Genomic DNA, 57671 nt, shown 5'->3' with positions numbered 1-57671 from the left:
GATGCCGTGATTCTTTATGACGCTTCCGGGAATCAATATCACCGGGAAAACGAGCGGAAATTATTGTACACCGCCTGCACCCGTGCCATGCATGCTTTGCACCTTTACTGCCTCGGCCAAATGAGTCCGTTTATTAAAGCAGCCCCCCGGAACACCTATATTTTGGAACATCAGTAAACAAAAAAGAGCGGGAACATACCGCTCTTTTTTTATTGCAGCATTTCTCTCAACCGGTGAATGTGATCGGGGCTTCCGCTGATAATGAGGCGGTCCCCGACTTCCAGCACGGTGTCCCCGTGAGGAAGGATGGCTTCATTTCCCCGCAGGATGCGGATAATCAACGTATCCCCCCAAAAAGTCAGGTCCCGGACCCGGGCCAAATGGTAACGGTGGTTCAACAGTTTCACTTCCATCAAATTTCCGTTATCATGATTCACCAGTTTAAACAAGCCCGGATGTTCAATCAAAATCTTGGTCAATGTTTGATTGGCAAAGAAGGTGGAGATAAGCTGGATTCCCAGATTGTTTAACGACTGCTGCAACTCTTTGCTTTCCACCCGGGCAATGATCCGTTCAACGCCTTGTTTCTTCGCCGCTTTGGCCAAATCCACGTTCCTTTCGTCATGTGGCGTGAACAAAACCATGATGTCGCATGAAAATCCGTTTTCCTTTTGCAGGTATTCCTCTTCGACCACCGGCAATTGAATGATCGGAAACGGACGCTGTTCTTCTTCCAGATTCGATTTATCCGCTCCATAAACCTTGACTTCATACCCGTCCCGGTGCAGATCCTGCGCCAGGGTCAACGTCGCGGCATTGATCCCCACCAGGGATACGGACGGGCGTTCCACCTCATCGGTGACATCCGGCAACAATTGTTGGAATATAATCGGCGGAATGATCACGGTGATGGACGCGGCCAAAATCAACGCCGTGTTCATGGTGTTGTTGATGATTCCGAGATCCATCCCGACCGCCGCGGCGGCAATGACCAAACTGATGGTGGATGTCAACAAAATCCCCGAACTGACGGACTCGCGCCAGGAAAACCACTTGCGGAAAATCAACACCAAAAGTCCTTTGGATAAGATAAAGGCAAGCAAAATGAGCGGAAACATGATCAAAGCGCGGGTATCTTGCACCAGCGAAACCAGGTCCAGTTTGGCACCCACCATCACAAAGAAAATCGGGATTAAAAAGCCAAACCCGAATGCATTCAATTGACTGACAAAATCTTCCCGCGGCCCCAACAGCGACACAATAACGCCCGCCAAAAAGGCTCCCAAAATATTTTCCGCCCCGACCGTTTCCGATAACGCGACAAAAAACATAATCAAGGCAAAGACGCCGCGTGTACCGATGGAAATCGTCTCTTTGGAGATGGATTCGGTCAGCCGGATGGGCTTTAATGCCTGGATAATGCGGTACACCGCAAAGAAAATCACAAAAAACAACAATAACAGCAGCACGCTGAAAAATCCTTTTTCCGACTTCAGTGCCGCATAAACCGCCAACAAAATCATGGTGATAAAGTCCGCAAACACCGCTGTCACCAGGATCGATTGTCCGAGCGGTTTTTTATTGATCCCTTTATCCTTCACCACCGGCAAGGTGACACTCAAAGAGATGGTGGAAATGATCAAAGTGATAAAGTAAGGATCTTTGATCAAGCCCGCAACATTAAAGATCCAACTGATCACAAAAGACAAAAGAAGAATGCTTATAAAACTGACCAGCCCGATCATGAGCGGATTTTCCCGGTTCTCTTTCTGTCCGCTTGTTTTCCCCGTGTTTAAAATCATATTAAAGTCAATTTCCAGTCCGCTTAAAAACATTAAAAAGATAATGCCAAGCGTGGATAACATTTCCAGCCAGGTGTCCTCAACCACCCATCCCAAGCCGCTTTTTCCCAGGATCAAACCCACCATGATTTCTGCGACTACGGCCGGAATTGCGTTCCATTTCAAGCGGTGCAATAAGATCGGAATCAAAAATGCGACGATGACCACAACCATGACTGAAATCAATGAATGATCCACTTCCATATTTTGTCCCCCCATCCATCACGGGTTTCAATTTCTAACTATAGACCCTGCCGGAACCTGAGAAGTTGCAAAGCACTTTCTTGCCCATCATAATGGTCTTTGAGATCCGTGACAAGTGCCGGTCCGTATAATTTTTATTTTGTTTCCGGCCGGCGAAGGTGAACCGATGTCCAATGCCATCTTTTTCATGATGATTGCAATTGCTTTCACAAACGTACTATAGTAGGTAAAGAATGAGTACGGAGCACCAAAGGAGAGAAAAAGGATGAATCAAACGTCGAACAAAACAGCGGACAATAGGAACCAAGGGGCCCTGATCGTCTCCTGCCCCGAAAAACAAGGAATCATTGCTGCAATTACGCATTTCCTTTATGAAAACGGAGCCAATATCTTGCACTCCGATCAATTTTCAACCAATCCGGAAAGCGGACAATTTTTTATGCGGGTCCAGTTTCAGATGGACAACCTGACCGGACGGCTCGCTGAACTCCGGCAACAATTTTCCTTGATTGCAGAGCCGTTTCGGATGGAATGGAAAATCACGCATCCGTCCGAAAGAAAAAGACTGGCGGTCTTCGTCTCGAAAGAAGACCACTGTCTGCGGGAACTGTTGTGGCGTTGGAGCATCAAAGAATTGAATGCCGATATTGTCATGGTGGTTTCCAATCACCCGGACATGGAACATCTGGTTACACCGCACAACATTCCTTATTATCATGTCCCGGTGACCAAAGAAAACCGTGAAGAAGCCGCAGACATCCATCTGGAACTGCTTGAAAAACACCAAGTGGATACTCTTATCCTTGCTCGTTATATGCAAATTATGCCTGGTAAAATCATCGACCGTTATCCGAATCAGATCATCAACATCCATCACTCGTTTTTGCCCGCTTTTATCGGGGGAAAACCGTATCACCAAGCGTTCAACCGCGGAGTGAAGCTCATCGGGGCCACCGCGCACTATGTCACGGAAGATTTGGATGAAGGCCCCATTATCGAACAAGATGTCAGCCGTGTCAATCACCGCCATCATGTCGCCGATTTAAAACGGATCGGCCGCGATCTGGAGCGGATCGTTCTGGCAAAGGCCGTCCAATGGCACATCAATGACCAGATTATCGTTCACAATCACAAAACCATTGTGTTTGAATAAAAAATCCCCTTGCCGGGGATTTTTTGCTTTATGCCCACAACTTCGGCAACTCTTCCACACTGACCACCACTCCCATGGCGGTCATGATCACGGCAACCAGGACACCAAACACCGTCAGCCAAAGCGGATGTCTGTATTCACCGACAATCTCCTTCCGGCGGGCGGCAAGCAGGATGATCGCCAGGGAAAGCGGCAGGATAAAACCGTTCAACGTCCCCACCAAAATCAATGTTTTCACCGGTTTTCCCACCACCACAAAAACCGCTGTGGACAACAAGATGAAACAAACGGTCCACCACCGGTGATGACGGTCGATCTTTTCATGCCAAGTGCGAATAAAGGAGACGGAAGTATACGCCGCTCCCACCACCGACGTAATGGCTGCCGCCCACATGACCAACCCGAACAATTGATAGCCCGTCTTTCCCGCGGCCAGCTGAAACACCGAAGCCGCCGGATTGCTTTCGCTCAAAGTCCCCCCCGCGGATACCACGCCCAATGTCGCCAAAAACAAGACCAAACGCATGACCGATGTGATAATGATTCCGGAAACCGAACTCCGGTTGGTTTCCGGCAATGCCTCCATTCCTTTCAATCCGGCATCCAAAAGGCGGTGCCCTCCCGCAAAGGTAATATATCCGCCAACCGATCCGCCGACCACGGTCACAATGGCCATAAAAAATGCATTCCACTTCCCGACGGGCACATCGGGGACCAACGAGCGCACCACGGCTTCACCCAGGGGAGGATGCGAATCCACCGCCACCCAGATGGTCAGCCCGATCATCACAAATCCCAACAGCACGGCAAACCGGTCCATCACTTTCCCGGCTTCTTTGGACAAAAAAATCATCACGGCAATCAATCCGCTGATGACCGCTCCCCATACCGCATCGACACCAAACAACACTTCAAACCCCAATCCGGCACCAGCCACATTGCCAATGTTAAAAGCCAATCCTCCCGACACCACCAAAAACGACAAAACATGACCGAGCCCCGGCCAGACTGCATGGGCAATATCCTGCGCCCGCCTCTTCGATACAACAATAAGCCGCCAAATATTTAATTGGGCTCCGATGTCAAGCAGAACGGACGCCAAGATCACAAAACCGAAACTGGCGCCAAATTGGGCCGTGAATACGGAAGTTTGTGTCAAAAATCCGGGCCCGACAGCGGAAGTGGCCATTAAAAATGCGGCTCCCATCAAAGATAACCAAACTTTTTTCTGCACCGTACCAACCGCCTTTAATTGGAATGAATAAAAAAAGATTCCGTTTTTTAACAATATATTTTCAATTCATTCTGTTTCTTTTTCATCCTAACATATTTCCGTTGTTATCAACCACACGCCTCCTGTTTTAAAAAACCACTTCTGAAAGATCATTCAGAAGTGGTTTTCATGTCAAGCCGTGCTGCTCACGCCGATTCCGGCCCTTTCGCGGTTCCCGTTCTTCTTCTTTTGGGCACTTCCTTGCGGAATGCCTTCAACAAGGAACCCGCCACGCCAATCAGGATAAAAGCAAATGGAAAAGCGGCAATAATCGATGCCATTTGCAATCCTTCCAATCCGCCGGAGTAAAGCAGGATCAAAGCCGAAGCGGAAATGATGAGTCCCCAAATCCATTTGATGGTGTTGGAAGGGTTTAAACTCCCGTCCGTTGTCTGCATTCCCAGCACAAACGTTGCCGAGTCGGCAGAAGTAATGAAAAACGTACTGATCAAAATCACGGCAAGTACAATCATGATTCCGCTCAACGGCAAATGGGAAAGCATCGAGAACAGAGCCACTTCGGTTCCTTGCTCGCTCATCTGTTCAAACAGCGGAATACCGTCCGACATTTCCATGTGAAGTCCGGTTCCCCCGAAAACGCTGAACCAAAATGCCCCGAAAAGGGTGGGCACCAAGAGAACACCGATCACAAATTCCCGCACTGTGCGCCCTTTTGAAATGCGGGCAATAAACGTTCCGACAAACGGAGCCCAAGCAATCCACCATGCCCAGTAAAAGATCGTCCAACTTTGAATCCATTCATTGGCCTGCGGATTAAACGGTCCCAAATAAAAACTCATCCGGGGCAACTCCTGGATATAGGCTCCCAGCGTGGAAGTGAACAAGTTCATGATAAACTTGGTCGGTCCCGTGAACAAAACAAAAAACATCAACAATACCGCAATCAGAATATTGATATTGCTCAAGTACTTAATCCCTTTATTCAATCCGGTGGTGGCCGAGAGAATAAACAAGCCGGTCACAATCACAATGGCAATGAATTGGGTGAGGATGTTATTTTCTAGCGGCGTCACAAAAGAAAGCCCCCCGCCGATCTGAATGGCCCCCAATCCCAAGGAAGTGGCCACACCGAACACCGTGGCATAAACGGAAATGATATCGATCGTTTTCCCGATCGGTCCCTTCACTTTCTCTTTCAACAGCGGATAAAAGGTGTGACTGATCAATCCCGGAGCATCTTTGCGAAAGTTTGCATAGGCAAGTGCCAATCCCAAAAGGGCATAAATTCCCCATGGATGCAATCCCCAATGGAAGAAGGAATAACGCATCGCATCATTGGCGGCGGTACCGGAACCCGGTTGCGCAAAGATCGGCTGATACAGATGGGACAAAGGCTCGGCTGTTCCCCAAAAGACCAGCCCGATCCCCATTCCGGCACTGAATAACATGGCAAACCATGAAAGGGTGCCGAATTCGGGACGATCGGTATCTTTTCCGAGGCGAATGTTTCCATAGCGGCTGAAAATGAGGAATAAACAAAAGATCAAAAAGGCCGTGGTGGAAAACAAATAGAACCAACCAAACTTATCCTGCAAAAAAGTCTGGATCCAGTTCATGACCGACTGAATATGTTTCGGGGCGACAACCCCCCACAAAATAAAAGCAAAAGAAATCATGACTGAAATAATGAAGACGTTAGTAAATTTTTTCATGCTTCAATCCTTCCTATTTACAGACTGGTAAAGATGCTCCGTTTCATAATTTAGATATATTCCCCGGTTTTTCTGTTTTTAAACCGCGTTTTTTCAAAGAGAATAAAAAAAGGATTGAGGAATCTGTTTCCCCAATCCTCTCAAGATCAGTATTCTCCCAAATCAATCAAATCATTCATTTCCTGATATTGGTTTTGCATGCGCTTTTTGATATTCACTTCCCAATGCTGGGACAAAAAGCGGGCAGCTTCGTCCAAATCACTGAAAACCTTGCGCTCTCCCTGATAAATCACCATCCAACCTTCGTCCAAACCTTTGAACACTCTTTCCACTTCAATCTTATGTTCATCCTTCGACGTCGAAAAATAAGTCGATTCCCCGACTTTCAAGTTTTTTAAAATGTTTTTCACTTCTTGTTCCTTCATCATCTTTCTCCCTTTAGCATATGCACCAATCATCTTCATTCATGTACATCATAACATGCTGCGGCATCCAATATAAAAGCGCCATCTGAAGAGTATGAAAATCAGAGGCGCTGATTTACTGAATCCATTTAACGAGAAAATGGATATTGATTGGGAGCTACAAAGGTATTGGGACCATGGTATTGATTGGGAGAAGCGTACTGGCCCTGCGGCGGCTGATATTGGTTCCCGCCCGGAGGCATCGGCAATGCCTTTTGATGGGACTGCTGTTGATCTTGGGAATTCTCCTCCAAATCCTCCATCCCAAACTCTTCCAAAACGCGGCGCACCAATTTTAACTCGTCATTGACCATTTCATCCTGATCTTTTGATTTGAGCAAAAGATTTTGATATTGCAAGAGAGCTTCTTCAATTAAATCAAGTTCGGCCTTTGATAAATTAACGGTGATTTTCATGATTTCTACTCCTTTATTTAAAACCTACAATACTACTAATATCATAATCGGATAGGAATCACAAAACAACCAGAAGAACATCTTGTGAAACCAATAACTTTCACATCGCCCGCGGAAATAATTATTCTTTTTTCCGCATTTTTATGGATTCCTTCCCTCTTTTGCCCGTTTTTTTTCCAATTCAGCCAAATTGTTCATCACTTTTTCAAAGATTTTTACCGCCCTTTGATCACCGGCATCGTCCACCGAACGCAACAACACGGCCACCGCATAACGCGGTTTTTCCACGGGGCCGAAACCGATCATCCATTTGTTGTACCTGTCTTTGTCCACCCCGATCTGAGCCGTTCCCGTCTTGCCCGCCAGGGACCAGGTTGCATTTTTAAGCGATGAAGCCGTGCCGTCTGTGACGACTTGGCGCATCAGCGTTTTGACGGATGCGGCGGTTTCCGGCTTGAGCGGCTTGGCCCCTTCGATGGTCTGCTCCTGAAAGCGAAATAACGTGCGCCCTTCTGCATCTTTGATTTCCTTGACCAGACGCGGTTCCATGGTTTTTCCCTGATGGAAAACCGAAGTGATCATATTGGTTGCCTGAACCGGAGTCATCCGGACATCGCGCTGCCCGATCCCGGTTTGCACCAAAACCCCTCCATCTTTTTTATTCGTGGAATCTGCAAAAATCAGTCCCGTTTGCTCTTCTTCCAACTGCGCAAACGACGGGTCGTGAAACACTTTACCGTTCCAGATTACTTTTTGCCCAAGTCCCAGACGCTTCGCATATTCCTCCAGTTTTTCAGGGCCGAGCGTTTTGGCCACGGTGCCAAACACAATGTTGCAGGAGTGGGCATAAGCTTCGGCAAACGTAATTTTGCCGTGCCCTTTGGGATCATTGTCCCGCAAATGGTAAGCATCCAATTTTCCTTTGCAATGGAAGGTGGTGTCCGGGCGGACCAACCCCTGATCCAACGCCGCCACCGCGACCACGGTCTTAAAGATCGATCCGGGCGTTGCCTCCATCACAGCCCGGTTTTCCCAATGATTTTCCCCTTCCTTTTCCGAATTTCCTTTCGGCCGGCTGGCCATCGCCAGGATATCCCCGGAAGAGATCTCCTGAATCACCACCGAACCGTCCTCCACGCTTTCCTCTTGCAACAGGTTTTCCGCCATTTGCTGAATCTCTTTGTCCAATGTGGTGACAAGGGTTTTGGGCCGCTCCTCGGATCCGCGTTGAATATCTTTTCGTTTCATTTGCACCCCGTTTAACGGTTTTCCCGTCCGTGCCTTGGTATAAATTAAAAGATGCTCTTCTTCTCCGTGCAAAAATGGTTCAAAAGCTTGTTCAAGCCCGGAGATGCCAATGAATGATTCGGGATGCCAATTTCCGTTTTTGGCTTGCTCCTGATACCGGTTTTTCAAAAGGAGCGGACTGCGGGCAATCTGTCCGATCACTTGTTCCGCCACTTGATTTAAGGTCATGCGCTGGTCCGATTGCACCACCATCACCCCCGGGATGTTCATCGCTTCGATCCTCTTCCGTTCCAAGGGGGACAGGGTGATTTCTTCCCCGCGAATGCCGGACAAGATCACGGGAGACTTCAGATGCAACAACTGGCGCCGGAATGCCTCATACGGATAATGGATCCATTCGGAAATCTGTTTGAATTGCTCCTTCCGCAACTCCAGCTGTTCTTCACTTTGCGGAAAAACCAGCAAATGCCAATCGTTTCCTCCGACCAACGTTTCTTGATGTCGATCCAAAATGTCCCCGCGGCCGCTTTGAATTACAATTTCACTGTTTTGCCGCGTTTGGGCCATGGTGACCAAATCCACTTGTTTATTTACAATCTCAAAAGACCGTGCCGAGGCGATCTGAATCATGTACAACCGGACCAAAATCACGGCAAACATGGACAAAAACAACAAACTGACTGTGATGCTTCGCCAATTTCGTTTCATCAAGACACCCCACTTCTTTCTTCAGCTTCGACAGGTTGAAAGCGGGGTATACTTCTTATATCAAAGCAACTTTTCATACAAAAAAAGAAAATAAACCATGATTCATTTCAAGCAAATCACTTCTGTTCAGCATTCCTTTTCAGAAACTTCGTTTTTGGCCCGAAAAAAAAGCTCTTGCATTGTTGCAAGAGCTTTCTCCGGTTAATTTTTCTGTTCCCTTTGCGCTTGATTGGCGTTACTCATTTTGATGTATTGATTATGCTGCTCATACGTCTCGGCAAAGTAATGTTCGCCGCTTCCGTCTCCCTTGGTGACATAATACTGGTAGGAATGCCGTTCGGGTTCCAAAGCGGCACGCAACGCTTCTTCCCCCGGATTGGCAATCGGCCCCGGCGGCAAACCTTTGACTTGATATGTATTATACGGGTGCTTTTTGTATTTTAACTGGTGAAAAGGAATATTCTTCCACTCTTCCTTCAACTGCGTCACATACAAAAAAGTGGCGTCTATTCTCAGTTTCTGATTATCGGTGCTGTGCAGCCGGTTATAAATCACACCGGTTATGCGCGGATATTCCTGCTTTGCCTTTCCTTCCCTTTCCACCAGCGACGCAATCGTCACCAGCTTATCCAACGTCATGCCTTTTTCCGGTTCGTTTTGATTGAGCCGGTCACGAATTTTCAGTTTTTCGACACGCTGTGCAAACTGGCCCAGCATGATGTTGATGATTTCCTCTTCCGAAGCCGTTTTTGGAAAGTCATAGGTGCTGGGGAACAAATATCCCTCCAATTTAAACGGTCGGTCGGGATTTTGGGGAATATTCACTTCAAAATTATATTTTGGTTTTTTACTATTCAATAAAGCTAGAAACTTTTCTTTGTCAAAATCCTCTTTTTCCTTTTCCAGGCGATTGGCGATTTTGATGGCATCCCATCCCTCGGGAATGGTCACCGTCACGACATTTTCTTCGCCTTTAGAAAATTTTTCTAATATTTGATCAATGTCCTCATCAGGCTCAATCAGGTAATTCCCGGCTTGCAGATTGGTCTTTTGCTTGAGAAAGACATAGAGACCAAAACAATAGGACCGGCGAATGATTTGCTTCTCCTCCAAAATCTTGCCGACTTGCTTCAATGATGTATTTTTAGGGATTTCCACCGCCACTGGTTCGGTTCGTTCCGGTGAGCCCAAAGTGAAATCCATAAAGAAGTAACCTAGAATCCCCCAACCGGCCAGCAGCGCAATGGTAAAGAAGATGCGCCAAAACCATTTCATGAGACGTGGACTCCTTTTTCTGATTAAATCTCTTCTTTATTACTAGAAACCCTTCTCTATGTTAGCACAGTTTATCAAAAAGAAAACGGGGTTATCCCCCCGTTTTTACTGAAAGTCATGAAAATATAACATTTCGTCAACGGCATCGGCAATATTTTCCCACTCTTGTTCATCCTCAATTTCTTCGATGCGCCCTTGATTGACATGGAACAAGTGCAGATCATCCGGATGATCGCCGTCTTTTTGCAACAAAGCATAGTGCTGTCCGTTCACTTCGACTTCATGGACAATCCGGTATGGGGTGCCGGCCGGTTCGACACCGGAAACCATGTGATCCGGATATTGCTGACGCAAGATATTCACTTCTCTTGCTCCGTGGACCGACAAGTTGTTATTGTTCATTTTCCTCACTTTCCTCTTCCCATTCACTCACCAGTGTGTTAAACACTTCTTCCACCATATCCCATTCTTCTTCATTTTCTTCTTCAATCATTTCCAGATTCAAATTGCCGTCCTCTTCGGTGTAGCGAAAAGCCATCACTTCCTGATAAGGCTCTTGTTCCTCCGGCTCCCCGCCTTGCTCCCCGTCGACCGGCGTGACAAACATATAGCTTTTGCCTGTTTCATCATGATCAAACGTATATAAGATCTCAAACTTTTCCTCTTTCCCGTCTTCCGTCGGAATGATCAAGTATTCCGGTTCATGTTGATGTGCCATTATGATTGCCTCCTCTTTGCATCCAGATATCCTTGCAAAATCCATGTCGCAGCCAATTGGTCAACCACCTTTTTCCGTTTGCGGCGGGAAAGATCGGCATCAATCAAGGTGCGCTCTGCCGCTGCTGTTGACAAGCGTTCATCCCACAAATGCACAGGATATCCATATCGCTTTTTTAATTCTTCAGCCAGTTGCCGGCTCAACTCCCCGCGGGGACCGACAGTCCCGTTCATGTTGCGGGGGAAGCCGACAACCAGCTCTTTTATTTGATATTGTTCCACAAGTTGGTCCAATTCTTGCAACCAGTTACTGTTTTTGCGGTCAATGACTTTGACGCCTTGAGCGGTCAGCCCCAATGCATCGCTGACCGCCACACCGATTCTCCGGTCTCCGGCGTCCAGTCCCAGAATCCGGGGAAAATCATCTATGTGCTTTGAAGAGAATTCATCCAAATCCATTTTCCGATACCTTTCTTATTGATTCTTCCTTTCCACACCCAGATAGTGTTTGACGAGTTCTTCGATAATTTCATCCCGTTCCATTTTCCGGATCATGGCACGGGCATTTTTATGGCGCGGAATATAAGCCGGATCTCCTGAAATAAGATAGCCCACAATTTGGTTGATCGGATTGTAACCTTTTTCCTTCAAGGCCTCATAAACGTGGAACAACAAATCCTTAGGGTCGATCTCATTTCCACCTTTGAAATTAAACTTCATCGTTTCATCCATGGATGATCTCACACCCCTCTCTTAGGAAGATCCGCACTTTACTCCTTCGCCTTTTGCACCGGATTATCCTTTGTTTTTAACAGGACATTTCAGGACAGTTGCCGGCGGATCCACTCACTGACTCCGGCCAATGCAGCCGGCAATTGTTCCGGTTTCTTGCCGCCGGCTTGCGCCATGTCCGGACGGCCGCCACCGCCTCCGCCGCATTGAACAGCCACTTCTTTCACCAATTTTCCGGCGTGCAACCCTTCCTTCACATATTTTGGGGAGACCGAGGCCACGATGGACACTTTTCCGTTGGAAGCCGCGCCCAGCACGATAACGCCTTCTTCCAGATGCTTGCGCAAATCGTCCATCAACGAGCGCAACGGTTCCATGCCGCCGGCTTGCACTTGGGTGGCGAGCACCGGCACTCCGGACACATCCTGCACCTGATTCAGCAATTTGGCAGCCTGAGCCTGATTTAACTTGGCCGTGAGGGATTCGTTCTCCCTTTCCAGCTCTTTCTGGCGGTTTTGCAATTGTTCAATCCGTTCCGGAATATCTTGCGCTTTACTTTTCAATTGCCGGGCAGCCTGGTTGAGCCATCCGATCTGCTCTTCCACAAATGCATAAGCATGGCGCCCGGTCACCGCCTCAATCCGGCGGGTTCCGGAACCGATCCCGCTTTCCCCGGTAATTTTAAAAAGGCCGATTTCACCTGTGAATTTCACATGGGTTCCGCCGCAAAGCTCCAAGCTGTAGTCGTCAATTTTAACGACCCGCACGATGCTGCCGTATTTTTCGCCAAACAAAGCCATGGCTCCCATCGCTTTGGCCTCATCCAGCGGCTTGATCATGATTTCCACCTTATTATTAGCCCAAATCTGTTCGTTTACACGCCGTTCCACTTCTTTGATTTCCTCTTCAGACATCGCGCCGATGTGCGTGAAATCGAAGCGGAGGCGATCCGGTGCAACCAAAGATCCGGCTTGGTTCACATGTTCGCCCAAGACGTCTTTTAAGGCTTGGTGCAACAAGTGGGTGGCCGTATGGTTTTTCACCGTGTCCTGGCGCAAATCGCGAAGAATGGCGGCTTTGACCGTTTCTCCTTCGCTGATCGTCCCTTTTTCAACTTGAACGGCGTGGACATGCTCACCACGCGGTCCTTTTTGCACATCCAGCACGGTCAGTTCCGCCTTCCCGGACAAAATGACGCCCCGGTCGGCGACCTGCCCGCCGCTTTCCGCATAAAACGGGGTTTCTTTCAGGATCAAAAACCCTTTTTGCCCTTCCGTCAATTCGCGAACCCGTTCTTCTTCATGAATCAACACGGAAACGGTGGTCTCGCATTCGGTTTTTTCGTAACCAACAAACTCCGTTTCCACTTGCAATTCCGAAAGAACACCGCCTTGCACCTGCATGCTGTCCGCATCTTCCCTCGCCGAACGGGCCCGTTCCCGCTGTTTCTTCATTTCTTCGTCAAACCCTTGACGGTCGACGGAAACCCCTTGCTCGCGGGCAATCTCTTCAGTCAAATCAAAAGGAAAACCATAGGTGTCATACAACTTGAATGCTTCTTGTCCGGAGATTTCTTGTTTTCCTTCAGTTTTTGCTTTATCCAAGACCTTTTCAAGAATATGCAAGCCTTCGGTCAATGTTTCCAGGAATTTTTCTTCCTCACTCCGGATAACCCGTTGAATGAAATCTTGTTTTTGCAGCGGTTCCGGATAGTAATCTTTCATGATCTCCGCCACAATCGGGGTCAATTCATAAAGGAACGGCCGTTTGATCCCCAGCTTCCGCCCGTAACGGACGGCCCGGCGCAACAAGCGGCGCAAAACATAGCCGCGGCCCTCATTGGAAGGAAGCGCTCCGTCCCCCACGGCAAAAACAATGGTCCGCACATGATCGGCAATCACTTTCAACGCGACATCGGTTTCCTCTTTTTCCCCGTAGGCCACTCCCGCTTTCTCACAGGTTGCCTGGATGATCGGCTGGAACAAATCCGTGTCATAGTTGGTCGGAACATCCTGCATCACGGAAGCCATCCGTTCCAACCCCATGCCGGTATCAATGTTCTTTTTGGGCAGGGGCGTGTAAGTCCCGTCCGGATTGTGGTTGTATTGGGAAAACACGAGGTTCCAGATTTCCAGATACCGTTCGTTTTCGCCGCCGGGGTAACACTCCGGGTCCGAGGGATCACAAAGATGTTCCCCGCGGTCATAGAAAATCTCGGTATTGGGGCCGCTCGGTCCTTCGCCGATATCCCAGAAATTCTCTTCCAGGCGGATGATCCGCTCATCGGGCAAGCCGACTTTCTCTTTCCACAACCGGTACGCTTCCTCATCTTCCGGGTGTATGGTGACGGATAATTTTTCCGGATCCAGCCCCATCCATTTGGGATCGGTCAGGAATTCCCAAGCCCACCCGATCGCTTCTTCTTTAAAGTAATCCCCGACCGAGAAGTTCCCCAACATCTCAAAAAACGTATGATGGCGGGCCGTATATCCGACATTTTCAATGTCATTGGTGCGGATCGCTTTTTGCGAATTCACGATCCGCGGATTTTCCGGTTTCACCCGGCCGTCAAAATACTTTTTCAACGTGGCCACCCCGCTGTTGATCCACAACAAAGAAGGATCATCCACAGGGACAAGCGAAGCACTGGGTTCGATTTTGTGCCCTTTTTCCGCAAAGAATTCAAGATATTTCCGGCGAATTTCACTTGCTTTCATCATCACTTACCTCCTTTTTCCAATAAAAAACCTCCCCGTCCACGCTCAGGGACGAGAAGGCTGTTCTCGCGGTACCACCCTTATTACCGTCAAATCCCGGCCCTTTGGAAGCCGGGTATGTAACACGGTCACCTCATTCAAGGATAACGGCAGATTCTGCCGGCAGGGATTAGCTGCATTCCGGAACTGGCCGTGGATCGATCGGTTCCGGAAAAGCCTCTCAGCCCGCGGGCTTTTCTCTCTGGCGGGGATTCAATCCACTCGGTTCCTTCATCATGTTTCACATATTCGGATGCTCTTTGGTTTTTTTATTATACAATCTGTTTGGCCTGGTTTCAAACCCTTCGTTCAATAAAATGTTGCAAGATATGCTCCGCCGTCACTTTTGCCATCGCAAAAACGGGAACAGCCAAAAGCAATCCCAAAATCCCCCCGATTTCCCCTCCGACCAACAAGGCCAGGATGATAAAGAGTGGATGCATGTGCAGGCTTCGCCCGACAATCTGGGGAGAAATCACATTCCCTTCCAGCATCTGGACAAGGAGATTGACGATCACAACGCCGACGGCCGTTTTGGGAGAAACGGTCAATGCCACAAACAATGACGGAATGAGGCCAAAGATGGGCCCCAGATACGGAATGACATTAAAGACGGCAACCAAAGCCGCCATCAAAAGCGCATAAGGCAACCCCACAATGAGATAACCGATATATGCCAGCACCCCGACAACCACGCAAACCAGAAACTGCCCGCGGATGTAATTGCCCAGCGCTTCGTCCACATCCCGCAACAAACGGAGAATCGGCTTGCGCTGTTTTTTGGGCAACAAAGTGAGCAATGTCCGCTCAATGGATTGAATGTCCTTTAGCATGTAAAAAGCCAAAAACGGAATGATCAAAACGAGAAACAGCTGGTTGATGGTACTGCCGATCCCGCTCATCATGTTGCCCACATAACCGGTCATCTTGTGCTCCAATTTTGACAAAGCCTGCTCGATGCCTTCTTTGACCCCAAACGGCAACAACTCTTTGCTGTGATCGTTGTATTCTTTGATCATGAGCTGGATCCGCCCGTTCCATTCCGGAAGATGTTCAGCCAACTCTTTGAATTGTTGCTGCAAAAGCGGAATGGTGTTCATCGCCAAAATAACGAGGCACAGGATAAACAAACTGTATATGAATAACACCGCCAGACTGCGCGGCAGAAACTTCTGGCTCAACAGATTGACCACCGGATTCAATAAATAGGAAATGATCATGGCAATGAAAAAAGGGCCGAAAACCGCCTTTAAAAATTGAAAAACCCCCGATATCCACGGTCCGAGTTGCATGAGAAAATACAAGATGCCGAGCAGAACAAGGACAAAAAGAGCACGATACAAATATTGCGGCATTTTCCATTGCTCCACGGACGGCACCTCCCGAAACACATCTTACTTATAAGATACGAAATCCTGTCTCATTTTATGAGAAGCAAAAAATCCCCAGGTTTGAAGAAGCCCGGGGATTTTCGCGGGGTTTGGTTATCTTGCGATTTGGAAGCGACGAAGCCCTTTCATCAGCCCTTCCATCATGATTTTGCGCAGCCATCTGTTTTTTTGCATGGCACGCATCATGGACTGCAAATAGTACTGTATCCTGCTTCTTTGCCGCATTTGCATCATCCGTCTGAAGCTGAATAAAATCAATCCGCCTGCGATAAGGGTGTAGAGTGTCCGGCGCATGATGAAGCTCCCTCCTTGTGGGTGAGGTCAGTCCAAATACGAAAGGTGAGAGCTTTCCTCCAAAAACAGGTCATTGAGGGAAGTCAGGGTTCCGTCTTCTTCCACTTGATACACCGAAGTGATTTGATCTTCTTCCGTGGTGATTTCCACAAAGCAGTGCCAGCAATACAGCTGATTGGTTCCCACTTTTCCCAAGTCGTGAGAATTACAATTCGGACAACGAAGCATACTGATTTCCTTCCTTCTAAGACTTGGCATCTTTGACTTCGATTTGGTCGGCGGGAGCAATCAGCACGTCTTCTCCCCAAATCAGCGGTTTATTTGTTTTCAACCACTTTCTGCCGTCCCGAATGTCATTCAAGATGCCGTCAGAGAGTTCGTACCCTATCAGCGTTCCCATTTCTTCCAGAAAATAGACATTTTCCACCGAACCCATTTCATATCCGCTGCTGGTTAAAATGGTGCGTCCTTTTAATTTCTTGTCCCCCGAACAAATGCTCATCCAATTCTTGTTTTTCAAGTTGGCGGAAAATGGATGCTCGTTGTCCACGACGACGGCATCTTTTCCGATGGAGACGATATGGTCCGTCGGAATAAACTTGCGCCTTTTGAACAAGCCGCCGTCTTCCGTCAAAATACCCCTGAACTGCTGCTGATCATCAAACAGAAGATCACAGACGGTTCCCAACTTCTTGCCTGTTTCAAGATGGATGATGGAAAGCCCAATCACTTCCTGGGATTTGCGCAAGGATATCAGCCTCCCCCGCTACCCTTAGTATTGGCGGATCACCGGTGGAAATGCGGGGGACTTGTTACCAGTCTTCCTCGATCAAGTCCTGAAGCCGGCTGTTTCGCTCCTCGCCCCGTTGGTTTTTCAACCCCTCGACCAAGGCTTCCCTTTCCCCGCACATGATCAGATACGATTTGCTCCGGGTAATCCCCGTGTAAATTAAATTCCGCTCCAGCATCCGGCGAAAAGCAAATAATACCGGAAACACCACAATGGGAAATTCGGATCCTTGCGCCTTATGGACGGAACAGGCATAGGCCAGGGAAATTTGACCCAATTGCGTCTTTTTATAAGGGACTTCCAGCCGGTCGTACCGCACCCACAACACCGGCTGATCCCCGGAGGCCTTTTCGTCAATGGCAGTGATAATGCCCATGTCTCCGTTATAAACCGGATGTTCCGTGTGATTGACCAGTTGCAACACTTTGTCGCCCAACCGGAAAACCGTGTCTCCCCAAGCAATTTCCTTTTTTTGCTCGCCCGGGGGATTTAAAACGGCTTGAATCTCTTCGTTGATGCGGTTCACCCCGACGGGGCCTTTGTAAATCGGGGCCAGCACCTGAATGTCAAACAACGTGTACCCTTTTTTGACGGCATTGACGACCGTTTGCACAATGACAGACAACGCTTGTTCTTTTTTGCACGAAAAAAAACGGCGGTCGGGCCGGGGCAACAACAAATCATCCGGAACTTCACCGTTTTTCACGGCATGCGCCAGCTCAATGATCGAAGAACCTTCCTGTTGCCGGAAAATTTCCGTCAACTCGGCACGGGGAATCTCTTTCACCTGCAAGAGATGGTGCAAAACCTGTCCGGGTCCCACGGAAGGAAGCTGGTCCTGATCCCCGACCAAAATCACCTGCATTCCCTTCGGAATGGCCCGAAAAAGCGAATTGGCCAGCCAGATGTCAAGCATCGAAACCTCATCCACAATCAGCAAACTTCCTTCAATCGGATGATCAGCATGATGCTCAAAAAATTCTCCTTTCCATCCCAACAACCGGTGAATGGTCATGGCCGGAAGCCCCGTGGTTTCAGACATCCGCTTGGCGGCCCGTCCGGTGGGCGCAACCAGCCGGATGGGAAACGGCTTTTCCGTTCCTTTGTAATCATCGGGATTAATGGAAATTTCGTTCAGGCGGGAGAACAGCTGACAAATCCCCTGAATCACGGTGGTCTTCCCCGTTCCCGGCCCGCCGGTCAAGATCATCAAGGAAGACGACATCGCCATGATCAAGGCATCTCTCTGCTTCTCCGCATAACTGACTGACAACTCTTCTTCAATCTCCCCGATTTTTCCGTAAATGTCCGCCACCGAGTATTCCGGCTCAAACGGCTCCTCCAGCAATTGCTTGACGCGCATGGCCAGCCCGTATTCCGCATAATACAACGAAGGCAAATAATAGCGACCGTCTTCAACAATCAACCGGTCATCATCCAACAGGTGCTCAACATAAAGCGTCCGCTTCTCTTCCGGAAACCAGCGGACCGCCTCTTCCCCCAACAAATCATTGACTGCTTCGTTCAACTGTTCCCAAGTGACGTAAACATGTCCCCGGGACAAGGAAGCTTCCTTGATCACATACAGCAACGCGGCTTGAAAACGCTCCGGCGCATCTTCGCTGAGCCCTTGTGCTTTGGCAATTTCATCGGCCCGCCGGAATCCGATTCCGTCAATTTCTTCAATCATCCGGTAGGGATTTTCTTTCAGAATGGAAATGGTCTCATGTTTATAAGTTTGTACGATCCGCAGGGCCAGGGCCGGGCCGATTCCGAATTGGTACAAATAAACCAACGCCTGCTCCAGTCCCTGATGTTCATGAAGCTGCTCCGCAATTTTCCGGGCTTTTGCGGCCGAAATCCCTTTGATTTCCTCCAAGCAACGGGGATCGTTTGCAATTTTGTCAAGTGCCTCCGTCCCCAAAAAATCAACGATTTTTTCTGCCGTCTTTTGCCCCACGCCGGTGAACAGCCCGCTGGAAAGATAACGGATGATGGCGTCTCTGGAGCGCGGAATCTCTTTTTGCACGCGATGGGCATGCCATTGCCGGCCAAACTTGGGATGGTTTCTCCACTCTCCGTAGCAACAGTAGACTTCTTCCTGATACGGGCGCAACATGTTGCCGACCACGGTGATCTCCTCTTCCTCCACTTCTTCGGAGGCATCCGTCACCTTCAAGATAAACACGCCATATCCGGTTTCCTCGTTATAAAAAATTTCCTGTTTGAACACGCCTTTGACATAGCTTTCTTGAAACAGCTCCAACTGTGTATTCATGACACTCACCCTGATTCATGCCTTAAAGAAAAGGACCTCAAACAAATATCTGAGGTCGCTTTTACGAATTATCCCGTAAAATCTTCTTTCATTTCATCCATCACGTATTCCATCGCACATTCGGGGGAGCAAAATTCCGCTTGCTCCTGCTCCGCATCCCAATCGATGCGGGACGGGTCAAACGGATTATATTCGTGTTCGCAACAACGGCAGCGCTTGGTTTGCACCACTTGATCCAGTCCCTGTTCCAAGCGTTTTAAATGTTTTTTTTCCAACTTTAATATTTTGGCAATAAACTCCATAATTTGTTGTTTATTCTCAAAATACAACGGATCTTCTTTGGCATACGTGGTCGGATTCCACCATACCCACCGGCCGTCGGAAAGGTGGGCGACGTAAAAGTCATCCACCACCCGCTCCGAAGCTTGTTCCAAACGTTGATAGGAAGGAAAACCCAACTCGGCGGCCAAATTATCCATCAATGCACGGTCAATGTCGGCAAGCATGGTTTTCCAGTCAATGTTGTCCAATTCCTTTTCCCAATCTTCCATTTGATCAAGGGCATGCAAATTCAATGGTCTCCCTCCCTTTCTTTTTCCATTTGTTTCGATTTCCACCCTTGTTCATTCCTGCTTTTGCCGGTTTTCACACCGAAGTCAACCGCTTTACAACCGACGCCGTGATTTGCGCCGCCTGTCTCACTTCTTCTTCGGTATTTTCCCAGCCAAAACTGAAACGGATGGCCGATTTTGTCACGTCATCCGGTAAATTCATCGCTTTTAAGACATGCGACACTTCCAGCGTTCCGGACGTACATGCCGAACCGCTCGCACATGCGATGCCTTCCAAATCAAAATTCATCAGTAACGTTTCAGAATCCGTACCGGGAAAACTGACATTACAAATATGGGGAAGGCTCTGGTCGGGATCGCCGTTGATCACGTGACGCGTCCCGTGTTTTTCCAGCTCTTTCAAAAAGAGTTTCCGCAACCCGTCCATTTTCGCCCGGTGTTCTGCGCGTTTTTGGCTGGCGATTTCCGCTGCTTTTCCAAATCCGACGATTCCCAAAACGTTTTCCGTTCCGGCACGGCGCCTTCTCTCCTGGGCACCTCCAAAAAAGCGGGGAATCAGCGGAACCTCCGGTGCGATATAAAGGGCCCCCGCCCCTTTGGGACCATTGATCTTATGGCTGGAGATGGTGACCAAATCCACGGGCAATGTTTTTACATCAATTTCTTCCACCCCGAATGCCTGTACCGCATCGGTATGAAAAAAAATCCCCCGTTCCCGGGCCCATTCGCCGATTTCCCGGACAGGCTGAAGGGTGCCCACTTCATTGTTTCCATACATGATGGAAACAAGTGCCGTCTCCGGCCGGGCCGCCTCTTTCAAAGCCTCCAAGTCCACAAGCCCTTTGGAATTGACCGGGAGATAAGTGACTTCAAACCCGTTCCGTTCCAAATAATGGCATGTATCCAAAACTGCATGGTGTTCAATCTGGGATGTGATCAAATGATTTCTGCCTTTTTTGCGTTCCGCCTCCATGACCCCGAACAAGGCCAGGTTATCGGCTTCGGTTCCGCCGCTGGTAAAGACAATCCTGCTGCTGTCGGCATTCAGGCTTTGAGCGATTTGGTCACGTGCCCGATCCAGCGCGCTTCTCACTTCCCGGCCGTATTGATGGATACTGGAGGGGTTTCCAAACGCATGATCCAAAAAAGGCAACATGGCTTCTTTCACTTTCGGATGTATCGGCGTTGTCGCTGCATGGTCTAAATAAATGGGCATTGATTTTCACCTTACCTGCTGAACTCTTAAAAAATCTATAATAAAAAGATACGCCTTTTCGCTTCGTTTTAAAAGTTTCTTCAGATATAAAACATATAACCGTCATGATTTCCGTCATCGGAATCATTGATCAATGAGGCCAGTGTGGTGCTGTCCAACTCTTTGACAATGGCATCCCGGACACGTTTCCACAAGTTCCGTCTGGCGGGATCATCTTCTTCGGTGTATTCCACCAGGTTGATGGGGCCTTCCAAAACCCGGATGATGTCCCCGGCAGTGATTTCTTCAGGATCTTTTGCCAGTTTATATCCGCCGTAAGCTCCGCGTACACTCCGCACCAGTCCGGCATTCCGCAGCGGGGCGATCAGCTGTTCCAGATAATGTTCCGACAACCCGTGGCGTTCGGCCACGCTCTTTAAAGGAACCGGCCCTTGTCCAAACCGTTTGGCCAGATCCATCATAATGGTTAAACCATATCGACCCTTGGTTGAAATTTTCAAGATTGCCACTCCTTTAACTTACTTAATCAAACATTTGATGGTTTTCATATGCCGTTTCAAAAATTTCCGATGCCCGTGTGCCGATCGCAAGGCATATGGACCGACAGTTCATTGTCAGTGTATCATAGCTTCATTCTCTTTTAGCAATCTTTTTTCCTGTACTTTTTGTTACATTCCGCTTGGAAAAGTTCTGTATCCCTTTACTTTTCCTGAATTTATCATAAAAATAAAACGTAGATGATTGATCTGAGAAAGGCGGAACCCTATGGACTTGTTTGAATACGGATACCAACAAACCAAAAAGGAAAGTGAACCGCTTGCAGCCCGGATGCGTCCCCGTCACATCGATGAAGTGATCGGACAACAACATATCATCGGACCGGGAAAACTGCTCCGGAGGATGATCGAAGCCGATCGACTTTCTTCCATAATTCTTTACGGGCCGCCCGGCACGGGGAAAACAACCCTGGCGCATGTAATCGCCAACCACACACAAGCTTACTTTGAACAACTGAATGCAGTGACCGCCGGTGTCAAAGATATACGCCAAGTCATCTCTGAAGCCAAAGAACGGTTAACCATGCACGGCCGCCGTTCCGTCCTCTTCATAGACGAAATCCACCGCTTCAACCGCTCCCAGCAGGATGCCCTGCTCCCGCACGTGGAGAACGGAACCATCATCCTGATCGGCGCAACGACCGAAAACCCGTCATTTGAAGTGAATGCCGCGCTGCTTTCCCGTTCCCGCATGTTTATGTTGGAACCACTGAAGGATTCTGAAATCCGGCAAATTCTGCTGCAAGCTTTACAGGACCCGGAGCGGGGATACGGCAAGGAAAACATCCGGTTGGATGAAGAGGCGCTTCAGCATTTCGTCCGCGTGGCCGGCGGGGACAGCCGCAACGCTTTAAACGCGTTGGAACTCGCGGTTATGACCACTCCCCCTGACCAAGACGGCGTCCGCCACATCACGCTGGATATTGCCGAAGAATCAATCCAGAAAAAAGTGGTGCGTTACGACAAAAGCGGCGACAACCATTATGATACCATTTCCGCCTTTATTAAAAGCATGCGCGGTTCGGATCCGGATGCCGCGCTTTATTACCTGGCAAAAATGTTAAAGGCCGGGGAGGATCCCCGTTTCATCGCCCGCCGGATTTTGATCCATGCAGCCGAAGATGTCGGAATGGCCGATCCGCGCGCACTGTTGATCGCTTCAGCCGCTGCGCACGCGGTGGACTTGGTGGGCCTGCCTGAAGCGCAAATCCCCATGGCGCAAGCGGTGATTTACATCGCCACCGCCCCGAAAAGCAATGCCGTGGTGAGAGGAATTCAAGAAGCCATGCAAGCCGTTGAAAACGAAAAAGACGGATCCGTTCCCCCGCATTTGCGCGATGCACACTTTCACGGCGCCAAAGAACAAGGCAGAGGAAAAGGATATTTGTATCCGCACGACTATCCCCGCGGTTATGTGCGGCAAGATTATTTACCGGCAGAACATCGCGGAAAAACCTTTTACCATCCGACAACTCACGGTTATGAGAAAAAATTGCAACTGTTTATGAACTGGATGAAGGAAACGCCCGGGGAATCCAAAAAATAAAAATCAGGTACGGCTTTCGTACCTGATTCTATCTTTCCCCGTCAGTTTTCTTTCTTTTTAAATATTTTTTCTTCCCGGTCTTTTCGTTTCAGGGCAGCGATCCCGGCCAATGCCAAAGCAAGGGGCACAAAAAAGTTAATTCCGCCATCATCGGTCAAAATTTCAACCAAGGCATAAATCACCGCGATCACGAGCATCATGATCCCAAAATGTTTGATCTTCATTCTCCGGCTCCTTTTTTCCAGATATTGTTCATTGTTATGTAAAGATTCCAAGTCATCTAATTCATACAAAATGATTGAATTTCTGTCAAGATGATGATTTCAAATTCTTACAAAAGTGATTCCTTCATGGAAAAAATCACTATTGTTCCACCTGTTTCCAAGGATTTCTCTCATCTCCGAATAACCCGGTTTCCGGCGGGATTCCTTGATTCTCCCTTTCCGCCACATAAACCCGGTCTTCATAACGGACATAATCTCCCGGTTGATAAACACGATCAGCTTGCCAAGGTTCAACGGATCTTTCTTCTTCTTTGGGGTCCGGACTCGTAGTTTCCGGTTCATCTTTGTCGACCGGATTCACCTTTGGCTTCTGAACCGATTCGGGGGTTTTTTCCACTTCCCGGTTTTTTTCCTCATGCATGTCAGCCTCAAAAGTTTTCACATCGGAAACTTCTTGCGATGCTTGAGCCACGGGCTCCGGTGCGTGGAACGTCCGGGTAATCTCGGGAATTTCAGGAACATGCCGCACCACGACCCTTTCTGCAGACAACCCGTGGACAGCCTCTCTTTGTTCTTCATTATCCATCAAACGTCCGGCACCCATTCCCACAGCCAGCAAAATCACACACGTCCACACCAGCTTGTTGGGAATGCGTTGTTTTTTTCTGGAGGAAGGAAGCGGCGGCAAGGTTGATCCTGACACCTTCCGTGTAACCACTCTGATTTTCAATGATAAATCCTCCTTATGTAGAGAATTGAGATCATAAATATGAAAACTTCGACGTTATTTAAATGACCCCTTCGCTTTACCAACGATTTACTGAAACAAACAAGAGTATCATTTATCTATTTGGTCATATTACCTAATGTTGACTCAGAAAGGAGGAAGAAATTATGAATCAATTTCAACATCAACAGGAAAATCAAACCATGAACCCTTCGGTTCCCCCTTCACTGAACCATGGCGCTCATGAAATGATGGATGTGCATGAACTTTTATCTTTTGGTATCAACACATTGAACCAATATACCATGTTGGAACAGCAATGCACTTGCCAGGAACTCCGCGATATCATCCGGCGGCAACATGAATTCATGACACAAGAATATAATACATTGCTTGAATGTTTCTCCACTGGAACCCCGCCTCAACAACCCACCGGCAAGTATGAAATGAAGCAAGGAAACAACGTGATTTACGGCATGGAAGCCGGTACGCCGAAGAAACCGATCCAATCCGCCAATGAATGGAACAACGAACACATTTCCCAACAAATGATGGGACTGATGAAAACTTCTGCCGCCGAGAAAGCAAGAGCCGCTTGCGAAATCACCAACCCCGTGGTACGCCGCGTCGTTCAAGACAGCGTGGCCAACTGCCTGGAGATGGCGTATGAAATCTTCCTGTATCAAAACAAAAAAGGATACTATCAGGTGCCTCAGCTCCCGTCGGACGTCATGCAACAAATGATCCAATCTTACCAACCGGCCAATGACATAATGGCCTCTTCCCCGCAGGCACCGGTGCAATAAACGGGAGACCGCTCCTTTCCAAGGGGCGGTTTGTATTTTTTAGAAAAAACAAAAGCCGCAAAGCATCGGCGGGGTGCTTTACGGTTGATCAGTGTCCTTTTTCTGTTTGGAACGTTCCATTTCTTCAACCAATGAATACACTTGTCGCCAGTTGGTAATCCGTTTTAAAGGCACCGGAAAGTCGCGATTGTAGACGGCATCGACGATCACCGTGGGCACCTGGCTTTTCACCAGCTTTTCCAAATGATCGGGAGCATCTTCGAAAAACAGCTCCACTCCCAGTTCCTTGGAAACTTTTCCTTTATCTTGCGAATTCATGATCAGATTTTTTCCGTTATAAGGAAAGCCGTGTTCTTTCAGCCACTTCCTGGTAACGCTTTCAATATTTTTCAGATCGGGCCGCGCGGTAATAAAATAAATCTGGTGTCCTTGGTCAGCCAGATCATTTAACACTTCCACAGCATGATTTAACGGGACACCCAGCTGGTAAATTTCTTCTTCCAGCGAACGCCACAGTTTTTGCCCTTCTTTCGGTGTCAAACCATACGCTTTATCCAAATAGAAGTCTTGCACATCTTCCACTTTGACTTGTTGATTCAATTTCCGGTTGTAAATTTCCACAGCGGCACGGTGAGTATCTTTGATGGTATTGTCGATATCCACACCAATAATCATGTTTTTCGCCTTCCTCTGTCATTCCACACATAATAAAAAAGAGTCCCGTTATGCCGTGCTCCGTTAGTTTTGAACCTGCTCTCTCGCAGGTGGGTGTCCTGCATCCATGTTCGAAGGTCCACTCACTTTTCGTGGCTTCCCCTAGCATGGATGACGCAGACTCCCTTTTCATGGGTGTTGGCTCAAAACATCCCGGCGGACACGTACATCGCAGGACTCGTTTCGTTGCTTCTATATTACCAAAAATTTAAAGGTGCATCAAGCCAGAACGTCTTCAGCCTTCTTCTTTGGCTTGATTTGGATGTGCAGTTCATCCAACTGGCTTTCTTCGACCGGAGAAGGCGCTTCGGTCAACAAGCAACTGGCTTGCGCGGTTTTCGGGAAGGCGATGCATTCCCTGAGATTGCTCCGTTTGGCCAGCAACATGACAATCCGGTCAAACCCGAAGGCGATTCCTCCGTGCGGCGGAGCCCCGTACTCAAAAGCTCTCAGCAAAAAGCCGAATTTTTCTTGGCTTTCTTCTTCGGTGATGCCCAACGCTTTAAACATTTTTTCCTGAATTTCCCGTTGGTAAATCCGTTGGCTTCCCCCGCCGATTTCATAACCGTTTAACACCATGTCATAAGCTTTGGCCCGAACTTTGCCCGGGTCGGTTTCCAACAGATCGATGTCTTCTTCCACCGGCATCGTGAACGGATGATGCATCGCATAATAGCGTCTGTCTTCCTCCGAATACTCAAGCAGCGGGAAATCGACAACCCAGGCGAACCGGTAAACATCCGGGTCAATCAAGCCCAGCTCCTGCCCCAGCAGCAACCGCAATTGCCCCAGCACATGAGCCACCACAGCAGGCTGGTCCGCAACAAAGAACAACAAATCTCCCGTTTCGGCACCGGTGATTTCCTGAATCCGGGAAATCTCTTCCTCTGTTAAAAACTTGGCCACCGATCCTTTCACACCGGACTCTTTCAAGGCCAGCCACGCCAATCCTTTCGCCCCCAGCTCCTGTGCCTTGGCACTCCAACCGTCGATTTCTTTCCGGCTCCAGCCGGCACACCCTTTGGCACAAATCGCTTTGACTTGCCCGCCGTTTTGGATGGTTTTGGCAAAGACTTGGAAAGAAGTGTTTTTCAAGGCTTCCGACAGATCGTTCAGCTCCATGCCGAAACGCAAATCCGGTTTATCCGATCCGTAGCGTTCCATGGCTTCCTGATAAGTCAGACGCGGGAAAGGGGTTTCCACCTTGACCCCGATAGTCTCCTGGAACAATTCGGCCATCATTTGCTCCATCATCGACTGCAGTTCTTCGGCCGGCAAGAAAGAAGCTTCAATGTCGATCTGGGTAAATTCCGGTTGCCGGTCGGCACGCAAGTCCTCATCCCGGAAACAACGGGCAAATTGGAAATACCGGTCCATGCCCGCCACCATGAACAACTGTTTAAACAATTGAGGCGATTGGGGAAGGGCATAAAATTCCCCTTCGTGCAGACGGCTCGGCACCAAATAATCACGTGCTCCTTCCGGTGTGCTTCGAGTGAGCATCGGGGTCTCCAATTCCATAAAGTGGTTCCGGTCCAAAAAGCGGCGGACCACTTGCATGGCTTTGTGGCGGATTTGCATGGTGGTCTGCATGCCCGGACGGCGGAGATCCAGATAACGGTATTTTAAGCGGATGGCTTCATCCACTTCTTCATCATCGGTAATCATGAAAGGCGGGGTTTTGGCGGCATTAAACACGTGCACCTCTTTTGCGAGCAACTCGATTTCCCCGGTTTCCATGTTGGGGTTGACATTTTCCGGATCGCGTTCAACCACTTCCCCGCGCACCGCCAAGACATACTCGCTCCGGATTTGATCGGCAACCGCCGCCGCTTCTGCGGAAATTTCCGGATTAAACACCACCTGCACCAGCCCGGTGCGATCACGCAAGTCGATAAAAATGAGACCGCCCAGGTCTCGGCGCTTTTGCACCCATCCATTTAACACAATCGTTTTTCCGGCCAGTTCTTTGGTGCATTCGGAAACATAATGGGTACGATAAACCTGTTCCACGCTTATCTCCTCCTGATGTTTGCTTTGATATATGGAATCAACTGTTCAAGCTCAATCGTTTCCTGTTCTCCGGAGCCCAAATGTTTGACGTTGATTTTTCCTTGCTCCAGCTCGTCTTCACCCAAGATGGCGGCAAAGCGGGCATGGCTCCGGTCCGCTGCTTTGAATTGCGCCTTCATTTTCCGGCCCAAATAATCCTGATCGGCGGCAATCCCGGCTTCCCTCAATGCCTTCAGCCATTTCACACCGGCTGTTTTTGCTTTCTCCCCGATGGTGATCAAATAACAATCGATGCCTTTTTGGACGGGAATTTCCACCTTCTGCTCCTCCAAAGCCAACAGCACCCGTTCCAGCCCGATGCCAAAACCAAAACCGGGCATTTCCGGCCCGCCGAATTCTTCCACCAGGCCGTTATAGCGGCCGCCTCCGCCGATGGTCCCTGCTTGGGCCCCCGCAACATCCACCATGAACTCAAAAGCGGTGTGGGTGTAATAATCCAGTCCCCGCACCAGGCGGTCATTGATCACATACGGGATTTCCAAAGCATCCAGATACGACTTGACTTGCTCAAAATGCTGCCGGGCCGGCTCACTCAGATCGTCCAAAATCGACGGCGCCTCCATCGCAATCTCTTTGGTCTTCGGATCTTTGCTGTCCAGAATGCGCAGAGGGTTTTTGTACAAACGTTCCCTGGCTTCTTTTGACAAGGAATCTTTGACCGGTTCAAAATAATCGATCAGGCGCTTCCGGTAACGTTCCCGCGTTTCCTGATCGCCCACGCTGTTGATTTCAACCCGGACATCTTCTAATCCCAACGCTTGATAAAAATGCATCCCGAGTGCAATCACTTCCGCGTCCAACGCCGGATCCGCGCTTCCGAACACTTCCACCCCGAACTGGTGAAACTGGCGTCTTCTTCCGGCCTGGGGATTTTCATACCGGAACATCGGCCCGATATAATACCATTTCGTCGGTTGCGGATCGGCAAACACTTTTTTCTCCACAAAAGACCGGACCACTCCGGCCGTTCCTTCCGGACGAAGCGTTAACGCCCGCTCGCCGCGGTCATGAAAACTGTACATTTCTTTTTCAACGATATCGGTCGCTTCCCCCACCCCGCGTTGATAAATCTCCGTATGTTCAAACAAAGGGGTGCGGATTTCGCGAAAACCGTACAGGCGGCAAATCTTGCGCGCCGTCTCTTCCATCCATTGCCATTTCTCCACTTCGCCCGGCAGAAGATCGTCCGTTCCGCGCGGAACAAAGTATTTCGGCGATGCTTGATATTTCATGAACGCATTCCCTCCTAAACACCCGTCTTCCGTATTCACAAATTAAAAAATCTCCCGCCACTGACTTATTGTCAGGGACGAGAGATTGGTTTAACGATTCCCGTGGTGCCACCCTAATTGGAAACAATGAGTTTCCCGCTTTCACACTCGTTATCGCCGAGTTACGTCTAAGTCTACTGGCCAACATTGGCGTTCGGTTAGATACTCCGGGTGTCTTTCACTGCCCCGTCACAAAGGAAATCTTCCAGCCTCAGGATTCCCCTCTCTGGTTGCTCGCCAGACAGCTACTTTTCCCATCATCGTGCGAATATCCATTTCAAGTTGATTTATCTAAAGATTTTAATGAGGGAGATAGCTTTTGTCAAGAAAAAGATCAATCTTTTTTCTTTTGCACTGTGTGATGAATTCATGAATCATGGTATGGTAATGATGGACAGGAGGGATCATCATGAAAGTGTTCGTCATCCTGGGAAGCATCAACATGGCTCTTGCGGTGGCCATCGGGGCTTTTGGCGCTCACGGACTGGCCCCCAGGGTAACGGATAAAATGCTTCAAACCTGGGAAACAGGCGCTCATTATCATATCATTCATGCCCTTGCATTGATTGCCGTCGGCCTGTTGATGAGTAAAGCAGGCCAAGCTTCATCGCTCATGAGCATCGGCGGTTGGCTCTTGTTTGCCGGCATCGTCATCTTTTCCGGAAGTTTGTATACGCTGGTCTTGACCAATGTAAGCAAATTCGGCATGATTACACCGATTGGCGGTGTCTGCTTCATTATCGGCTGGATCCTGGTTGCCATTGCCACCGCCAAAATGGCCATCGAATAAGGACACGTTTCCAAAAAAAATCCCTGCCACTTACGACAGTGACAGGGATTTTTTGTTCAGCCCCGCAACAGCTTTTCCATATGCGAGACCACATTATCCACATGGAAACCATACTCTTTCATCACCCGGGACCCCGGAGCCGATGCCCCGAAACGATCGATGCCGATCACCGCGCCGTTGTCGCCGACATAAGCATCCCATCCCATCGGATGAGCGGCTTCCACCGCAAGGCGTGCCTTGATGTTGGAAGGCAACACCGATTCACGGTAATCCTCAGGCTGTGCGTCAAACAACTCCCGGCATGGCATGCTGACAACCCGGACATGGATTCCTTTTTCAGCCAGTTTTTGTTGTGCCTCAACCGCCAGGCTCACTTCAGAACCGGTGGCCAGGATAATGCCATCCGGTTTTCCCCCTTGGGCTTCGGACAGAACATAAGCCCCTCTTTCAATGACAGTGCGGTCTTTGCCCACCGTTCCTTCCAGAACCGGCAATCCTTGCCGCGTCAAAACAAGCGCAACGGGATGTTCTTTTTGGCTCAATGCATAAGCCCAGGCGGCAACGGTTTCATTCGCATCCGCCGGACGGATTACCTTGAGTCCCGGAATCAAACGCAAAGACGGAACATGTTCCACCGGTTCGTGTGTCGGCCCGTCTTCCCCGACTGCAATGCTGTCATGCGTAAAGACATAAACAACAGGCAGTTTGGACAAAGCGGCAAGTCGGATAGACGGACGCAAATAATCGGAAAAGACCAGGAAGGTTCCGCCATACGCACGAACCCCGCCGTGGAGCAGCATTCCATTTAACGCCGCACCCATGGCATGTTCGCGCACACCAAACCAAATGTTTCTTCCCGAGTAATCTTCGGCATGGAACACGCCCTCTTCTTTCATCATGGTATTATTGGACGAAGCCAAGTCAGCTGATCCGCCGATCAATTCCGGAACCGCTTTGGCCAGGGCCTGCAACGTTTGACCGGAGGCGGCCCGGGTGGCAAGCGGCTTGTCTTCAGTGGTGAATTTCGGCAATTGTTGTTCCCAATCGGCCGGCAGTTCCCCTCTCATCACCCGGTGGAACTCCCGCGCCAGTTCCGGGTGTTTGACTTCATACTGTTTCAACAAGTCTTGCCATGCCGCTTCCGATTCACTCAGTTTGGAAGCGAGATCATCAAAGTATTGCCGCACTTCCGCCGGAACCGTAAACGGTTCTTCATAAGGCCAGCCATATTCTTTTTTCACCGCTTCCACTTCATCTTTGCCGAGCGGTTTTCCGTGGACTTCGGAAGTACCGGCACGGTTGGGGCTTCCATACCCGATGATCGTGCGCACTTCAATCAAAGTCGGACGGTCGGTCACTTTTTGTGCTTCTTCAATCGCTTTGCCGATGGCATCCAGATCATTTCCGTCTTCCACCAGGAGATAATGCCAGCCATAAGATTCATAGCGTTTTTTCACACTTTCAGTAAAGGCGTGGGCCAATTCTCCATCCAGGGAAATATCGTTGGAGTCATACAGGGCGATCAACTTGCCCAAACGCAAGTGTCCGGCCAGCGATGCGGCTTCTGCCGAAACCCCTTCCATCAAATCGCCGTCACTGCACAACACATAGGTGTAATGGTCCACGACATTCAAACCGTCACGGTTGAAACGCGCGGCCAAATGGGCTTCCGCCATCGCCATCCCGACCGCAGTGGAAATCCCTTGCCCGAGCGGACCTGTGGTCGCTTCCACACCGGGGGTGTAATTGGCTTCCGGATGGCCGGGCGTTAAGCTTCCCCACTGACGGAAGTTTTTCAGATCATCGATGGAAAGCGGATATCCGAACAAATGCAGGAGACTGTACAGCAAGGCACTGCCGTGACCGGCAGACAACACAAACCGGTCGCGGTTGAACCATTTCGGGTTTTTCGGATTGTGTTTCATATATTTTGCCCAGAGTTCGTAGGCCATCGGGGCCGCTCCCATCGGCAATCCCGGATGTCCTGAATTTGCTTCTTCAATCTGATCAATCGACAACATACGAATGGTGTTTACAGCTAATTGATCCACGTTGGACACTATGTATCCTCCTTTTTTATCTGACTGATTACTCAGCGGGTATTATAACATATCTGTCTCTTTTAGGATGCTTCTTTGCTCTCCAAAATAAAAGTGACCGGCCCGTCATTGGTGAAAGAAACTTCCATCATCGCGCCAAATATGCCGGTTTCGACCGGAACACCGTAACTTCTCAAAATTTCATTAAAACGCCGGTACAACGGTTCCGCCACTTCCGGTTTGGCCGAACGCATGAAATTGGGGCGCCGGCCCTTCCGGCAGTCCCCGTACAATGTAAACTGGGAAACCGAAAGTATGGCACCCTTCACATCCAGCAACGAATGATTCATTTTCCCGCTTTCGTCCTCAAAAATCCGGAGATGAACCGCCTTGTCGGCCAAGTAGCGCAAATCCTCTTCCGTGTCCCCTTCTTTAAAACCGACAAGGAGAAGGAGCCCGTGATCAATGGCTCCCGTCACTTCCCCATCCACGGTCACACGGGCATTTTTCACCCGCTGCAAAACCACCTTCATGCCTGACACCGTCCTTTGCTATCATTGAATAATCCGACGAACGCTGTAAATGTCGCGAACTCCCTTGACCCGTTCCACCACGGATTTCAAGTGATTGATGTTTTGAATTCCCACCCGGATGTGGATGGAAGCGATGCCGCGCCGGTCCCCTTTGGCACTGACGGCCGACAAACTGGTCTGGGTGTCGCTGATGACCTGGAGCACTTCATTCAACAAGCCTTGCCGGTCAAATCCGGAAACCTCGATATCGACCTGATAATGCTGGGAAGTTTGGCTGTCCCACTCCACTTCGATTCTCCGCTCTTTCGGGACATTATTCAAATTGGGGCAATCCGCCCGGTGAACCGTGACCCCGCGCCCTTGTGTCACATATCCGGCAATATCGTCCCCGGGAACGGGATTGCAACACCGGGACAAGCGGATGAGCAGATTGTCGACGCCTTTGACCCGGACTCCCTGATCCGCTTTGTGGTTTCGGTGGCGCATCGTTTTCACGTCCGGCAGGACGACCGGTTGTTCTTCCTCTTTGAGACCGTCTGTTAACCGGTTGACAACCTGTGCAGTGGTAATCCCCCCGTATCCGACGGCCGCAAACAAATCATCCGGATCCTGAAAGTTAAATTTCCGGGTCACTTCTTGAATGCGTTCATTGGTCAATACTTCGCTCACTTTAAAGTCATGTTTTTTCAAAAGCGCTTCCACCATTTCGCGGCCTTTGACAATGCTTTCTTCCCGTCTTTGCTTTTTGAACCAGCTGCGAATTTTATTCCGTGCATTGGAGGATTTGACAATTTTGAGCCAATCCTGGCTGGGGCCGTAACTGTGCTTGGAAGTAAGGATCTCGACAATGTCTCCCGTGTGAAGCTGATAATCCAGGGGGACAATCTTTCCATTCACCTTTGCCCCGATGCACATATTGCCGATATCCGTATGAATCCGGTAGGCAAAATCGAGCGGGACGGAGCCTTGTGGCAACTCAATCACATCCCCTTTGGGGGTAAACACAAAAACCGAATCCGAGAACCAATCCACCTTCAGGCTTTCCACAAACTCCAGCGCATCTTTCGTTTCTTGCTGAAGCTCCATCATTTCACGGAACCATTTGAGCTTTTCTTCAAATTTGCTGTTTTCAATGGTGCTTCCTTCTTTATATGCCCAATGGGCCGCAATCCCGTATTCAGCCGTCCGATGCATTTTCATGGTGCGGATTTGCACCTCGATCGGCTCTCCTTTGGGACCAATCACCGTCGTGTGCAACGATTGATACATATTGGCTTTCGGCATGGCAATGTAATCTTTGAAACGGCCGGGCATCGGTTTCCAGATCGTATGAATGATTCCCAACACCGTGTAACAATCCCGAACCGTGTTGACGATGACCCTGACCGCCATCAAATCATAGATCTCATTAAATTCTTTGTTTTGCGTCACCATCTTGCGATAAATGCTGTAAATATGCTTCGGGCGCCCGGAAATATCCAGCACCGGGACATCCGAACCTTCCAGGCGTTCGGACAACGTCGAAATGATTTCATCCAGATATTGTTCGCGTTCCGCCCTTTTTTTCTTCATCAGATGAACGATCCGGTAATATTGTTGCGGGTTCAGATAACGGAGGGCGGTGTCCTCCAATTCCCATTTGATCTTGGAAATTCCGAGCCGGTGAGCAAGCGGGGCGTAAATTTCCAGCGTTTCCCTGGACTTTTCCCTTTGTTTCTTTTCGGGCATGTATTTTAACGTTCTCATGTTATGGAGACGGTCTGCCAACTTGATCAGAATCACGCGAATGTCTTTGGCCATGGCCACAAACATCTTCCGGTGGTTTTCCGCTTGGTGCTCCTGATTCGACTTGAATTTCATGCGTTTGCGCAACTTGGTCAAACCATCCACCAGTTTTCCGACAGCAGGCCCGAATTTTTCTTCCACTTCTTCCAAGGTGACACTGGTGTCTTCCACCACATCATGCAGCAGGGCGGCGATCAGTGTCGTTAAATCCATCTTCAGCTCCGCCAAGATGATGGCAACTTCCACCGGATGATGAATATAAGGCTCACCGGATTTCCGGGTTTGTCTCTCATGCGCTTTGGCGGCAAATTCGTAAGCCGCCTTCAGGCACATCACATCTTCTTTCGATAAATACGACTCAGCAATATCGATTAATGCATCGATCGGCATACCTCTCACATCCGTACCAAAAATAAGTTTTCCTTTTATTATCACTCAATGGCTTGTGAAAGTAAAGGGAAATGCAGATATAGGAAATAAACCGATCGGTGATCCCAATCGGTTTATTTATGCCGGCGGATCCGGAACATCCCGGACCGGCCCCATCCTCCAGTTTGTCTGCGGATATATAAACTGATGACGGTCAAAATGACGGCAGCGACCGTAATCATCCCGTACCGCAAATATTCTTCTGTCACGTACATCATGACGGGCGCGATGACCACGGTGCCATAGATGGTGCACTCCACGCTCACAATCAACATACGCCACACTTTATACAGATAACCACGCAGATCCAACCGGGTCGGTGAAAATAACTCACGAAACAACAAAACAACCAGACCAATCATCCAAATCACTACTGCAATCAACAATATGATCGAAAATCCCGTGATAAATGATGAGAATCCTTCCTGAAATGATTCCACGCGCGTCCTCTCTCCTTAATAAAAAAATTCACACATAATCTTTTAACAATAATAATGCAATCTCCTGTTTCCTGCAATTCCATCGGTTGAAATCAGGATCCCCGAATAAAATCCGTTGAAAATGACAGGTTAAGATTATCTGTTACCATATGGAGGTGAGCAAATGAAAGAAGAACAAATGAAACAAGACAAAATGAAAAAGCCAAAAGCCCGGCGAGATCAGGAACAAACCGAATTTGCATCCGAGTTTTTTGAGGATGAATCCACCCGGAAGGTCATGAGTGCCATTCAGGAAGCGTACAGCCAAGCCGGACCGGAGGAAGCCGAACACACCAAGTAACCGGGTCCGCTCAGAAAGCCCCATGCATTTTCATGGGGCTTTTTTAGATTTTATTTTTATTTGCACTCCCATTCAAAATCGAATAAACTTTTCTTATGAAACCAATCGGCAAATTTATTCCATTTTTTCCTATATGTATCTTGTTTAATCGCACGGATTGCTTCACTGGAAATATATTCGATGAAATTTTTTGTCAATTTTTACTCTTCCCCCCTACGAACGGAGGATGTTTTATGCTAAGAAGTACCAAAAGCACTCTCTATGAACGCTTGGGCGGAGAGCAGGCCATTACAGCAGTGATTGCGGAATTTTTTAACCGGATGATGCAGGATGACCGGGTCAACCATCATTTTATCGGCGTCAACATCGAAGAATTGCGGCAGAAACAAATCACCAACTTCATGAGCTATGCCATCAGCGGGACCCCGCTCTATGACAAAGCAACATTAAGAGAAGCCCATACCGGTTTGAACATCACCTCGGAAGAATACGAAATCGCCATCAAACATTTAAACAGTTCGTTGAGAAAATACAATGTGGGTCTGGGTGATATCGCCAAAATCGAAGCATTCCTGCGCAGTGTAAAGCCACATATCATTAATAAATAACAGGGAAGCGGCATGACCGCTTCCCTGTTATTTATGTTATGCATCCTTTTATTCAATTTCAATGATTTTAAACTGAATGGTTCCGGACGGAGTGGAAACGTTGACGATTTCGCCCACTTTTTTGCCGATTAATTCTTTCCCGATCGGGGATTCATTGGAAATTTTGAACGAAGCGGGGTCGGATTCGGCGCTTCCCACGATCGTATAAGTCTCGCGTTCCCCGTCCGGCTGTTCTTCAATCGTCACTTTGCTTCCCACGTTCACCACGTTTTTATCCTGATTGGCCGCATCGATGATTTTTGCGTTGCGGATCATGTTCTCAAGCGTAATGATACGGGACTCCACAAAAGCTTGCTCTTCTTTGGCTGCGTCATATTCAGAGTTTTCGCTCAGGTCCCCTTGGGCAATGGCTTCTTTTAACCGTTGGGCGACTTGTTGGCGCTTTTCCGTTCGTAAGTATTCCAGCTCTTCTTTTACCTTCTCGAGTCCTTCTTCTGTCAAATAAACTTCTTTATTTTGCGACATACTAACTCATCCTCCTTTAATGCAACACAAGCTCTTCTCGTTGCTTGTGCTCCCGGCGATCCGCCGCCAGTCTGCTGATCCCATTCTCTTTTCACAAGCATTTTATGAAGTTTCAATCCCGTCAAACGGTGGTTGTAAGCGATTTCACCTCGTAATTCAACGCTGAACAACATTGGCCTGAAACCAACCATCAAACCTCGAAATTAAACTGAGGAATATATTAACACATTTTATTTCTTCCTCCAAGTAAAGAACCAAACTTTTTTCTTTCAGCCACCACCTTGTCAAAATTACCCGTAAAGCTTTTCCCAGGCGCGGGTGTTGACAACATGCGGCGGACGCTCTCCTTTCAAGAAGCAGATCAAGTTTTCCACGGCCAAGCGGGCCATCGCTTCCCTCGTTTCAACGGTGGCACTTCCCATATGGGGAGCCAGCACCACGTTTTCCATTTCTTTGAGCTCTGCCGGAACTTCCGGTTCCCTTTCATAAACATCCAGTGCCGCTCCGGCAATTTCTTGATTTCGCAAAGCCTCGGCCAATGACAGTTCATCCACCAACGGGCCCCGTGCGGTATTAATGAGATACGCACTTTTCTTCATTTTTTTCAGCGCCTGTCGCCCGATCAAGTGATGCGTTTCCGGGGTGTAAGGGGCGTGCAGCGAAACAAAATCAGCTTCTTCCAACAGCTCGTTCAATGAACTCCACCGGACCCCCAGCTTTTGCTCTTCTTCAGAAGACAAGCGTGTGCGGGAGTGATAGATCACATTCATATGAAAAGCCCGCGCCCGGTATGCCACGGCTTGGCCGATTCTCCCCATTCCGATGATTCCCAGGGTTTTTCCGGTCACCTCCGTCCCCAACAAAAACCCGGGTTCCCATCCTTTCCATTCCCCGCGCCGGACCAACCGGTCTCCTTCCGACACCCGGCGGGCCACATCAAGCAACAGGGCCCACGTCAAATCCGCGGTTGCATCGGTCAACACACCCGGCGTGTTCGTAACGATGATCCCGGACGATGTCGCTCTTTCCACATCAATATTGTTGTATCCAACCCCATAGTTGCTGATGATCTTTAACCGGGGGCAAGCATCCATCACCTCTGAATTGATTTCATCGGACACCGTACATAAAAGGGCATCTTTATCCTTGGCAAATTGCATGATTTCCGACTGAGTCAATTGCCGGTTCAACGGGTTCAGTTCCACTTCCATATGCTCTTTTAATTTGGATATATAATGTTGGCTGATCAAACTTGTGACAAAAACACGGTGACCCAATGATCTTCCTCCTGTTCATCATGCAAAGGTACCATAACTGCATTTTTGATCTCTATAATATTCGACCAATAATCCTTCTTTCCCTGCTAATCTTTCCAAGAATCCCCGAAATATTTTCCGTTTTCTTCCATACATCCCGCCCCTCCCCGCGAGCAACAATGATATAATAATAACAGAATACTCTGAATCAATACAGGGGGAATCCAATGAAAGAAATCCTGACCATGGATGCAACGACCCTGTCCAGGGAATTAAAAAAGGGGACCTGGGATGTGGAAGAGGTTTTGCGAACTTATTATCACCACATCCAAAAAATCAATCCGCATTTGAATGCCGTTGTCGAAACACGGTGGGATGATGCATTGAAAGAAGCCCGGGAAATCAAGGATCAAGGTTTGAAAGGGCGTTTGGCCGGTGTCCCGGTCAGCTTGAAAGAATCTTTTTTCGTCGAAGGAACCGTCACCTCGGGAGGCCTTCCCCACCATGCTTCCGCTCCCCGGCCGTGCGATGCCGAAGTTGTCCGGCGTTTGAAAAAAGAAGGAGCCATTATCCTTGCCAAAACCAACACACCTTCACTCTGCTTCTGCCAGGAAACCGATAATCTTCTTTACGGCCGCACCAATAACCCGTGGAATTTATCCAGGACAAGCGGGGGATCCAGCGGAGGGGAAGGTGCACTGATTGCCGCGGGCGGAGCTGCGGTCGGCATCGGGGCCGACATCGGGGGATCCATCCGGTTTCCGGCCCATTTCAATGGAGTGATCGGTTTCAAGTCCGGTATGAATCAAGTGCCGGATGAAGGATTGTTTCCAAAGCTGGCTCATCCCTTGCAGCAAAATATGCTGGGCATCGGCGCCCTTTCCAAATCCGTCGCCGATGCCCAATTGATCCATGAAATTATCGCCGGAAAACCGTCTCCCGTCCAAAATCTCTCCGAGTACACCCTGTCGGTGCCTGATCTTTGGTTTTTCACCCCTGTCAACACTTCAACCAGGCAACTGTATAACCAAATCCATTCCTTTTTGAAACAAGATTTCCCCATCGACCGGACCCTCCCGCCTCACTTTTCGGACTCCACACAAACGTGGTTTTGGATCATGACTTTTGACGGCGCCCGATCCTTTCTCCAGCAGACCGAGTTTGACCATATCGGACAAGTGTTTTGGGATTGGCTCAAATCCAAAACCGGCCTCAACCCCCGTTACCACCACTATTTGACCTGGGCTCTTTTGGCCGCTGAATTTCTCAAACCCTCCCCCCGGGAATGGAAAGACTTGCTCATCCGGTGGAAAAAAACGAAAATGGAAGTGTATGATTTTCTAAAACAACGCATCTTGGTTTTGCCTGTTTATCACAGCCCGGCCCTGAAACATGGTGAACTTTACCGCCAACTCTTTTCCATCCGGAAAACGATTTTTAAATACCTGCAGTTTATCACGTATGCCAACACATACGGACTGTGTTCCCTCACCATTCCCATCGGGGAAAGCGAAGAACATCTGCCGGTTGCTTTTCAGCTGGTGACCATCCCTGGACAGGAAGATGCTTTGTTCCGGCTGGGTACAGAGCTGGAAACCCGTTTTCGAGGCTATCGTCGGGCCACACATTATGATTCTTAAAGCAGCAAAGGAAGTGTTTCCATATGAAACCCATTCAGACGGGACTGATCGGATTTGGTTTTTCCGGGTCCACTTTTCATGCACCGGTCATTCAGGCTGTTCCGGCCCTGAAATTGACCAAAGTCCTTTCTTCCAAACCCGAAGTGGTCAAACAATCACTCCCGGAAGCAGAAATCACCAAAACATTGGAGGAGATGCTCAACGACCCCGAATTGGAACTGGTCATCATTACATCCCCCAATGAAACCCATTATCCGTATGCGAAAGAAGCGCTGTCGGCCGGCAAACATGTGGTGGTGGAAAAACCGTTTGTCATTCGCACCGAAGAAGCCGATGAACTGATTCAACTCGCCCGCAAACATAACCGCATCTTGAGTGTCTATCAAAATCGCCGTTTTGACAGCGACTTTTTGACCGTCCAAACATGCCTGAATCAAGAATTGATCGGAACGATTCACACGTATCATGCCCATTTTCACCGGTTCCGCCCGCAAGTCAAAGACCGGTGGCGCGAACGGGATCTTCCCGGTTCCGGATTGCTCTATGACTTGGGTTCCCATTTGGTCGATCAGGCTTTGGTCTTATTCGGATTACCGCAATTCGTGTCTGCGGAGTTGTTCAAACAACGCCCGCAGGCGCAAACCACGGACGCCTTTCATCTGGTTCTCGGCTATGAATCCGGTTTGAGGGTCCGGCTGGAAGCCGGCTGTCTGGTGAAATCGCCGGGTCCCCGTTACGAAATACACGGAAGTCAGGGAACCTTGATCAAATACGGGATGGATCCGCAAGAAGAGCAACTGAAAAACGGCCTGACCCCCCATGCACCCGAATGGGGCAAAGAAAGTCCGGAACACTATTTAAAAGCGGTTTACGAAAAGGACGGATTGGAAATTTCGGCGACCATTCCTTCTCTTGCCGGCTGCTATGAAATGTATTACCAAAAGCTGGCGGAAGCCATTCGCACCGGCTCCCGTCCGCCCGTGACCGCAGAAGAAGCCCGCGAAGTCATCCGCATCATCGAAGCAGCCATCCAAAGCGACCGGGAAGGCCGGCGGATTGATTTGTAAACAAAACATCCGTGGCAGACAAAAAAACCGCAGAAGCAGGGAACCCGCTTCCCCGCTTCCGCGGTTTTTATCTTGTCAATCTCCGGATCCACTTCAAACCGCTTTTCACATAAGGATACCTTAAAGCCATGTCAAACCGCGTGGTTTGTTTGATCATTCCCTTCTGGTGGGAGAAACAATCAAAACTGTATTTCCCGTGATACCTTCCGATCCCGCTCGGGCCCACTCCCCCGAAGGGCAAATGCGGGGTTCCGACATGCATCAGCGTGTCATTGACGCATCCCCCGCCGAAAGGCAAGGAAGCAATCACTTTTTCCTGCACGTTTTTGTTTTCTGCAAACACATAGAGTGCAAGCGGTTTCGGTTTCTGCCGGATGGTTTGGATCACTTCATCCAGCTTGCAATAGGTCAACACCGGCAAGACCGGGCCGAAAATTTCTTCCTGCATGACGGGATCTTCCCAAGAAACGGGATCCAAGATGGTCGGTTCAATCTTAAGCGACTTTGGATCGCTTTTGCCGCCAACAACAATACGGTCCGGTGCCAAAAAGGACTGCAACCGTTGAAAATGCTTTGCAGACACAATCCGTGTATAATCCGGATTTTCCAGCGGATTCTCCCCGTAAAAACGCTTGATTTCCTCTTTCATTTGATTCAACAGGGCCTCTTTGAGCTCTTCCGGAACATACACATAGTCCGGCGCCACGCAAGTTTGCCCGGCATTGGTAAACTTGCCCCAGACAATCCGGCGGGCAGTCAACTCCACATTACAGTCGGGACTGACAATCACCGGGCTTTTGCCGCCCAGCTCCAAGGTCACCGGAGTCAATGATTTGGCTGCACTCTCCATGACGGACCGGCCGACGGGCACACTCCCTGTGAAGAAAATATGGTCAAAAGGCTCCCGGATCAATGCCCGGGCTGTTTCCGCCTCCCCTTCAACCACAGCCACATATTCCGGATCAAAAATTCCTTCAATCATTTGCTTTAATACTTTGGATGTATGCGGGGTATATTCCGACGGTTTGATCACGGCACAATTCCCGGCCGCAATGGCGCCGGTCAACGGGCACAAAATCAATTGGACCGGATAATTCCACGGGCCAATAATCAAATTGACGCCGTAGGGTTCCGGATAAACATAGCTCCGGGCGCCGAATAAAACCAGCGGGGTTTTGACCCTGCGCGGTTTTGCCCACTTTCGCAAATTCTTTTTCATCCATTTGATTTCTTCTTTGATCACCATGATTTCCATCACATAGGCTTCATACTCCGACTTGTTTAAATCCCTTTTTAAAGCTGTCAGGATGTCCGGCTCATACCTTTTCACCGCATCCAACAATTTTTGTAAGTTACTCAACCGAAACGAAAGCTCCCTGGTTTTCCCGCTGTAAAAAAAGGCTTTTTGCCTCCGGACCAATCCGGACAAATCCATCCGTTTCCCCCTCCTTTTTTTAAGGTTACACGGAAATGCCAAACCGTTCCTTGCATGCCTTTCGCAATTGCTCCTGATATTCCCGGCTCAACCTTCCGGCTCCCCGCATGATTTCTTTCAAGTATGACGGATGCGGGCAAACCTCTTTGCTTTCTTTCTTCACCACCGTGTAAGTCATCGCCATCTTCTTTTTCCCCTGATGGCAGACATTCACTTGGATCCGCTTATATCGCCCGTGGCTCACCCCTTCCCGTTCATCCAGATCCTTAAGCACCTCCGGGTTCAACTGATACAGGATCCCTTCCACTTTTTCACCCGGCGACCAAAGAAGATCCGCAACCCCTCCCATCCGGTTCGGGCTGTACAAGGTAAAAGCCAACCGGAAATCCGGCAACACGGCTCTGCCCATGAGTTTATACCCGTTTTCGCCCACCGTCCGTTTGAAACTCAACTCATCCATGCACGAACCGTAAGCAAAGTAAAGGATCAATCCGGTCCCCCCTCCCTTGCTTTCTTTTATTGTATCAAACCAAAAATAATTAATATTTTGAAATATTAAATTCATTGAGGATGCCCTGCCTTTCACATCCTCCAAGCATGGTTTTCCACACGTTTTTGTACCGGAATCTTTCGCATCGCCCACCAAGCAAAAATCTGGACAAAGCTGATGACCAAAACAAACCACCGGATCGACGAAAGGGACGTTGAAGATTGAACCCATCCCGCAAACAACAACACACCGGCCATGCGTCCCAGATTTAATGCCATTTCCCTGGAAACGACATATTCCACCTTGTACTTTGCCGTTTCTCCGGATTGGCCGATCACATCAAAGACAACGGCAGTCATCGGGGACAGGTATAAAGGATAAAACAGGGAAACGCCCACCCCGAGAATCCAGATCGTCCATTCATTGGGTTGAAAAACAAACGGCACCGCAGCCAATCCCATCATCCAGGCGCCGACCAGCATGTAACGGTTTCGCAAATCCGGCCGCAGATAACGACTGACAATAAAGAAGGAAAGACAGGACATCGCGGAGGAAACCGTGTAAAAACTTCCCAAGGCCAATTCACTTTTCACAATGACAAAAAAGAGCAAACCCAGCAAAAAAGCAAAAACCCCTTCGCGAAAACCCTGGCCGGTCATGGCCAAATTCACCCAAAACCAATCCGTTTCCCGATCCCGTGCCAATGCCAAAACCGACCGCAACGCATAGTTTCCCCGGGCTTTCCGGGAACGGAAAAAAAAGCTGACCAAAACGGCGCATAAAAAGATGATCAACGAAATGCCAAAAATCAGCCGGTATCCCTTCAGTTCCCCCATTTTGCTGATCAAAAGCCCGGATACAAACGGGGCCACAATTCCTCCCGCGGATGTGCAGAATCCGTGAAGGCCGTTAAAAATATCCCGGTTCTCTTTTTCCGTGATCTCAAAATACATCACATGGTAAGCCAGCCAATAAAAACCGGAACCCAGCCCCATGATGACACCGAGTGCGGAAAACCAGTCAACCGACCGGGCGCCCAACCACCATACACCGAGATAAAAAAGGGCCAACACCGCAACCCCCAACCGGATCGCCATCACCCGGTCCCGTTTTTTGATCAGCCATCCTCCAAGCGCAAACGTGACCGCGGTCATAAAGTACTGAATGAGATTAAACATGCTGATGAGAACCCAATCTTCTTCCATTTTAAAAAGGTATACATTCACAAACGTGCTGGACAGAGAAGTGGCCATAAAAAAAAGGCTGCTGGTCAACAAAAGAAGCCAGGCTTCCCGGTCCATCCGGTCCATGTTTGCAAAGAGTCGCATCATCCATCACCAGTATTAGCTTATCCAGGCCCGGATTTTTTACCACAAAACAAAAAAGGACAGACTTTTTCGCCTGTCCCGAAATCATTAAAACCCACTCTTGTTTCGTGCCGTGAATTGTTTGATTTGGATCATCACCATGGCCATGACAAATCCCGCAAGCAAAGCCAAAATATGCGCAAACAAAAATGCATGGCCCAAAGCCAGGCTCAAAACAATCAACAAGATCATGGCCCTTCCGAATAAGGGATGAATGATGCCGCGCAAAAGCAGATATAAGTAAACCCCCATCAAACCAAAAACCGCTTCCGTCGCGCCTGTATAAATTCCCTGGAAATCCATCCAACAAATGCCCCAGTTTCCGATCATGCCGGTCACCAAAAAGAGAAGCAAAAAAACACTTTTTCCAAACAGCCATTCCAACTGCGGGGCCAACAAATAAATAGAAAAAGCCACCAACAGCCATTGGAAAAGGTTCACATGCAAAAACAAAGAAAAAAGCAACCGCCAAAATTCCCCTTCTTCCACACGCCATTGCACAACGGCTCCAAACTGAATCCATTGCATCGGGTGATGCTGATGACCCGATATCAAAAAAAAGAAAAACACGATGGCTTGAATGATTAAAACGCTTGTCACCACCGGAAACATACGCGGAAACTGATGCAAGGGGATGATGACGCGTCTATGGTTCAATGGCCTCCCCTCCGTTTTTTAAAATCCGTGCCACGGCTTGTCCCATTTGGACTTTTGCTCCCGGGACACAATAATTCATCCAGTCGATTTGATTGGGCTCAAATAACAGGATGATGGTGGATCCGAATTCAAACCAACCCAATTCCTCACCTTTTTTAAAGGAAAAGGCCGGATCGTACGTCTGGAACAATTCCTTTTTCGCCTTCTGATTGGTGGCAATGTTCCGGTCATAGGAAACCTTGATGCTTCCCACGTTGGTTGCCCCGACTTTGACCATCGCCACTTTTCCGCAATCCATGGAATCAATGTAAGAAATCAGACGCTCATTCACAACAAAAATGCCTTTCATACAGTTTACCACCATCGGATTCACCGGATACAATTCGCCGGGCAAATGCGTACAAGCATGAATTTTTCCGTCCAACGGCATATGAAAGCGATGATAATCGCTCGGACTCAGATAAATGGTCATAAAACGACCGCCCAGAAAAGACTCGACGTATTTTTTCTGATGCCCCAGCAACTCCTCCAAAGAATAGGTAATTCCTTTGGCCTGAAACAACTTTCCTTCTTTAATCTCACCCACCTGCGAAATCGTGCCATCCACCGGACTGATGATCAAATGATCTTCCCGGGCAACCGGCCGCATGTCCGGCCGCAATTCCCGGATAAAAAAAGCAAGCAGATTTTCAAATTCATGCACCGGTTTTTTTACAGGGGTGAGATCGACTCGAAAATACCGGATGTAGATGGGAATCAACCGGCGGCTCCACGACTGCCGGGCAAGCTTTCCCATCCACCGGGATATGGTTCTTTTCGGAAGATATTTCAAAACCCATTGTAAATATCTCTGTTTCATTTGCGCCTCCTATGGGTCATTCGATTTCAAAAGAAAAACAGGAAAAAAACGGTAAACATAATTGCTCCATAAGGGGACACCATAGTTAACGGGAGGTGAACGAAATGATGAACAACAAAAACTTTGGACCGCAAGAATCCAAAACCAATGCACAACAAGTTCGTCAGCAAAATCAGCAATCCGCTCAACGTCAAACCGGTAAATACGGTACCGAGTTTGCTTCTCAAGCTGGTGCAGCTCAACAACAGCAACAACAAGCTCGCCAAGGGCAACAAGCTGGTAAATTCGGAACGGAGTTTGCTTCCGAAACCAATGCACAACAAGTTCGTCAACAAAACCAGCAATCTCAAGCTAAAAAAGGCCAACAACAACAACAACAACAATAATTGGCCTCATCAGAAGATGAAATCCCATCTACCGGCGATGTAGATGGGATTTTCTTTTTTCAAAAACGGAATTGCACTCCGCCGGCTTCATGATCACTTTGCCATAAACTGCTCATAATAGGAAGTGATCAACCGTTCCGCAATCGGACCGGCAGCCACCGCACCATACCCGCCTTCCGGGACAACGACAGCCACCGCAATTTCCGGATCGTCAGCCGGGGCAAAGGCAATAAACACGGAATTTTCCACACGGCCTCTGCCGGGAATGTCTTGTTCGGACGTACCCGTTTTTGCCGCAACGTCAAAGGGCAAATGGCCAAACAAACCGCTGGCGGTTCCGCCGGACTTGGTCACTTTCACCATGCCGTTGACCACGGTTTGCCAATGTTCCGGCTTGATGTCCGTTTGGTTTAACACTTCCGGTTTGATTTCTTTGGTTTCACGCGTATGGGGATTGACCACTTTTTCCACCAGTTGCGGCTTCATTCGTTTCCCCTTGTTCGCCAGCGTCGCCGCATATTGGGCCAACTGCATCGTGGTGTACCGTTGGGCTTGGCCAAAGGAAGAAAGAGCCATTGCGCCCAAACCCGAGAATTTCTCGGCGGTGACGAGATAATCTTCCGAACCGTCCTGTTCTCCTTTTAAAGGAACCCCCGTTTTCACACCCAAGCCAAAACGGTGCGTGAGTTCACGGAATTCCCGGACCGCCTCCGACTTTTCTTTCCAATACCAGCGGGTCCCGAGCCAGGCCATAAACGTGTTGGAAGACTTTTGCAGTGCCTTTTCCGGAGTTAACGTTCCGTAATTGTGCCCGCCGGAATTCCGCACCGGAGGTGTCGCTTTCGCATAATAATATTTTCCCGGATCGGACCAGTGTGTATTCGGCGAAATCAAACCTTTCTCCAAGCCCATCCAAACCATGAGCGGCTTAAAAGTGGATCCGGACGGCAAAACGGACAACGGATGTTTTTGCATCTCTTTTTCCGGGTCCGCCGCACCCCTTGCATCATAAGGAGCTTCGGTGATGGTTCCGTTTCTCATCACATAACTCAGATTTTGATAATCTTTTTGGGATACTTTTTGATTCCAAATCCCCGGATCATAGTCCGGATAACTGACCATCGCCCGGATTTTTCCCGTTTTGACTTCCATGGCGACGGCATAGGCATTTTTGGCATACGGTGCCCGGTCTTTTCCGGAAGTGGTGCGCAAGTGCCTTAAATGTTGTTCGATGAATGTTTCCGCATCCAGCTGCATTTTTTCATCCAGGGTCAAATACAAGTGATTTCCCGATTTCGGATGGACTTCTTTCAACACTTCAACCAGTTTTCCCCTAGAGTTCACCCGGACCAACCGGTAACCGTTTTTTCCCCGGAGCTCATCCTGATAGGTGTATTCCAATCCGTCGATTCCGACTTGCTCCCAGTCCAGGTAACCGCCTTGGTCCTTTTTTTCCGCCGCATCTTTATACCTGGAAAGCGAGGATTTTGCTCCGGCAAACGGACGGACATAGCCGATGGTCTGAACGGCAAATGTATCCGTCCGGTATTTGCGAAGCGGCTGGGAAAAAATATTCACGCCGGGAAAAAGATCAGGGTTTTCAGAGATTTTGACAATTTCCTTCTCACTCAATTGGTCTTTGATGCTCTTCGGGTAATAGGGGGGCTGTTTGCGCATCACGGTGTTTCCTTTTTCGTCCAATCCGACATCCATGGCATCAAGGACTTCACTCACGGTCATCCCCAATGTGTTTGCCAGATTCTTTGCCGTCTGCAATTTTTGTTCTTTGCTGATATCCGGTTCAATATACATCGCGGCAAACAGCGATTGATTCCCGACAAGCTCCGTGCCGTTCCGGTCAAAAATTAGCCCCCTTGAGGCAACAATCGGGATTTTTTTGAAGTTGTTTTCTTCGGCCAACAGTTGATATTTTTCTCCCGAGCCCAGCTGGATCCAACCCAATCGCAATATCACAGCGACAAAGAGCAGAACAACAATGAACCACAGGATATGCAAACGCTGGGTAACCAGCCCTGCGCCCCCTGTTTTTTGCTTTGACTTCTTCATCGCCTTGATCAATCCTTTTTCAATATGGTGCTGTCGCTTTTGACCACGATAATAAGTTTAACATAAAATCACCGGAACCGAGCTTTCATTTCCAACCTTTCTTTGAATGGAACCCCCGGGCTAATAACGGTAGATCTTGTGATAAAACCGGAGAACCTCATAGGCATTCAACACGCCGATCTCCTTCAGATGATCGTGCTTTTCCGCCGATTGCGTGAGAATGTAACGGACTTGCTCCGGATTGAGATACGGATTGAGATGCAACAAAAGCGAAATGGTTCCGGTCACATGGGGAACCGCCATGGAAGTTCCGCTCATCTCCCGCTTGGAATGATTCAACCAGGCCGACAGGATCCGGTCTCCCGGGGCGGCAATGTCCACTCCTTTGCTGTAATTGCTGAACACTGACAATTCCCCGTTTTTCGAAATCGATGTCACCGCGATGGTTTCCGGATAGCGGGCCGGAAAATCAATCCGGGAAGACATCCCTTGATTCCCTGCCGCCGCAACCATCAAAATCCCTTTCCGGTGAGCAATCTGGATGGCATGGCGAAGGGATTCGCTGACTTTGTCCATGCCAAAGCTCATGTTGATGACATGCATTTTATTTTCGATACACCAGTTGATCGCGCTCAATAAGTCGGAAAGGTTGGCGCTTCCTTTGCGGTTAAACGCCTTCACCCCGTAAATATGCGTCTCCGGGGCAACCCCCACAATCCCGGCCTCTGCCGTCCGCCCGGCAATAATCCCTGCGACATGCGTGCCATGGCCGTTATAATCCTTCGGGGTATGGTAAGGAGAGAGAATATTGATCCCGCCCCGGTAATTGTCACGGATCGCCGGATGGTCATCTGCAATCCCCGTGTCGATCACGGCTACCCGGACCCCTCTCCCTTTACTCCATTTCCAAGCCTTGTGCGCCTTGATTCTTTCAATTCCCCAAGGCAGGTTTTCCTGCTTGACAGGAGTGTTCAATGTTCCGATATAAGGTTCGGTGATCGTTATCCGGATATCGCTTTCCCAGTACTCGATTCCTTCCAGTTTATGCGAGCGGGAAGGGCGTGTGTATTCCCCGATGATCATCCCCAAATGGGACAAGTAACGAATCGGCCGGACCCCTGAATATCTCATTTCCTTCAAACAACGGTCCAAAGAATGGCCGCTGCGCAAGTAAAAAATTTTCCGGATGCCTTGCGGCGGCCGTGCATTCCACTTCTCTGCCGAAGAAGGGAGCAGACCATTGGTGTATTCCATGATTTTCACTCCCCGGTTTCACTGATTCACAATCTTGTGAATATATTTCCATCGAATCCTTCTCCTGAAAGGCGGTGCGTACGACGATGGAAAAAAAGCCGGAAGATTCTCTTGACTATTGGAAAGAAATCCAAAACTGGTCCGGCTTGTTGTCCAAACGGATCAAACAATTCGATGACATCGTGAAAGCTATGCAATCGGTCAACTTGGCGGTGACGGATAAAGAAGTTTTAAAAGAACTCATCTCTGCCCTCGCAAAGTTGAACCAAGTCCAAACCAAACCCCAAAAAGAAAAAGTCGTTTCCAAACAATCCGCTGAAAGCAGCGGCTCTGATGAATTTCTGGTTCAGCTCATGAACACCCCGGCCATCAACAACGTGTTTAAAGAGGTCTTCAAAAACAAGCGAAAATGGTGAACGATGGCTTTTTCCGGTTGATTTAGTTGTATGAAACAACCGTTTTAAAGTCACACGTTATATACCTAAAAAACGAAAAAAGGGCAGAAGTCTAAAGACTTCTGCCCTTTATCCCGTGATTTCATTCACAACCGCATGGTTTGCGATTGATGTCATAAACCGAACATCCAAACATTTCAAAATCGATGTCCCGTCCCAACTCCCATACCTGTTGCCAAAACTCCGCCACACAAGCCAGCGGTTCGGAGACGCCTTCCTCATCCGCAAAGAAATACGTGGTTTCATCCCCCGTCTCTTCATCCATGAACGTGATATATAAAACCCGGTAATGAACGGGACCCGCTTGTTCATCCACAATATCAAAGCTGGCTTCGTGGCTCAAATACAACTCTTCCAGCTTCCGGTTCTCTTCCTCGTGCTTCGGTTCATCCAACCACCGGAAATAAAACGTGCACCGGTTCCCTTCCTCATCATAATCAAAACGTTCCAAGCGGCCGTAAACCCTGACTTCTTTTGCTTCAAGATCGATTTTCCCGAAAAGCGTTTTTTCCTGCTGATCGAGCATTTTATCCAAAAGCCGCTTCCAATCGGAAATTACCATTTCCCTGACGGATTCCTGGAAGTTGATATTGCAACCATGCGCAAATACCTTCATTTCATGGACTCCTTTTCCATTCAAGTCCCATTCATTATACCGAAAGCGCTTCGATCCTTTCAAGACGATGCCTGTTTTCTTTGCTTTTCCAAATTCCGAAGTTCGACCCGGCGGATTTTTCCGCTGGCTGTTTTGGGCAGGTGGCCGACAAATTCAATTTCCCGCGGATATTTGTAAGGAGCCGTTATCTTTTTGACATGATCCTGCAACTTTTGGATCAGCTCTTCGGACAGGGAAAATCCTTCTTTCAAAACCACAAACGCTTTGACGATTGATCCCCTCACCTCATGCGGGCTGGCCACCACCGCACATTCCTTCACGGCCGGGTGCTTGACCAGAGCATCCTCCACCTCAAAGGGGCCAATGGTGTATCCGGAACTGATAATGATATCATCCGCCCGGCCTTCAAACCAGAAATATCCGTCTTCATCTTTTCTCGCCCGGTCCCCGGTAAGATACCAATCACCAATAAATGCTTGCAGGGTTCTTTCCGGATCCTGATAATACCCTTTAAACAAAGCCGGTGAGGAACGATGAACCGCAATATGCCCCACTTCCCCTGCCGGGACTTCTTTTCCTTCGTCGTTGATGATGGCCACCTTGTTGCCGGGAGTCGGTTTGCCCATGGAACCTTGTTTGGTTTCCATATCTTTTAAAGTGGCCACCAACAGTGTGTTTTCGGTCTGGCCGTAACCGTCCCGCACCCGGATCCCGAAATGGTTTTGGAAAACCTGAATCACTTCCCGGTTTAAGGGTTCCCCGGCGCTGACCGCGCTTCTCAAGTGCAACCGGTAATCCTTTAAGTTATCCAGTTTCGCCATCATGCGATACTCGGTGGGGGTACAGCAAAGCACATTGATTTTTTCATCCTGCAGAAGCTTTAGATATGTTTTGGCATCAAACGTCCCGTGATATACAAACGCCGTCGCACCGGCCCCCAAAGTGGATACAAACGGGCTCCAGATCCATTTGGCCCATCCCGGGCTGGCAGTGGCCCAGACCACATCATCCGGCTGAATATCCAGCCAAGCTTCGGTCGCCGTCTTTTGATGGGCAATCGCCCAACTGTGATGGTGGATCACGCCTTTGGGATTGCCGGTGGTTCCCGATGTGTAAGACAAAAAGGCCATATCCTCTTCGGTGGTTTCCGGGAGCTCCGTTAAAGCGCTTCCATTCAAGGATAAAAGCGGTTTCCAGCCATCCCGTTCCTCTCCGTGAATCAGCCGGCTGTGCAACAGATGAGATTGTTTTTCCGCCTCTTCCACCCGTTCCACAAGCGAAGCATGGGCAATCACCGCTTTCGCCCCGGAATGGCGTAGCCGATAGGCAATGTCGCTGGCCCTTAACATTTCCGATCCCGGGATCACCACCAATCCGGCTTTTAAGCACGCTATGTATGAAAGATAAGCCTCAGGGATTCGCGGCAATAAAATCATGACCCGGTCTCCCTTGCCCAGTCCGAGTTCCACCATCCCTTTGGCCAAACGATCCGATTTTTCCTTTAATTCAGAATAAGAAAGCGAACATCTTTTTCCCTCTGCGTTGACCCAGCGGATCGCTTCCTTGCCGCTTGGGGCGTGGCGGTCAATATCTTGTGTCAAATTGTAAAGTTTCGCCATCCAAATCCCTCCCAATCTCATGATTGCAACTATTGTTTATAAAATAAACTCTTTTCGGTAAAGAGTAAAGAATTTGAATAAAAATAAATTATGAACAATGAAAAATCCCTGACGGATGCATTGTCTTTCCATTGAAAGTGGCGGCTTCTACAGCCGCCACCCAATCACCATGCTATTTCATTGTCCTTGAATCAGAAGTTGCTTCCTCCAAGCTGTTGTTGAGCCATGGAAACCAGACGTTTCGTGATTTCTCCCCCGACAGAACCGTTTGCACGGGAAGTGGTGTCAGCTCCCAGCTGAACGCCAAACTCTTGAGCAATCTCATATTTCATTTGATCGATTGCTTGAGCAGCACCAGCCACTAACAATTGATTAGAACTGCGAGTGCGATCTTGTTGTGCCATGTGTTTTCACCTCCTTGGCTTTGTTGTCTATAGCTTGTGTCGGATCAAACCAGCCAATGCATAGGAAAATTTGGTATTCAAACCGTTTTTCGGCATCCTCGGTTTTCCGTATCATCACAGTTTTTTTGTAACCGGAAAATATGTTTTTCATTCTAAAATGCTTTTTTTATACATATCGTTATTATGCCTCCCATCTTATTTTTCACAGGAAGGGTGATTGGAGTGAAAGACTGCCGCGACCGCAATACGCCTGACCCGTTCCGTTATCAACAGCGGATTTGGTATCCGTACATCAGCCCTTTGGATCCCTGCCCTCCGCAAAGAGTCAAAACTTACGTCGTTGCACCCAACCAATTCCTTGGTTTTCAACCGCCCGGCCTCCCCCAATATCCGCCGCACAAAGCCCTGCGCCGCGGAACCCTGTGGCCTATTTTATACAGCCCTTATCCTCCGAAAAAAACGCCAAGGGAGGAAAGATAATGGATACGTATCCGGATCACGCCAAACGCTTCCAAATGCTCAAGCAGTTACAGGAAGTGGATTTTGTGTTGACGGAATTGAACCTTTATTTGGATACCCATCCGGATGATCTGTCCGCCATTGACCAATACAACTGGTACGCCAAAGAACGCGACAAACTCCGCCGCCGATATGAAAAACAGTTCGGTCCCCTGATGCATTTCGGACACAGTTTTAACCGGTATCCCGACGGATGGAATGAAGGTCCCTGGCCTTGGGAAATATAAAGGGGGAAAGATTCGGTGTGGATTTATGAAAAGAAATTGCAATACCCGGTCCGGGTCAGCCAATGCAACCCGAGACTGGCCAAATTTCTGATTGAACAATACGGGGGCGCTGACGGGGAACTGGCCGCGGCCCTGCGCTACTTAAACCAGCGCTACACGTTGCCGGACAAGGTCAAAGCCCTTTTGACGGATATCGGCACGGAAGAATTCGCCCACTTGGAAATGATCGCCACCATGGTGTACAAATTGACCAAAGATGCAACGCCGGAACAGCTGAAAGAAGCGGGACTGGGCGCCCATTTTGCAGATCATGACAAAGCCCTGTTTTACCATAACGCCGCCGGTGTTCCATTTACGGCCACCTATATCCAGGCCAAAGGAGATCCTATTGCCGATCTGTATGAAGACATCGCCGCCGAAGAAAAAGCACGGGCCACATACCAATGGCTGATAGACATGTCCGATGATCCGGACATCAATGATGCTTTGAAATTCTTGCGTGAACGGGAAGTGGTGCATGCACAGCGTTTCCGTGAAGCGGTGGAAATCCTGAAAGAGTATCAGGGGCAGAAGAAGTATTTTTAAACGAGCGACGTCATCCCGTCTCAGATAAAAAAGCCGCCACCATTTCAAGGGGCGGTTTTTGTGTATTGGCGCAAGGGACAGCCTCAGCACCGATGGAAATAATCTACAAATCATTTGAGTTCATTGTTTTTAAAATATTTTATATATTCTATAATAAAAACAACTTCTTGTTTCACATTGTTAAATCCGGCCAATAGGACTGTCGCCTTGCGCCGGTTTGGTGATTGATCCATGAGATCCGTACGGAACATTACATTTTTACGGGAGGTTGTCTCCATTGAAAAACAAATTCAACATTCCATGGTTGTCCATATGGTTAAACCCCGGGGACACGGTCCAGCGGATTTTAAACAACAAGAAAATACCCGTTATGCTGATATTGCTGACCGGCCTTTCCATTAATCTGGACAATTCTTATTTCAACTCCACAGGGGATACCTTGAGCTTGTCCGCCATCTTGCTGATTGCAATCATCTTTAGTCCGGTGACCGGTTACCTGTTTGTCTGGATTTCCACCTATTTGTTTTCCATTACCGGACAATGGTTGGGGGGCACAGGATCAACCAAAGAAATCAAACCCGTCGTCGCATGGTCAGGGATCTTTTTTGCCGCTTCGCTGATCATCCGATTTTTGGAAATCCTGATCCTGGGAAACGAAATTTTTCAAACCGTTCAACCCACTGTGGAAAACAGTACATTTTTATCAATCTTATTTATTTTCCTCCATCTGCTTGATCTGGCCATCTTGATTTGGTGGGCCGTCTTTATGGCCGTTGCATTGGGAGAAATCCACTCTTTTTCCAAACTCAGGGGATTTTTCACCATGCTCATTTCCCTGCTGTTGGTTGTATTGGTTAACCTTTTGATTGCCATAATTCTTATGATTTTTTAAACAGGGTGATCATCATGATCAAAAGATTCTGCATGACCTTGTTCAGGCTTGTTGTTTGTTTCGCTGTTCTTTTCATGTCGGCGGGAACATGCTATGCCGATCCATCGGGAGGTTTTGAGGTTCCCGAAGTGAATGAGGACTTTACCAAAGTCAAACCGAATCAAGGTGCGCAACAGAAAAAAGACGAAAACACCTGGCTGGGCGATTTTCTTATCTGGATCGGTGCCGCCAAGGATAAAAAAGACTTGGAGAAATTAAGCAAGCAGGCAAATGACGAATTTTTGGACGGCTTCTTCAAAAAATCAGTCGAAAGTTTGTTGGGATATGATCTATACACAGGCGATCCATTGCAAGGCGAAAGGAAAAAAGAGGCAGACCGGGCGTTAAGCAGCGTTGTCGACTGTATTCCGGTCATCTCCAACATCAAAAATTTGAAGGACCTCTTTACCGGAAAAGATTCCATCTCCGGGGACAAACTGAGCCCGGTCGATAAAGTGATCTCAGCCATCGGCATTGCTTCCGGCCCCGGCAAAAAAGCAGGGGTGATCCTGAAAGGAATATTTAATGGCGGAAAGAAATTATTAAAGGAATTTGGTGTCTATATTGATGATCTGGCTGAACGATTCGGATTCGGTCCCAAACTGCAGCCTGCCGGCGGACCCCCGGACATTCCCCGGAGACCTGAGGTGAATCGGATTGAAGGCACAAACGGGGGTGGAAAAAATCAGAAAAATCATCCTGTCAAAAGAACCCAAGAGGAATATGACGATTTAGCAAGAGACCCTTCTCATGGCGGACAAATTACAGAACAGGGGATTAAAGAAAGAGAAATAGGTTTAGCGCTTGAAAGTCAAGGAAAGCTGGGAAAAATCATTCGTGATCCACAGGCTGACGGGGGCGCAGAATTTATTGATACCACCACAGGTATAAAATGGGACATAAAAAGTTTTGTTTCCTATCCAAATGGTCACACTTCTCCAAGAAAGGGCGCTTTTACTGTTGAAAAAGCAATGAAAAAGATTAATGCGGAGTTTCGCAGAGGTCATAATGTAATTATTGATAAAAGAGATTTAATTCCTCAACATGTCAAAGAGTTAGAAGATGCAATTAAAAAGAATGGGGTTGAGGACCGAATCATATGGTATCCATAGAAAGAGGTTTTCAAAATGCAAGAAAAAATATTGAATTGTCTGGAAGCCCATAAAATATGGATTAAAACGATTGGCAAAAAAGGCGAAAAATTAAAATTGGACGCAATCGATTTTCGTGAAATGAATTTAATGGAATATCCCTTGGATCAATCTTTTTTAACAGATTGTGTATTTGATGGAATGAACTTAAAAAGTAAAGATTGGTTTGCATCACATCTGTGTTCCTCCACATTTCAATATACCAATTTGGCCCATGCTGATTTTACGAAAGCAAATTTATCTTATGTGAATTTCTCTCATGCTAATGCCAAAAATGCAAGGTTTGTTAAATGTGAGTGCTTTGAAACCATCTTTTACAAAACAGACCTGACCCATGCCAAGTTAGTGAACAGTCTTTTTGTGGAGGCTGACTTTCGTGAGGCTACTTTGAAACATGTGGATGTAAGTGTCTCCGTTTTTGAAGATGTTTTGATTAAAGGGGCAAAATTAACAGACATCAGAGGTATTGATAATGCATATATAAAAAGCATTAATATCGGTACACCTGAAAATCCAATAATGCTTGAAGGCGATAAAGCCAAAGAATGGCTCATGAACCACGTGGTTTAATCAATCATAAGATCACGTGATTACGGCTCTTCCCGGAGGAGAGTTGGATGAATGATAAAAAACCCTCAGCATGATCCGGAAAAATTAAAAAACAATCTTTAATTGCCAATGAAGCACTTGCCTGCAAATACACAGGGCAAGTGCTTCTGATGATGATTTATACAAGACCCGATGGATCCCCGGTAAGCTTATTCCTTATCCCCCGAATAAACCGCATGGTTTTTGCCAAATATAAAAACCTCTTTTTCTTTGGTAAAACCGATTTTTTCCGCCACCCGGATGGAAGGAATATTTTTCGGATCGATGAGACAGATCAATTTATTGAAATGCAATTGATGAAAGCCATATGCTTTGCATGCTTTGGCCGCTTCCGTGGCAAATCCCCTGGACCAATACTTTTTATGGATATGATACCCGATTTCAATTTCCGTGCGGCCGTCCACGGTCTGGCGAACCAGTCCGCAATCACCAATGAGTTCATCTGTTTCTTTCAGGCACACCCCCCACAGTCCGAACCCGTCTTTCCGGTATCGTTCTTGATTTTTTTGGATCCATTGCCCGGTTTGTTCCCGGGTGAAAGGCGCCGGGTAAAACCGCATGGTCTCTTCATCGGAGAAGATGGCATGAAGACGGTCCAGATCCTCCTGTTTCAATTCCCTCAAGTACAATCTTTCTGTTTCCAGAATCATCCTTCATCCTCTCTTTGAAAGAAAGAATCTTATCAAAGTTCTTCCCTTTTTACGGCATGAAGAAAATGGATCGTTTCGCAGGCAGACAAATGATCATTCCGATTGCGAAAATACCGCTCCTGAATATCGACCGGCGATAAATGTTCAACGATCCGCAAGCCCGGTTTCTCCAACATGTTCTCCATTTCCGGCAATGAAAAGCAAGATTTCATCGGCTCTCCGGCAGCCGCGGCCATTTTCACCATGTTCTCCACCCGGTTGCAGAACCCTTTTTCTTCAAAAAGTCGTTCATCGGCAAAATCGAAAACAATGGAACTTCCCGCCGGAACGTTCGCAAACAAATGCCGGAGCAAATCGGCCAACTCCTCTTTGCTTAAATAATAAGAAACGCCCAGCAAACTGAAAAAGGTTTTTTGATCGCCAAAGCCTTTTTCATACAGTTTTTCGTAAGAAAACGGCTTTGTAAAATCACAAGCAATGAAATGAAGATGATCCGGTATTTCCAAACCCGCCTCCTGCAATCTTTGCAATTTAAACGTTTGGGTGAAAGGGTGATCCAATTCGAAGATTTCCAATCTGTTTTTCAGTTCCGGATACCGCTGGGCAAACGTGTCCATGCCTGCACCGAGAATGACATATTGCCTGACCCCTGATTCGATTTCCTTTTGCAATACCGCTTCGCAATAGGCCGACCGTGCCAAAGGCGTTGGCGATAACTGAACTTGGGTGATCCATTTCAATATTTCATCCGGATTGTCCCGATGTTGCTCGGCCATTTCCGGGTTGAAAAACGAAATTCCTTGAACCATATGGGTTTTAATGGCATCATATTCTTCTTGTGTCATCAATTGTTTGGCGAGAAAATCGTCGAAAATCTTTGGTGTATCAAATGGCTGTGATAAGCCCTGCCAAATGCGGAAATCAGCGCGGTTAAACTGGATTCCCCTTTTTTCACGTCCATACACCCCTTTAAAAAAATGGGATCCCCCCACGTCCGGGAATCCCATTATATATAATAT

General features: G+C 48.3%; 59 protein-coding genes, 1 other RNA gene and 1 pseudogene (1 of these 61 running past the window's edge). 17 read left to right on the top strand and 44 right to left on the bottom strand.

Features of this window, described 5'->3' with window-relative positions; translation table 11 throughout:
• Positions 1-177, top strand: partial view of an RNA polymerase recycling motor HelD gene (gene helD / locus H1R82_RS07895; protein WP_181731018.1) — the 3' end only. It extends 2184 nt beyond the left edge of the window; 177 of the gene's 2361 nt are visible here — the last part of the coding sequence; the start codon falls outside the window, past its left edge; its stop codon occupies positions 175-177.
• Between the two features lie 32 nt (positions 178-209).
• Here helD and H1R82_RS07890 read toward each other — a convergent pair whose 3' ends face one another.
• Positions 210-2045: a monovalent cation:proton antiporter family protein gene (locus H1R82_RS07890; RefSeq protein ID WP_181731019.1), complete on the bottom strand. Its 1836-nt coding sequence runs from the start codon at positions 2043-2045 to the stop codon at positions 210-212.
• A gap of 265 nt (positions 2046-2310) precedes the next feature.
• Here H1R82_RS07890 and purU point away from each other — a divergent pair, with 265 nt between their 5' ends.
• Positions 2311-3198, top strand: a complete 888-nt coding sequence (purU, locus tag H1R82_RS07885) for a formyltetrahydrofolate deformylase (RefSeq protein ID WP_181731020.1) — start codon at positions 2311-2313, stop codon at positions 3196-3198.
• Between the two features lie 28 nt (positions 3199-3226).
• Here the strand turns inward: purU and H1R82_RS07880 are convergent, their stop codons facing one another.
• The 19 genes from H1R82_RS07880 to cymR all read right to left on the bottom strand — a co-directional run bounded on the left by H1R82_RS07880 (position 3227) and on the right by cymR (position 21501).
• Positions 3227-4405 (bottom strand): NRAMP family divalent metal transporter, encoded by a 1179-nt coding sequence (locus tag H1R82_RS07880; RefSeq protein WP_181731224.1) that lies wholly within the window; start codon positions 4403-4405, stop codon positions 3227-3229.
• Positions 4406-4617: 212 nt separating this feature from the next.
• Entirely contained in the window at positions 4618-6144 is a 1527-nt protein-coding gene (locus H1R82_RS07875; protein WP_181731021.1) for a glycine betaine uptake BCCT transporter, read from the bottom strand.
• 146 nt (positions 6145-6290) lie between these two features.
• Entirely contained in the window at positions 6291-6569 is a 279-nt protein-coding gene (locus H1R82_RS07870) for a hypothetical protein (RefSeq protein ID WP_037993247.1), read from the bottom strand.
• A gap of 128 nt (positions 6570-6697) precedes the next feature.
• Complete coding sequence (locus tag H1R82_RS07865; protein ID WP_181731022.1) at positions 6698-7024, bottom strand: hypothetical protein; 327 nt, start codon at positions 7022-7024, stop codon at positions 6698-6700.
• 141 nt (positions 7025-7165) lie between these two features.
• Positions 7166-8980, bottom strand: a complete 1815-nt coding sequence (locus tag H1R82_RS07860) for a peptidoglycan D,D-transpeptidase FtsI family protein (protein WP_181731023.1) — start codon at positions 8978-8980, stop codon at positions 7166-7168.
• Between the two features lie 201 nt (positions 8981-9181).
• Positions 9182-10255, bottom strand: coding sequence for an endolytic transglycosylase MltG (mltG, locus tag H1R82_RS07855; RefSeq protein WP_181731024.1), 1074 nt, complete (start codon positions 10253-10255; stop codon positions 9182-9184).
• A gap of 105 nt (positions 10256-10360) precedes the next feature.
• Entirely contained in the window at positions 10361-10657 is a 297-nt protein-coding gene (locus tag H1R82_RS07850) for a DUF1292 domain-containing protein (protein ID WP_181731025.1), read from the bottom strand.
• Positions 10647-10973 (bottom strand): DUF1292 domain-containing protein, encoded by a 327-nt coding sequence (locus H1R82_RS07845; RefSeq protein WP_181731026.1) that lies wholly within the window; start codon positions 10971-10973, stop codon positions 10647-10649. The genes H1R82_RS07850 and H1R82_RS07845 overlap by 11 nt, the downstream gene beginning before the upstream one ends.
• On the bottom strand, positions 10973-11431 hold the full coding sequence (gene ruvX / locus H1R82_RS07840; RefSeq protein WP_181731027.1) for a Holliday junction resolvase RuvX: 459 nt from the start codon (positions 11429-11431) through the stop codon (positions 10973-10975). Before ruvX ends, H1R82_RS07845 begins: the two co-directional genes overlap by 1 nt.
• 15 nt (positions 11432-11446) lie before the next feature.
• Positions 11447-11704: an IreB family regulatory phosphoprotein gene (locus H1R82_RS07835; RefSeq protein WP_181731028.1), complete on the bottom strand. Its 258-nt coding sequence runs from the start codon at positions 11702-11704 to the stop codon at positions 11447-11449.
• An 89-nt stretch (positions 11705-11793) separates the two neighbouring features.
• Positions 11794-14421 (bottom strand): alanine--tRNA ligase, encoded by a 2628-nt coding sequence (gene alaS, locus H1R82_RS07830; protein WP_181731029.1) that lies wholly within the window; start codon positions 14419-14421, stop codon positions 11794-11796.
• Between the two features lie 335 nt (positions 14422-14756).
• Positions 14757-15830 carry an AI-2E family transporter gene (locus tag H1R82_RS07825; protein ID WP_309544803.1) on the bottom strand — a complete coding sequence of 358 codons (1074 nt, stop codon included), beginning with the start codon at positions 15828-15830 and terminating at the stop codon, positions 14757-14759.
• A 114-nt stretch (positions 15831-15944) separates the two neighbouring features.
• Positions 15945-16145 carry a hypothetical protein gene (locus H1R82_RS07820; RefSeq protein WP_181731030.1) on the bottom strand — a complete coding sequence of 67 codons (201 nt, stop codon included), beginning with the start codon at positions 16143-16145 and terminating at the stop codon, positions 15945-15947.
• Positions 16146-16172: 27 nt separating this feature from the next.
• Positions 16173-16373, bottom strand: a complete 201-nt coding sequence (locus tag H1R82_RS07815; RefSeq protein ID WP_037993262.1) for a YrzR-like zinc ribbon domain — start codon at positions 16371-16373, stop codon at positions 16173-16175.
• Between the two features lie 16 nt (positions 16374-16389).
• Positions 16390-16893, bottom strand: coding sequence for a PRC-barrel domain-containing protein (locus H1R82_RS07810; RefSeq protein ID WP_181731031.1), 504 nt, complete (start codon positions 16891-16893; stop codon positions 16390-16392).
• Positions 16894-16957: 64 nt separating this feature from the next.
• Positions 16958-19213: an SF1B family DNA helicase RecD2 gene (gene recD2, locus H1R82_RS07805; protein ID WP_181731032.1), complete on the bottom strand. Its 2256-nt coding sequence runs from the start codon at positions 19211-19213 to the stop codon at positions 16958-16960.
• A 68-nt stretch (positions 19214-19281) separates the two neighbouring features.
• Positions 19282-19788 carry a hypothetical protein gene (locus H1R82_RS07800; protein ID WP_181731033.1) on the bottom strand — a complete coding sequence of 169 codons (507 nt, stop codon included), beginning with the start codon at positions 19786-19788 and terminating at the stop codon, positions 19282-19284.
• Positions 19789-19858: 70 nt separating this feature from the next.
• Complete coding sequence (locus tag H1R82_RS07795; RefSeq protein ID WP_181731034.1) at positions 19859-21001, bottom strand: cysteine desulfurase family protein; 1143 nt, start codon at positions 20999-21001, stop codon at positions 19859-19861.
• An 80-nt stretch (positions 21002-21081) separates the two neighbouring features.
• Positions 21082-21501, bottom strand: coding sequence for a cysteine metabolism transcriptional regulator CymR (cymR, locus tag H1R82_RS07790; protein WP_037993270.1), 420 nt, complete (start codon positions 21499-21501; stop codon positions 21082-21084).
• A gap of 265 nt (positions 21502-21766) precedes the next feature.
• Between cymR and H1R82_RS07785 the strand changes: the two genes are divergently transcribed.
• The gene (locus tag H1R82_RS07785; RefSeq protein WP_181731035.1) at positions 21767-23104 is read left to right on the top strand and encodes an AAA family ATPase; all 1338 of its coding nucleotides are present in this window, start codon (positions 21767-21769) and stop codon (positions 23102-23104) included.
• A gap of 41 nt (positions 23105-23145) precedes the next feature.
• Here the strand turns inward: H1R82_RS07785 and H1R82_RS07780 are convergent, their stop codons facing one another.
• Positions 23146-23328 carry a hypothetical protein gene (locus H1R82_RS07780; protein ID WP_181731036.1) on the bottom strand — a complete coding sequence of 61 codons (183 nt, stop codon included), beginning with the start codon at positions 23326-23328 and terminating at the stop codon, positions 23146-23148.
• 139 nt (positions 23329-23467) lie between these two features.
• Entirely contained in the window at positions 23468-24058 is a 591-nt protein-coding gene (locus H1R82_RS07775) for a hypothetical protein (protein WP_181731037.1), read from the bottom strand.
• A 164-nt stretch (positions 24059-24222) separates the two neighbouring features.
• Here H1R82_RS07775 and H1R82_RS07770 point away from each other — a divergent pair, with 164 nt between their 5' ends.
• Positions 24223-24861 (top strand): spore coat protein, encoded by a 639-nt coding sequence (locus tag H1R82_RS07770; protein ID WP_181731038.1) that lies wholly within the window; start codon positions 24223-24225, stop codon positions 24859-24861.
• A 78-nt stretch (positions 24862-24939) separates the two neighbouring features.
• On the opposite strand, the gene H1R82_RS07765 is transcribed toward H1R82_RS07770, so the two are convergent.
• The 4 genes from H1R82_RS07765 to hisS form a co-directional block, all read right to left on the bottom strand.
• Positions 24940-25536 (bottom strand): 5' nucleotidase, NT5C type, encoded by a 597-nt coding sequence (locus H1R82_RS07765; RefSeq protein ID WP_181731039.1) that lies wholly within the window; start codon positions 25534-25536, stop codon positions 24940-24942.
• Between the two features lie 38 nt (positions 25537-25574).
• Positions 25575-25756, bottom strand: a non-coding RNA gene (ssrS, locus tag H1R82_RS07760) — 6S RNA.
• Between the two features lie 38 nt (positions 25757-25794).
• Positions 25795-27588: an aspartate--tRNA ligase gene (gene aspS, locus H1R82_RS07755; RefSeq protein ID WP_181731040.1), complete on the bottom strand. Its 1794-nt coding sequence runs from the start codon at positions 27586-27588 to the stop codon at positions 25795-25797.
• A gap of 2 nt (positions 27589-27590) precedes the next feature.
• Positions 27591-28880 (bottom strand): histidine--tRNA ligase, encoded by a 1290-nt coding sequence (hisS, locus tag H1R82_RS07750; RefSeq protein WP_181731041.1) that lies wholly within the window; start codon positions 28878-28880, stop codon positions 27591-27593.
• A 448-nt stretch (positions 28881-29328) separates the two neighbouring features.
• Here hisS and H1R82_RS07745 point away from each other — a divergent pair, with 448 nt between their 5' ends.
• Entirely contained in the window at positions 29329-29709 is a 381-nt protein-coding gene (locus H1R82_RS07745) for a DUF423 domain-containing protein (RefSeq protein ID WP_181731042.1), read from the top strand.
• Between the two features lie 56 nt (positions 29710-29765).
• Here the strand turns inward: H1R82_RS07745 and tkt are convergent, their stop codons facing one another.
• The 4 genes from tkt to H1R82_RS07725 all read right to left on the bottom strand — a co-directional run bounded on the left by tkt (position 29766) and on the right by H1R82_RS07725 (position 34935).
• Positions 29766-31772 (bottom strand): transketolase, encoded by a 2007-nt coding sequence (tkt, locus tag H1R82_RS07740; RefSeq protein ID WP_181731226.1) that lies wholly within the window; start codon positions 31770-31772, stop codon positions 29766-29768.
• Between the two features lie 59 nt (positions 31773-31831).
• On the bottom strand, positions 31832-32281 hold the full coding sequence (dtd, locus tag H1R82_RS07735; protein WP_181731043.1) for a D-aminoacyl-tRNA deacylase: 450 nt from the start codon (positions 32279-32281) through the stop codon (positions 31832-31834).
• Positions 32282-32302: 21 nt separating this feature from the next.
• Entirely contained in the window at positions 32303-34456 is a 2154-nt protein-coding gene (locus tag H1R82_RS07730; protein WP_181731044.1) for a RelA/SpoT family protein, read from the bottom strand.
• A gap of 113 nt (positions 34457-34569) precedes the next feature.
• A complete protein-coding gene (locus H1R82_RS07725; RefSeq protein WP_181731045.1) occupies positions 34570-34935 on the bottom strand; it encodes a hypothetical protein in 366 nt (121 codons plus the stop codon).
• Between the two features lie 163 nt (positions 34936-35098).
• Between H1R82_RS07725 and H1R82_RS07720 the strand changes: the two genes are divergently transcribed.
• Positions 35099-35275 (top strand): hypothetical protein, encoded by a 177-nt coding sequence (locus H1R82_RS07720; RefSeq protein WP_181731046.1) that lies wholly within the window; start codon positions 35099-35101, stop codon positions 35273-35275.
• A gap of 233 nt (positions 35276-35508) precedes the next feature.
• The gene (locus H1R82_RS07715) at positions 35509-35883 is read left to right on the top strand and encodes a group I truncated hemoglobin (RefSeq protein WP_181731047.1); all 375 of its coding nucleotides are present in this window, start codon (positions 35509-35511) and stop codon (positions 35881-35883) included.
• Between the two features lie 48 nt (positions 35884-35931).
• Here the strand turns inward: H1R82_RS07715 and greA are convergent, their stop codons facing one another.
• Positions 35932-36408: a transcription elongation factor GreA gene (greA, locus tag H1R82_RS07710; protein ID WP_181731048.1), complete on the bottom strand. Its 477-nt coding sequence runs from the start codon at positions 36406-36408 to the stop codon at positions 35932-35934.
• Positions 36409-36698: 290 nt separating this feature from the next.
• Positions 36699-37685 (bottom strand): 2-hydroxyacid dehydrogenase, encoded by a 987-nt coding sequence (locus tag H1R82_RS07705; RefSeq protein ID WP_181731049.1) that lies wholly within the window; start codon positions 37683-37685, stop codon positions 36699-36701.
• A 206-nt stretch (positions 37686-37891) separates the two neighbouring features.
• Here H1R82_RS07705 and H1R82_RS07700 point away from each other — a divergent pair, with 206 nt between their 5' ends.
• Together H1R82_RS07700 and H1R82_RS07695 are read left to right on the top strand one after the other, a co-directional pair.
• The gene (locus H1R82_RS07700) at positions 37892-39304 is read left to right on the top strand and encodes an amidase (RefSeq protein WP_181731050.1); all 1413 of its coding nucleotides are present in this window, start codon (positions 37892-37894) and stop codon (positions 39302-39304) included.
• Positions 39305-39327: 23 nt separating this feature from the next.
• The gene (locus H1R82_RS07695) at positions 39328-40371 is read left to right on the top strand and encodes an oxidoreductase (protein WP_181731051.1); all 1044 of its coding nucleotides are present in this window, start codon (positions 39328-39330) and stop codon (positions 40369-40371) included.
• Positions 40372-40438: 67 nt separating this feature from the next.
• On the opposite strand, the gene H1R82_RS07690 is transcribed toward H1R82_RS07695, so the two are convergent.
• The 5 genes from H1R82_RS07690 to asd all read right to left on the bottom strand — a co-directional run bounded on the left by H1R82_RS07690 (position 40439) and on the right by asd (position 45179).
• Positions 40439-41806 (bottom strand): aldehyde dehydrogenase, encoded by a 1368-nt coding sequence (locus tag H1R82_RS07690; protein ID WP_181731052.1) that lies wholly within the window; start codon positions 41804-41806, stop codon positions 40439-40441.
• Between the two features lie 25 nt (positions 41807-41831).
• Positions 41832-42296 carry a gamma-glutamylcyclotransferase family protein gene (locus H1R82_RS07685; RefSeq protein ID WP_181731053.1) on the bottom strand — a complete coding sequence of 155 codons (465 nt, stop codon included), beginning with the start codon at positions 42294-42296 and terminating at the stop codon, positions 41832-41834.
• Positions 42297-42388: 92 nt separating this feature from the next.
• Positions 42389-43624, bottom strand: coding sequence for an MFS transporter (locus H1R82_RS07680; protein ID WP_181731054.1), 1236 nt, complete (start codon positions 43622-43624; stop codon positions 42389-42391).
• 87 nt (positions 43625-43711) lie between these two features.
• The gene (locus H1R82_RS07675) at positions 43712-44320 is read right to left on the bottom strand and encodes a rhomboid family intramembrane serine protease (RefSeq protein WP_181731055.1); all 609 of its coding nucleotides are present in this window, start codon (positions 44318-44320) and stop codon (positions 43712-43714) included.
• Positions 44310-45179 (bottom strand): archaetidylserine decarboxylase, encoded by an 870-nt coding sequence (gene asd, locus H1R82_RS07670; RefSeq protein WP_181731056.1) that lies wholly within the window; start codon positions 45177-45179, stop codon positions 44310-44312. Before asd ends, H1R82_RS07675 begins: the two co-directional genes overlap by 11 nt.
• A gap of 104 nt (positions 45180-45283) precedes the next feature.
• On the opposite strand from asd, the gene H1R82_RS07665 reads away from it, so the two are divergent.
• Entirely contained in the window at positions 45284-45565 is a 282-nt protein-coding gene (locus tag H1R82_RS07665) for a gamma-type small acid-soluble spore protein (RefSeq protein ID WP_181731057.1), read from the top strand.
• Positions 45566-45658: 93 nt separating this feature from the next.
• Here the strand turns inward: H1R82_RS07665 and H1R82_RS07660 are convergent, their stop codons facing one another.
• The gene (locus H1R82_RS07660; protein ID WP_181731058.1) at positions 45659-47632 is read right to left on the bottom strand and encodes a peptidoglycan D,D-transpeptidase FtsI family protein; all 1974 of its coding nucleotides are present in this window, start codon (positions 47630-47632) and stop codon (positions 45659-45661) included.
• A 120-nt stretch (positions 47633-47752) separates the two neighbouring features.
• The gene (locus tag H1R82_RS07655; RefSeq protein WP_181731059.1) at positions 47753-48886 is read right to left on the bottom strand and encodes a S8 family peptidase; all 1134 of its coding nucleotides are present in this window, start codon (positions 48884-48886) and stop codon (positions 47753-47755) included.
• 86 nt (positions 48887-48972) lie between these two features.
• Here H1R82_RS07655 and H1R82_RS07650 point away from each other — a divergent pair, with 86 nt between their 5' ends.
• Positions 48973-49302, top strand: coding sequence for a hypothetical protein (locus H1R82_RS07650; RefSeq protein ID WP_181731060.1), 330 nt, complete (start codon positions 48973-48975; stop codon positions 49300-49302).
• 121 nt (positions 49303-49423) lie between these two features.
• Here H1R82_RS07650 and H1R82_RS07645 read toward each other — a convergent pair whose 3' ends face one another.
• The 3 genes from H1R82_RS07645 to H1R82_RS07635 form a co-directional block, all read right to left on the bottom strand.
• Complete coding sequence (locus H1R82_RS07645; RefSeq protein ID WP_181731061.1) at positions 49424-49957, bottom strand: hypothetical protein; 534 nt, start codon at positions 49955-49957, stop codon at positions 49424-49426.
• A 59-nt stretch (positions 49958-50016) separates the two neighbouring features.
• A complete protein-coding gene (locus H1R82_RS07640; protein WP_232333815.1) occupies positions 50017-51576 on the bottom strand; it encodes an acetate--CoA ligase in 1560 nt (519 codons plus the stop codon).
• A gap of 191 nt (positions 51577-51767) precedes the next feature.
• Positions 51768-51980, bottom strand: coding sequence for an alpha/beta-type small acid-soluble spore protein (locus tag H1R82_RS07635; protein WP_037995524.1), 213 nt, complete (start codon positions 51978-51980; stop codon positions 51768-51770).
• Between the two features lie 222 nt (positions 51981-52202).
• On the opposite strand from H1R82_RS07635, the gene H1R82_RS14650 reads away from it, so the two are divergent.
• The 6 genes from H1R82_RS14650 (at position 52203) to H1R82_RS07605 (ending at position 55963) form a co-directional block, all read left to right on the top strand.
• Positions 52203-52460: a spore coat associated protein CotJA gene (locus H1R82_RS14650; protein ID WP_052186691.1), complete on the top strand. Its 258-nt coding sequence runs from the start codon at positions 52203-52205 to the stop codon at positions 52458-52460.
• Positions 52460-52726: a spore coat protein CotJB gene (locus tag H1R82_RS07625; protein ID WP_181731063.1), complete on the top strand. Its 267-nt coding sequence runs from the start codon at positions 52460-52462 to the stop codon at positions 52724-52726. The genes H1R82_RS14650 and H1R82_RS07625 overlap by 1 nt, the downstream gene beginning before the upstream one ends.
• 15 nt (positions 52727-52741) lie before the next feature.
• Complete coding sequence (locus tag H1R82_RS07620; protein ID WP_037995530.1) at positions 52742-53311, top strand: manganese catalase family protein; 570 nt, start codon at positions 52742-52744, stop codon at positions 53309-53311.
• 277 nt (positions 53312-53588) lie between these two features.
• Complete coding sequence (locus H1R82_RS07615; RefSeq protein ID WP_181731064.1) at positions 53589-54203, top strand: YIP1 family protein; 615 nt, start codon at positions 53589-53591, stop codon at positions 54201-54203.
• A 14-nt stretch (positions 54204-54217) separates the two neighbouring features.
• Complete coding sequence (locus tag H1R82_RS07610) at positions 54218-55354, top strand: pre-toxin TG domain-containing protein (protein ID WP_181731065.1); 1137 nt, start codon at positions 54218-54220, stop codon at positions 55352-55354.
• 15 nt (positions 55355-55369) lie between these two features.
• Positions 55370-55963: a pentapeptide repeat-containing protein gene (locus H1R82_RS07605; protein WP_121874170.1), complete on the top strand. Its 594-nt coding sequence runs from the start codon at positions 55370-55372 to the stop codon at positions 55961-55963.
• A gap of 188 nt (positions 55964-56151) precedes the next feature.
• Here H1R82_RS07605 and H1R82_RS07600 read toward each other — a convergent pair whose 3' ends face one another.
• Positions 56152-56652: a GNAT family N-acetyltransferase gene (locus H1R82_RS07600; protein ID WP_121874169.1), complete on the bottom strand. Its 501-nt coding sequence runs from the start codon at positions 56650-56652 to the stop codon at positions 56152-56154.
• 32 nt (positions 56653-56684) lie between these two features.
• Positions 56685-57613: pseudogene (locus tag H1R82_RS07595) on the bottom strand (class I SAM-dependent methyltransferase).
• Positions 57614-57671 lie beyond the last annotated feature (58 nt).

The organism is Thermoactinomyces intermedius, from assembly GCF_013912365.1.
GTDB lineage: Bacteria > Bacillota > Bacilli > Thermoactinomycetales > Thermoactinomycetaceae > Thermoactinomyces > Thermoactinomyces intermedius.
This window is presented reverse-complemented; position numbering and strand designations above follow the sequence as displayed.

Bases quoted from the DNA above. Each gene is read 5' to 3' on its own strand.
- H1R82_RS07890 (WP_181731019.1), bottom strand. From the start codon at position 2,045: ATGGAAGTGGATCATTCATTGATTTCAGTCATGGTTGTGGTCATCGTC.
- purU (WP_181731020.1), top strand. From the start codon at position 2,311: ATGAATCAAACGTCGAACAAAACAGCGGACAATAGGAACCAAGGGGCC.
- H1R82_RS07880 (WP_181731224.1), bottom strand. From the start codon at position 4,405: ATGGGAGCCGCATTTTTAATGGCCACTTCCGCTGTCGGGCCCGGATTT.
- H1R82_RS07875 (WP_181731021.1), bottom strand. From the start codon at position 6,144: ATGAAAAAATTTACTAACGTCTTCATTATTTCAGTCATGATTTCTTTT.
- H1R82_RS07870 (WP_037993247.1), bottom strand. From the start codon at position 6,569: ATGAAGGAACAAGAAGTGAAAAACATTTTAAAAAACTTGAAAGTCGGG.
- H1R82_RS07865 (WP_181731022.1), bottom strand. From the start codon at position 7,024: ATGAAAATCACCGTTAATTTATCAAAGGCCGAACTTGATTTAATTGAA.
- H1R82_RS07860 (WP_181731023.1), bottom strand. From the start codon at position 8,980: ATGAAACGAAATTGGCGAAGCATCACAGTCAGTTTGTTGTTTTTGTCC.
- mltG (WP_181731024.1), bottom strand. From the start codon at position 10,255: ATGAAATGGTTTTGGCGCATCTTCTTTACCATTGCGCTGCTGGCCGGT.
- H1R82_RS07850 (WP_181731025.1), bottom strand. From the start codon at position 10,657: ATGAACAATAACAACTTGTCGGTCCACGGAGCAAGAGAAGTGAATATC.
- H1R82_RS07845 (WP_181731026.1), bottom strand. From the start codon at position 10,973: ATGGCACATCAACATGAACCGGAATACTTGATCATTCCGACGGAAGAC.
- ruvX (WP_181731027.1), bottom strand. From the start codon at position 11,431: ATGGATTTGGATGAATTCTCTTCAAAGCACATAGATGATTTTCCCCGG.
- H1R82_RS07835 (WP_181731028.1), bottom strand. From the start codon at position 11,704: ATGGATGAAACGATGAAGTTTAATTTCAAAGGTGGAAATGAGATCGAC.
- alaS (WP_181731029.1), bottom strand. From the start codon at position 14,421: ATGAAAGCAAGTGAAATTCGCCGGAAATATCTTGAATTCTTTGCGGAA.
- H1R82_RS07820 (WP_181731030.1), bottom strand. From the start codon at position 16,145: ATGCGCCGGACACTCTACACCCTTATCGCAGGCGGATTGATTTTATTC.
- H1R82_RS07815 (WP_037993262.1), bottom strand. From the start codon at position 16,373: ATGCTTCGTTGTCCGAATTGTAATTCTCACGACTTGGGAAAAGTGGGA.
- recD2 (WP_181731032.1), bottom strand. From the start codon at position 19,213: ATGAATACACAGTTGGAGCTGTTTCAAGAAAGCTATGTCAAAGGCGTG.
- H1R82_RS07795 (WP_181731034.1), bottom strand. From the start codon at position 21,001: ATGCCCATTTATTTAGACCATGCAGCGACAACGCCGATACATCCGAAA.
- H1R82_RS07785 (WP_181731035.1), top strand. From the start codon at position 21,767: ATGGACTTGTTTGAATACGGATACCAACAAACCAAAAAGGAAAGTGAA.
- H1R82_RS07780 (WP_181731036.1), bottom strand. From the start codon at position 23,328: ATGAAGATCAAACATTTTGGGATCATGATGCTCGTGATCGCGGTGATT.
- H1R82_RS07770 (WP_181731038.1), top strand. From the start codon at position 24,223: ATGAATCAATTTCAACATCAACAGGAAAATCAAACCATGAACCCTTCG.
- H1R82_RS07765 (WP_181731039.1), bottom strand. From the start codon at position 25,536: ATGATTATTGGTGTGGATATCGACAATACCATCAAAGATACTCACCGT.
- hisS (WP_181731041.1), bottom strand. From the start codon at position 28,880: ATGAAATATCAAGCATCGCCGAAATACTTTGTTCCGCGCGGAACGGAC.
- H1R82_RS07745 (WP_181731042.1), top strand. From the start codon at position 29,329: ATGAAAGTGTTCGTCATCCTGGGAAGCATCAACATGGCTCTTGCGGTG.
- dtd (WP_181731043.1), bottom strand. From the start codon at position 32,281: ATGAAGGTGGTTTTGCAGCGGGTGAAAAATGCCCGTGTGACCGTGGAT.
- H1R82_RS07730 (WP_181731044.1), bottom strand. From the start codon at position 34,456: ATGCCGATCGATGCATTAATCGATATTGCTGAGTCGTATTTATCGAAA.
- H1R82_RS07720 (WP_181731046.1), top strand. From the start codon at position 35,099: ATGAAAGAAGAACAAATGAAACAAGACAAAATGAAAAAGCCAAAAGCC.
- H1R82_RS07715 (WP_181731047.1), top strand. From the start codon at position 35,509: ATGCTAAGAAGTACCAAAAGCACTCTCTATGAACGCTTGGGCGGAGAG.
- greA (WP_181731048.1), bottom strand. From the start codon at position 36,408: ATGTCGCAAAATAAAGAAGTTTATTTGACAGAAGAAGGACTCGAGAAG.
- H1R82_RS07700 (WP_181731050.1), top strand. From the start codon at position 37,892: ATGAAAGAAATCCTGACCATGGATGCAACGACCCTGTCCAGGGAATTA.
- H1R82_RS07695 (WP_181731051.1), top strand. From the start codon at position 39,328: ATGAAACCCATTCAGACGGGACTGATCGGATTTGGTTTTTCCGGGTCC.
- H1R82_RS07690 (WP_181731052.1), bottom strand. From the start codon at position 41,806: ATGGATTTGTCCGGATTGGTCCGGAGGCAAAAAGCCTTTTTTTACAGC.
- H1R82_RS07680 (WP_181731054.1), bottom strand. From the start codon at position 43,624: ATGCGACTCTTTGCAAACATGGACCGGATGGACCGGGAAGCCTGGCTT.
- asd (WP_181731056.1), bottom strand. From the start codon at position 45,179: ATGAAACAGAGATATTTACAATGGGTTTTGAAATATCTTCCGAAAAGA.
- H1R82_RS07665 (WP_181731057.1), top strand. From the start codon at position 45,284: ATGATGAACAACAAAAACTTTGGACCGCAAGAATCCAAAACCAATGCA.
- H1R82_RS07660 (WP_181731058.1), bottom strand. From the start codon at position 47,632: ATGAAGAAGTCAAAGCAAAAAACAGGGGGCGCAGGGCTGGTTACCCAG.
- H1R82_RS07655 (WP_181731059.1), bottom strand. From the start codon at position 48,886: ATGGAATACACCAATGGTCTGCTCCCTTCTTCGGCAGAGAAGTGGAAT.
- H1R82_RS07650 (WP_181731060.1), top strand. From the start codon at position 48,973: ATGGAAAAAAAGCCGGAAGATTCTCTTGACTATTGGAAAGAAATCCAA.
- H1R82_RS07645 (WP_181731061.1), bottom strand. From the start codon at position 49,957: ATGAAGGTATTTGCGCATGGTTGCAATATCAACTTCCAGGAATCCGTC.
- H1R82_RS07640 (WP_232333815.1), bottom strand. From the start codon at position 51,576: ATGGCGAAACTTTACAATTTGACACAAGATATTGACCGCCACGCCCCA.
- H1R82_RS07635 (WP_037995524.1), bottom strand. From the start codon at position 51,980: ATGGCACAACAAGATCGCACTCGCAGTTCTAATCAATTGTTAGTGGCT.
- H1R82_RS07625 (WP_181731063.1), top strand. From the start codon at position 52,460: ATGGATACGTATCCGGATCACGCCAAACGCTTCCAAATGCTCAAGCAG.
- H1R82_RS07610 (WP_181731065.1), top strand. From the start codon at position 54,218: ATGATCAAAAGATTCTGCATGACCTTGTTCAGGCTTGTTGTTTGTTTC.
- H1R82_RS07605 (WP_121874170.1), top strand. From the start codon at position 55,370: ATGCAAGAAAAAATATTGAATTGTCTGGAAGCCCATAAAATATGGATT.
- H1R82_RS07600 (WP_121874169.1), bottom strand. From the start codon at position 56,652: ATGATTCTGGAAACAGAAAGATTGTACTTGAGGGAATTGAAACAGGAG.